Origin of the sequence: Oceanobacillus sp. CF4.6 (assembly GCF_051262635.1) — a bacterium.
GTDB lineage: Bacteria > Bacillota > Bacilli > Bacillales > Amphibacillaceae > Oceanobacillus.
Window position 1 is genome coordinate 288,357 of record NZ_JBIMEX010000002.1, and the last position, 57,671, is coordinate 346,027.

General features: G+C 38.7%; 47 protein-coding genes (2 of these 47 cut by a window edge). 17 read left to right on the top strand and 30 right to left on the bottom strand.

What is annotated here, in order from left to right; genetic code table 11:
* The 3 genes from ACHABU_RS05040 to ACHABU_RS05050 form a co-directional block, all read right to left on the bottom strand.
* On the bottom strand, positions 1–815 hold the 5' portion of the coding sequence (locus tag ACHABU_RS05040) for a catechol 2,3-dioxygenase (RefSeq protein WP_435762938.1). It extends 178 nt beyond the left edge of the window; 815 of the gene's 993 nt are visible here — the first part of the coding sequence; the start codon lies at positions 813–815; its stop codon lies off the left edge, out of view.
* Between the two features lie 33 nt (positions 816–848).
* Entirely contained in the window at positions 849–2,057 is a 1,209-nt protein-coding gene (locus ACHABU_RS05045) for an acyl-CoA dehydrogenase family protein (RefSeq protein WP_435762940.1), read from the bottom strand.
* A 717-nt stretch (positions 2,058–2,774) separates the two neighbouring features.
* The gene (locus tag ACHABU_RS05050) at positions 2,775–4,613 is read right to left on the bottom strand and encodes a helix-turn-helix domain-containing protein (protein ID WP_435763680.1); all 1,839 of its coding nucleotides are present in this window, start codon (positions 4,611–4,613) and stop codon (positions 2,775–2,777) included.
* A 375-nt stretch (positions 4,614–4,988) separates the two neighbouring features.
* Between ACHABU_RS05050 and ACHABU_RS05055 the strand changes: the two genes are divergently transcribed.
* The 5 genes from ACHABU_RS05055 to ACHABU_RS05075 are packed head-to-tail and all read left to right on the top strand — an operon-like array spanning position 4,989 to position 9,056.
* Positions 4,989–5,864: an acetaldehyde dehydrogenase (acetylating) gene (locus ACHABU_RS05055; RefSeq protein WP_435762942.1), complete on the top strand. Its 876-nt coding sequence runs from the start codon at positions 4,989–4,991 to the stop codon at positions 5,862–5,864.
* 16 nt (positions 5,865–5,880) lie between these two features.
* Complete coding sequence (dmpG, locus tag ACHABU_RS05060) at positions 5,881–6,882, top strand: 4-hydroxy-2-oxovalerate aldolase (protein WP_435762944.1); 1,002 nt, start codon at positions 5,881–5,883, stop codon at positions 6,880–6,882.
* Positions 6,883–6,926: 44 nt separating this feature from the next.
* Complete coding sequence (locus tag ACHABU_RS05065; protein ID WP_435762946.1) at positions 6,927–7,406, top strand: flavin reductase family protein; 480 nt, start codon at positions 6,927–6,929, stop codon at positions 7,404–7,406.
* A 27-nt stretch (positions 7,407–7,433) separates the two neighbouring features.
* Positions 7,434–8,261 (top strand): FAD synthetase family protein, encoded by an 828-nt coding sequence (locus tag ACHABU_RS05070; RefSeq protein WP_435762948.1) that lies wholly within the window; start codon positions 7,434–7,436, stop codon positions 8,259–8,261.
* A 12-nt stretch (positions 8,262–8,273) separates the two neighbouring features.
* The gene (locus tag ACHABU_RS05075) at positions 8,274–9,056 is read left to right on the top strand and encodes a 2-keto-4-pentenoate hydratase (protein WP_435762950.1); all 783 of its coding nucleotides are present in this window, start codon (positions 8,274–8,276) and stop codon (positions 9,054–9,056) included.
* Between the two features lie 526 nt (positions 9,057–9,582).
* Here the strand turns inward: ACHABU_RS05075 and rpiA are convergent.
* From rpiA to ilvD, 10 genes are all read right to left on the bottom strand, one after another.
* The gene (rpiA, locus tag ACHABU_RS05080) at positions 9,583–10,260 is read right to left on the bottom strand and encodes a ribose-5-phosphate isomerase RpiA (protein WP_435762952.1); all 678 of its coding nucleotides are present in this window, start codon (positions 10,258–10,260) and stop codon (positions 9,583–9,585) included.
* A gap of 178 nt (positions 10,261–10,438) precedes the next feature.
* Entirely contained in the window at positions 10,439–11,407 is a 969-nt protein-coding gene (gene ilvA / locus ACHABU_RS05085) for a threonine ammonia-lyase (RefSeq protein WP_435762954.1), read from the bottom strand.
* 94 nt (positions 11,408–11,501) lie between these two features.
* The gene (leuD, locus tag ACHABU_RS05090) at positions 11,502–12,083 is read right to left on the bottom strand and encodes a 3-isopropylmalate dehydratase small subunit (protein WP_435762956.1); all 582 of its coding nucleotides are present in this window, start codon (positions 12,081–12,083) and stop codon (positions 11,502–11,504) included.
* A 14-nt stretch (positions 12,084–12,097) separates the two neighbouring features.
* Positions 12,098–13,504 (bottom strand): 3-isopropylmalate dehydratase large subunit, encoded by a 1,407-nt coding sequence (leuC, locus tag ACHABU_RS05095; protein WP_435762958.1) that lies wholly within the window; start codon positions 13,502–13,504, stop codon positions 12,098–12,100.
* Positions 13,505–13,522: 18 nt separating this feature from the next.
* A complete protein-coding gene (leuB, locus tag ACHABU_RS05100) occupies positions 13,523–14,629 on the bottom strand; it encodes a 3-isopropylmalate dehydrogenase (RefSeq protein ID WP_435762960.1) in 1,107 nt (368 codons plus the stop codon).
* A gap of 25 nt (positions 14,630–14,654) precedes the next feature.
* Positions 14,655–16,202, bottom strand: coding sequence for a 2-isopropylmalate synthase (locus ACHABU_RS05105; protein ID WP_435762962.1), 1,548 nt, complete (start codon positions 16,200–16,202; stop codon positions 14,655–14,657).
* Positions 16,189–17,223 carry a ketol-acid reductoisomerase gene (ilvC, locus tag ACHABU_RS05110; protein WP_435762964.1) on the bottom strand — a complete coding sequence of 345 codons (1,035 nt, stop codon included), beginning with the start codon at positions 17,221–17,223 and terminating at the stop codon, positions 16,189–16,191. The genes ACHABU_RS05105 and ilvC overlap by 14 nt, the downstream gene beginning before the upstream one ends.
* A gap of 43 nt (positions 17,224–17,266) precedes the next feature.
* Positions 17,267–17,785, bottom strand: coding sequence for an acetolactate synthase small subunit (ilvN, locus tag ACHABU_RS05115; RefSeq protein ID WP_435762966.1), 519 nt, complete (start codon positions 17,783–17,785; stop codon positions 17,267–17,269).
* Entirely contained in the window at positions 17,782–19,503 is a 1,722-nt protein-coding gene (ilvB, locus tag ACHABU_RS05120) for a biosynthetic-type acetolactate synthase large subunit (RefSeq protein ID WP_435762969.1), read from the bottom strand. The genes ilvN and ilvB overlap by 4 nt, the downstream gene beginning before the upstream one ends.
* 597 nt (positions 19,504–20,100) lie before the next feature.
* Positions 20,101–21,783, bottom strand: a complete 1,683-nt coding sequence (ilvD, locus tag ACHABU_RS05125; protein WP_435762971.1) for a dihydroxy-acid dehydratase — start codon at positions 21,781–21,783, stop codon at positions 20,101–20,103.
* Between the two features lie 216 nt (positions 21,784–21,999).
* Between ilvD and serA the strand changes: the two genes are divergently transcribed.
* Positions 22,000–23,586: a phosphoglycerate dehydrogenase gene (gene serA / locus ACHABU_RS05130; protein WP_435762973.1), complete on the top strand. Its 1,587-nt coding sequence runs from the start codon at positions 22,000–22,002 to the stop codon at positions 23,584–23,586.
* 46 nt (positions 23,587–23,632) lie between these two features.
* Here serA and ACHABU_RS05135 read toward each other — a convergent pair whose 3' ends face one another.
* Positions 23,633–24,415, bottom strand: a complete 783-nt coding sequence (locus ACHABU_RS05135) for an HAD family hydrolase (RefSeq protein ID WP_435762975.1) — start codon at positions 24,413–24,415, stop codon at positions 23,633–23,635.
* A gap of 151 nt (positions 24,416–24,566) precedes the next feature.
* On the opposite strand from ACHABU_RS05135, the gene ACHABU_RS05140 reads away from it, so the two are divergent.
* Positions 24,567–25,661, top strand: coding sequence for a branched-chain amino acid aminotransferase (locus ACHABU_RS05140; protein WP_435762977.1), 1,095 nt, complete (start codon positions 24,567–24,569; stop codon positions 25,659–25,661).
* 107 nt (positions 25,662–25,768) lie between these two features.
* Here ACHABU_RS05140 and ACHABU_RS05145 read toward each other — a convergent pair whose 3' ends face one another.
* A complete protein-coding gene (locus ACHABU_RS05145) occupies positions 25,769–25,969 on the bottom strand; it encodes a small, acid-soluble spore protein, alpha/beta type (RefSeq protein WP_435762979.1) in 201 nt (66 codons plus the stop codon).
* Between the two features lie 168 nt (positions 25,970–26,137).
* On the opposite strand from ACHABU_RS05145, the gene ACHABU_RS05150 reads away from it, so the two are divergent.
* Positions 26,138–26,599 carry a CoxG family protein gene (locus ACHABU_RS05150; protein WP_435762981.1) on the top strand — a complete coding sequence of 154 codons (462 nt, stop codon included), beginning with the start codon at positions 26,138–26,140 and terminating at the stop codon, positions 26,597–26,599.
* 121 nt (positions 26,600–26,720) lie between these two features.
* Positions 26,721–27,587, top strand: coding sequence for a YitT family protein (locus ACHABU_RS05155; protein ID WP_435762984.1), 867 nt, complete (start codon positions 26,721–26,723; stop codon positions 27,585–27,587).
* Positions 27,588–27,644: 57 nt separating this feature from the next.
* Here the strand turns inward: ACHABU_RS05155 and ACHABU_RS05160 are convergent, their stop codons facing one another.
* From ACHABU_RS05160 to mbcS, 3 genes are all read right to left on the bottom strand, one after another.
* Positions 27,645–27,971: a hypothetical protein gene (locus tag ACHABU_RS05160; RefSeq protein WP_435762988.1), complete on the bottom strand. Its 327-nt coding sequence runs from the start codon at positions 27,969–27,971 to the stop codon at positions 27,645–27,647.
* Positions 27,972–28,055: 84 nt separating this feature from the next.
* A complete protein-coding gene (locus ACHABU_RS05165; protein ID WP_435762991.1) occupies positions 28,056–29,015 on the bottom strand; it encodes a dipeptidase in 960 nt (319 codons plus the stop codon).
* Positions 29,016–29,879: 864 nt separating this feature from the next.
* On the bottom strand, positions 29,880–31,451 hold the full coding sequence (gene mbcS / locus ACHABU_RS05170; protein WP_435762993.1) for an acyl-CoA synthetase MbcS: 1,572 nt from the start codon (positions 31,449–31,451) through the stop codon (positions 29,880–29,882).
* A 182-nt stretch (positions 31,452–31,633) separates the two neighbouring features.
* Here mbcS and ACHABU_RS05175 point away from each other — a divergent pair, with 182 nt between their 5' ends.
* Positions 31,634–33,007, top strand: a complete 1,374-nt coding sequence (locus tag ACHABU_RS05175; protein ID WP_435762995.1) for a tetratricopeptide repeat protein — start codon at positions 31,634–31,636, stop codon at positions 33,005–33,007.
* A gap of 164 nt (positions 33,008–33,171) precedes the next feature.
* Here ACHABU_RS05175 and larE read toward each other — a convergent pair whose 3' ends face one another.
* Positions 33,172–34,005: an ATP-dependent sacrificial sulfur transferase LarE gene (gene larE / locus ACHABU_RS05180; protein WP_435762997.1), complete on the bottom strand. Its 834-nt coding sequence runs from the start codon at positions 34,003–34,005 to the stop codon at positions 33,172–33,174.
* Between the two features lie 311 nt (positions 34,006–34,316).
* On the opposite strand from larE, the gene ACHABU_RS05185 reads away from it, so the two are divergent.
* The 4 genes from ACHABU_RS05185 (at position 34,317) to ACHABU_RS05200 (ending at position 38,078) form a co-directional block, all read left to right on the top strand.
* The gene (locus tag ACHABU_RS05185; protein ID WP_435762999.1) at positions 34,317–35,114 is read left to right on the top strand and encodes an ABC transporter ATP-binding protein; all 798 of its coding nucleotides are present in this window, start codon (positions 34,317–34,319) and stop codon (positions 35,112–35,114) included.
* Complete coding sequence (locus ACHABU_RS05190; protein WP_435763001.1) at positions 35,092–35,847, top strand: ABC transporter permease; 756 nt, start codon at positions 35,092–35,094, stop codon at positions 35,845–35,847. Before ACHABU_RS05185 ends, ACHABU_RS05190 begins: the two co-directional genes overlap by 23 nt.
* Positions 35,848–35,917: 70 nt before the next feature.
* Positions 35,918–36,949, top strand: a complete 1,032-nt coding sequence (locus ACHABU_RS05195; protein WP_435763004.1) for an ABC transporter substrate-binding protein — start codon at positions 35,918–35,920, stop codon at positions 36,947–36,949.
* Positions 36,950–37,076: 127 nt separating this feature from the next.
* Positions 37,077–38,078 carry a GTPase gene (locus ACHABU_RS05200; protein WP_435763007.1) on the top strand — a complete coding sequence of 334 codons (1,002 nt, stop codon included), beginning with the start codon at positions 37,077–37,079 and terminating at the stop codon, positions 38,076–38,078.
* A gap of 106 nt (positions 38,079–38,184) precedes the next feature.
* Here ACHABU_RS05200 and ACHABU_RS05205 read toward each other — a convergent pair whose 3' ends face one another.
* Positions 38,185–39,597 (bottom strand): SpoVR family protein, encoded by a 1,413-nt coding sequence (locus tag ACHABU_RS05205; protein WP_435763010.1) that lies wholly within the window; start codon positions 39,595–39,597, stop codon positions 38,185–38,187.
* Between the two features lie 121 nt (positions 39,598–39,718).
* Here ACHABU_RS05205 and ACHABU_RS05210 point away from each other — a divergent pair, with 121 nt between their 5' ends.
* A complete protein-coding gene (locus ACHABU_RS05210; RefSeq protein ID WP_435763011.1) occupies positions 39,719–40,066 on the top strand; it encodes a hypothetical protein in 348 nt (115 codons plus the stop codon).
* A 496-nt stretch (positions 40,067–40,562) separates the two neighbouring features.
* Here ACHABU_RS05210 and yhbH read toward each other — a convergent pair whose 3' ends face one another.
* The 3 genes from yhbH to ACHABU_RS05225 form a co-directional block, all read right to left on the bottom strand.
* A complete protein-coding gene (gene yhbH / locus ACHABU_RS05215) occupies positions 40,563–41,741 on the bottom strand; it encodes a sporulation protein YhbH (RefSeq protein WP_435763012.1) in 1,179 nt (392 codons plus the stop codon).
* 150 nt (positions 41,742–41,891) lie between these two features.
* Positions 41,892–43,787 (bottom strand): PrkA family serine protein kinase, encoded by a 1,896-nt coding sequence (locus ACHABU_RS05220; RefSeq protein WP_435763014.1) that lies wholly within the window; start codon positions 43,785–43,787, stop codon positions 41,892–41,894.
* A 189-nt stretch (positions 43,788–43,976) separates the two neighbouring features.
* Positions 43,977–45,020 carry a hypothetical protein gene (locus tag ACHABU_RS05225; RefSeq protein ID WP_435763016.1) on the bottom strand — a complete coding sequence of 348 codons (1,044 nt, stop codon included), beginning with the start codon at positions 45,018–45,020 and terminating at the stop codon, positions 43,977–43,979.
* 227 nt (positions 45,021–45,247) lie between these two features.
* On the opposite strand from ACHABU_RS05225, the gene ACHABU_RS05230 reads away from it, so the two are divergent.
* Both ACHABU_RS05230 and ACHABU_RS05235 read left to right on the top strand, forming a co-directional pair.
* Entirely contained in the window at positions 45,248–46,783 is a 1,536-nt protein-coding gene (locus tag ACHABU_RS05230; RefSeq protein WP_435763018.1) for a Ppx/GppA phosphatase family protein, read from the top strand.
* A 223-nt stretch (positions 46,784–47,006) separates the two neighbouring features.
* Positions 47,007–49,103: an RNA degradosome polyphosphate kinase gene (locus ACHABU_RS05235; RefSeq protein WP_435763021.1), complete on the top strand. Its 2,097-nt coding sequence runs from the start codon at positions 47,007–47,009 to the stop codon at positions 49,101–49,103.
* A gap of 75 nt (positions 49,104–49,178) precedes the next feature.
* Here ACHABU_RS05235 and ACHABU_RS05240 read toward each other — a convergent pair whose 3' ends face one another.
* The 7 genes from ACHABU_RS05240 to ACHABU_RS05270 all read right to left on the bottom strand — a co-directional run.
* A complete protein-coding gene (locus tag ACHABU_RS05240) occupies positions 49,179–49,478 on the bottom strand; it encodes an iron-sulfur cluster assembly accessory protein (RefSeq protein WP_435763023.1) in 300 nt (99 codons plus the stop codon).
* Positions 49,479–49,607: 129 nt separating this feature from the next.
* Complete coding sequence (locus ACHABU_RS05245) at positions 49,608–51,518, bottom strand: TRAP transporter large permease (protein WP_435763025.1); 1,911 nt, start codon at positions 51,516–51,518, stop codon at positions 49,608–49,610.
* Between the two features lie 46 nt (positions 51,519–51,564).
* On the bottom strand, positions 51,565–52,620 hold the full coding sequence (locus ACHABU_RS05250; RefSeq protein ID WP_435763027.1) for a TRAP transporter substrate-binding protein: 1,056 nt from the start codon (positions 52,618–52,620) through the stop codon (positions 51,565–51,567).
* Between the two features lie 597 nt (positions 52,621–53,217).
* Complete coding sequence (locus ACHABU_RS05255) at positions 53,218–55,515, bottom strand: PQQ-binding-like beta-propeller repeat protein (protein ID WP_435763030.1); 2,298 nt, start codon at positions 55,513–55,515, stop codon at positions 53,218–53,220.
* 208 nt (positions 55,516–55,723) lie between these two features.
* Positions 55,724–55,972 (bottom strand): hypothetical protein, encoded by a 249-nt coding sequence (locus ACHABU_RS05260; protein ID WP_435763033.1) that lies wholly within the window; start codon positions 55,970–55,972, stop codon positions 55,724–55,726.
* A gap of 215 nt (positions 55,973–56,187) precedes the next feature.
* Positions 56,188–57,021, bottom strand: a complete 834-nt coding sequence (locus tag ACHABU_RS05265) for an aldo/keto reductase (protein ID WP_435763035.1) — start codon at positions 57,019–57,021, stop codon at positions 56,188–56,190.
* Positions 57,022–57,181: 160 nt separating this feature from the next.
* Positions 57,182–57,671: the 3' portion of an MBL fold metallo-hydrolase gene (locus ACHABU_RS05270; RefSeq protein ID WP_435763038.1), read on the bottom strand. 449 nt of this gene lie beyond the right edge of the window; 490 of the gene's 939 nt are visible here — the last part of the coding sequence; its start codon lies beyond the right edge, outside the window — the gene reads right to left on this strand; its stop codon occupies positions 57,182–57,184.

The following is a 57,671-nucleotide window of genomic DNA, read 5'->3' on the forward strand; positions in this document are numbered from 1 at the left end:
TTGCCGCCTGGTTCAAAAACATACATACATTGTGCTTGGGATACGCCATGTTTTATTGGACTTACTTCAATTTCATGTCCGTTTTCAATTAGTAAATCTGCAACATCGGATAAATGTTGTGGGTAGCCATACCAGTAGCATAGGTGGTGAAGACGTCCTTTTTCTCCTAATGCATCGCCCATAATAGCAATATCATGAACTAAGTTACTAACACTTAACCATGCAGCAACGTCCGTATTATCAGGAGCTAAAATACGCTCGCGAACTTTAAAGCCTAGTGCATCTTCTAGAAACTCCACATTTTTATTTGTTTCACTTGCCAGTAGATTGACGTGGTCGATACGACGAACAGGAACACCGCGGTTCGGACGTTTTTGCGGACGATTTAATAATGGTGTTTTTTGATCATCAGGTGCTTGGTAGTAATCAACATCCCAGAAAACTTCCATTAAATGACCATCTGGTGAGTTGAACTGATATGCACGTCCATGACCGATATCGCCGTCAATCCAGCCGATGCCGTAGCCCATCTTTTCAATCTGAGCTACCCGGCGCTCAAGTGCTTGAGGAGACGTAGCTCTTAAGGATAGATGACCTAAACCAGCTTCATGATTTTCAGTGATAATTAATGTGTTATGGTAATGATCTTCATAGGCACGCATATAAACGGATTTACCTTGACGGGATATTTCACTCATCCCCAACATTTCTTTGAAAAATCCTACAGATTCCTCTAATTTAGGACTATAAAGCTCAACATGTGCCAGATGTGCAATATCAAAAATACGTTCTTCTGTCATTTCATTTTCCCCCATTACATTTATTTTTTAAGTAATTTGATTACTGTTTTACCAGATTGGATGGCCGTCAAATCCGAGAATCGTTTTTCCATACGCTACCATTGCATCTTCATATAGATGTGATGGATGTGCGGCAACTGCAAGTATGTCACGAACAAATCTTTCTGAATGCTGATCCTTATAAATTGAATTCCCACCAAGTGTTGTTAAAATCCGAGTTGCCATATCTGCTGATGTTTTAGCAACATACGCACGCATCGCGAATAGCTGTTCACGCTCTTCTTCCTCTAAAACCCGAATACCATTTTCCTGATAATAACTTAATTTATCCATATACTCTTTAGCTACAGCTTTTACCGCTGTTAATTGAATGGATATTTCACCAAGTGTACGCTGGGCACTGCCACCGTCTTTCTCGCTTGCATTATTGTTGTAAATACGAATGCGTCCCTTTGTCTTCTCTTTAAAGTCGTTAACGAGGCGTTCCAAACCGCCAATTGCAATCTGTGAAAATCCAGACAGGAAGTATATCATATAAGGAACATTGAAAATCTGGTAGTCCTCTTCGTAGTTTCCGTCTGGAGCTGTTGCACCACTAATAACTCTTTTTGCTGGGAAAACATAATGGGCTGGAACATATACATTATCTAGCTTAACCCCGTTACTACCTGTCCCACGCAGTCCAATCGGATCCCAGTTGTCAATAATTTCTGTATCCTTTTTATGGACGATAAACAAGCTTAACTCCGGCTCTTCGGCATCTCTCATTTTGTGAATCGCACCAAGCGCAATCCAATCACTCCACAATACGCCACTGCAGAAATTCCATTGACCACTGATTCGATAACCTTCTCCATCAGGGTCATCCGTAACTTTTCCAACTGGTGCAAAGACATCAGCCAATAAAGCATTCGTATTGTACATTTCTTCCCGACCCTGTTTTGGTAAAAATGCTGGCCATGTTTCATGAATAATAGCGAAATATGTTATCCATGCAGCTGGAACACTATAATTGGCTACCGTTCGAATGATATCTCCAAAGGTATAAAAGTCTAATTCTTGACCGCCATATTCTTTTGGTCTATGAAGCTTGTGAAAGCCGGTCTCTTTGATTTTTTCAATGACAACATCTGGCAATTTCGCATCAATATCTGCTTGTAAAGCATGCTTTTCAGCTAACTCTCCAACTTCTTTTGCTTTTTGCAGCAACTCTTCCCTATTAACTGTTTTTTGAACTTCTAAGGTACTGATTGGCAATGCAATTCCTCCTTTATGTCCTTTTGTAAACGCAATCATTTTTACAAACAATCTGTCTGACTAGTTATAGTATATTTGGCATTGATTTAATAAGATAGCTATTAAAAATACGAAAGTTTACTATTTTTTTAGATTTTATATACTAATCGACTTTTCTAAATGTTTGAAAAACCCTGTTGCAGTAAGCGTTTTCATACAGATCTTTTATTTGGAAAAAGTACATTATTTTTCAAAAAAATAAAAACCTCAGAAGAAAACAGTCAGACTAACTGCTTTCTGCTAAGGTTTGTTCTTACTGGTTTCCATTGTTTCAGACGGGTTTTCCTTAATGTATGAATATGGAGCGGTTTCGAAAACCGCTCTTCACCTCATTGTTCTTATTCAATTATTATATTCTCAGCTTCTATAAAATGGATCTAACGTAACCTTTCCAACCGACTCCTTCCCATCTTCCGGGTAACCGTCCTTTATCCTTCGTACCCATAAAGATACTACCACCGGGAATATAGATTTGTTTCTTAAATCTTTACCAACCACAGCTCACCTCGAACGGGCCAACAACGCCTCAACTCGGTCCTCAGTACACCCAAACGGAAACATAGAATTTTGTAAGTACATCTTTCATTTGTAAAAAGTACATTTCTAAAAAAAGAAAAACCCCAGAACAAAACAGCCCCGCCAACTGCTTCCCCCTAAGGTTCATTCTTCATTAATCAATTATATCGTAATCTCTCCCCTTGCTTTTAAAACATTCAATGCCATATAAACGGAGAAAACACTTTTTGTATCATTCAAATCAATATTTAAAATATCGCTAATCTTTTCTAGACGATACCGTAATCCACTAATAGACATCGTAAGAGCTTTAGCTGTGTTATTAATATTAATGCCGTTCTCTATATAAGCATATAACGTTTTAATTAATTCGAAATCTTTGTCAGCTTCGAGTAATTCCCCTACTTGTTTATGAACAAAACGATTAATTAATGTCTCATCTGGTATTTGAAACAATACACTTTCAATCCCTAAGTCTTCATAATACTGAATTTGCTTTTTTGGATTTTTTGCTTTTAATGTTGCTAACGTTTCATCATATAAAGTCGGCAGCTGGTCAATTTTTTGAACGATGGTGCTAACACCAATAAAAAACTTATATTTGGCGAAGCGTCGTAAACAATGCTTTAATAACAGACTTATAAATTTTGATTGCTTCATATATAGTTTTTCAAATGATGAATGCTCAATTGCCATGATAATTTTATCTGATTTTTGCGATACAATCGCGTTTATATTTCTCTCTTTGAAAAACAAGTTAACGTAACGAACTAATTCTTCATTGACTTCAATCTCATGATTCAACTCGGATTTATTGATATTTCTCTCCATCGTAAGCATCCAGTAGGAATCTTCTGGATTAAACTTAAGATAGTAGGCAACTTTGTAGATTTCTTCTTTCTCTAACCTGCTCTCTAAAATATCACTTAAAAAATCACGTCGAATGTTTTGCTCGGTATTAATCTTAATATTTTCATTCAGCAATATAATTGATGCGGTGAGTGAAGCTTGATCGATAATCATATACTCCAAGTCATTCGGTGTATGATCTTTTGAATACAGGAACGAACAATAACCCTTGATTTGCTGTTCAAATAAAATAGGTGTTCGAAGTATGCCCATTCCTTTAGAGTTTCTTACAAAATGAGTCGTATGATTACTTATTTTCTCCAAATCAAAATCTAGCCTAACATCTGTCATATCATTCGATTTCACCATAATCTGATTGTATTCATCTTCAATAAATGTAGGCAGGCCTGTTGTTTTATTCAGTATGTCTATAATTCTTTGTATCCCTTGCTTTGACAGTAATTCCTCAATCAATTCCCGGTGAACCTTTTTTGCTGTATTTAAATAATCACGTTCAATTTTTAATTTTGCTGTTATTTCATCCAATTCCTGAATCATACTAGTAGATTGGTAATATCTATTTTCACTTTCCAGCTCTTCTCCCCATTTTTCCTTAGGCATAAAAATGACTTCACATTGATCATGGCCCATCGCCCTACATTTGATTTCCTTTGCGAGAATAGGCCTTTTTAAAACCGTTGATAAATAGCCACTCGCAAATCCGCATAGGGTGTGACAAACAGGTTGATCACTATGAATGCCGCTCTTTAAAAATTCATGTGCTTCATATGAATTAAACCAAGAGACATCTATTAACGCCAAATCATCCTCTTTATCATAGTCAATAGCATTTATTATTACATCATCCAGGTATCCGTGTAAAATATGCACTTTTGGTCCAGCATGAATCAGATCAACTTCATTGTCCCACTGAGAGGTGAGCACTTTCTCCCCATCACTAACACCACAATGCCAACCATATCGAATAAAAATCCCCTTCGTGCGATCATCCCCGATAGTCGATACAAGCTCTTTTTTTAAGGACGATATAGCTATAACTGGAATCGTAACCATGCGATCATAAAATGCTTTTAAGGCTTCTTCCTTGGGCAATTCAAATACATCATTTAAATTTTTACTGCTTAAATCCATATTCACTTGTATCAGCCCTTTCATATAATGAATCGTTCATTTCAACTAATTTCTAAACGTTTCACACTAAAAATAATAGAAAATTGCTATTTATCATAGGATTCATTTTAATTACATAAGTGATATTATTTGGTTATTGAGTTCCAAGTAAAGTCTATAAGGGTTTGGGGGACATTCACAATACTTGTTTTAACCTTATTCATCTTTAAAAAACTTGTTAACGGTTACATTTTAAGTGGTCAAGATTTAAAATTTTCCGATATATTTAAACTGTATATCATTGTAACACAGGGAAAATCAAAAAGAGAAGAATTATCCCCCTTATTACAAAGGCAAAAGTAAATTTAAATTTTATAGCAAAGGAGGATGCATTTTATGTCTAAACTCAAAGTAGCTATTTTAGGTTCTGGAAATATCGGAACCGACCTTATGAAAAAAATTATGCGTTCACCGCACCTGGAACTAACGACAGTTATTGGTATTGATCCGGATTCAGATGGTCTTCGTAAAGCAAGAGAAGCAGGCTTCAAAACCATTCACACAGGGTTAGATGGCTTTTTGGAAAATCCTGAGGAGGCAGATGTTGTATTCGATGCGACAAGCGCTTACGCACATAAAAAACATGCGGAGCAGCTCGAGGCCCATGGAATTCGTGCGATCGATTTAACACCGGCAGCAATCGGACCGCTTACCGTACCAACTGTAAATCTTCATGAAAATCCAGATGCACGGAATGTCAACATGATCACATGCGGTGGACAGGCAACCATTCCAATTATCCATGCCGTATCTCAAATTTATGAGGTAGAATACGCCGAAATCGTTGCAACGATAGCAAGCAAAAGCGCTGGTCCTGCAACACGTGCGAACATTGATGAATTTATCGCGACAACTTCCCGTGCAATTGAAGTTATAGGTGGAGCCAAGGAAGGGAAAACCGTCATGATTTTAAACCCTGCGGAGCCACCAATTATGATGAACGATACGATTCATTTATTAGTTGATCAACCTGTAGTGGATGAAGATGCTCTCTATGAGAAATTAGTTCAAACAGAGCAAGCGGTACAGCAATATGTACCAGGCTACCGCCTAAAATCCCGTCCATTTGTTGAAGAAAATCGAATTTCAGTGTTTGTAGAAGTTTCCGGGGCAGCAGATTATTTACCTGCCTATGCTGGAAACTTGGATATTATCACTGCAGCCGCAGTCAAAATCGCAGAGGAATGGTCAAAAGCAAAAGCCACTGTTTAAGGGAGGGGATGATCGGATGAAAAGAGATGTCATCATTACAGAAGTAGCTTTACGCGATGGCAGTCATGCCATGCGCCATCAATTTACAGAAGAACAGGTGCGTGCTGCAGTTGCAGGATTAGATGAAGCCAATGTGCCATATATCGAAGTCACGCATGGCGATGGTTTAGGAGGTTCCACCATACAGTATGGGCATTCCTTAACAGATGAGTTCAAACTCATTGAAGCAGCTGTGGAAACAGCGAAGAATGCAAAAATCGCAGTCCTGTCACTTCCGGGGATTGCAACGAAGCCGAATATAAAACGTGCAGCAGACTTAGGGGTCTCTATGTTGCGTGTTGCCACACATGTGACAGAAGCAGATGTGTCCCTGCAGCATTTAAGTCTTGGCAAAGAATTAGGCCTGGAAACGGTCGGATTTTTAATGATGTCCCATATGGCTGAACCAAGTAAAATTGTGGAACAGGCAAAGATTATGGTGAACGGCGGGGCTGATGTCATTTATATTGTTGATTCAGCTGGTGCATTATTGCCAAACCAAGTAACTGAGCGCATCAAAGCGTTAAAACAAGAGATAGACGTACCAGTCGGCTTCCATGCTCATAATAACTTATCGTTAGCCGTAGCTAATTCATTGGCAGCAATTGAAGCCGGTGCAGAACGTATCGACGGCAGTATTCGCTGTCTCGGTGCAGGAGCTGGCAATACGCAAACAGAGGTAATCGTTAGTGTCTTAGATAAAATGGGCATTCAAACCGGCATTGATATTTATAAAATAATGGATGTTGCCGAAGATGTTATCGCACCTATCTTACCGCAGCCACAGGAAATTACGAGGGGCAGTCTCGTACTAGGGTATGCAGGTGTCTATTCAAGCTTTTTGCTTCATGCAAATAAAGCTGCAGAGAAATTTGGTGTCGATGCACGTGATATTTTAATGGAAATCGGTAAACGCAAAGCTGTTGGTGGCCAAGAAGATATGATTTTAGAAGTAGCGGCAGAGCTACAACAAAAATAATCACTTTCAATCGAGCATTTAATTATTTATGGGAGGTAATTTTAATGGATGATCGTCAATTTAGAAATGCAATGGGGAAATTCGCAACTGGGGTAAATGTGATTGCAACGGAAACGGATGGTAAAATCCACGGTATGACAGCAAATGCTTTCATGTCTGTATCGCTTGATCCAAAATTGATTGTTATATCGATTAAGGAAGATGCAAAGATGCTTGAAATGATAAAGGAGACAATGCGTTTTTCAGTAAATGTTCTATCTCGCGAGCAACAAGAAGAATCCATGATTTTTGCTGGTCAGAAGAAAATGGAAGATGCGTTCAAATTCGATTATTTAGAACAAGTACCTGTCGTGAGAAATGCCTTGGCTCAACTTTCTTGTGAAGTCTACAATGAACACGTCGAAGGAGATCATACATTGTTTATCGGACGTGTGACAGGATTGGACTTGCAAGATGGTGATCCGTTAATTTTCAACTGTGGTAAATACCGTGAACTGAAAGAATTAGAAAATGTGTCGGTCTAAACTATAAATAGGAGGGGGAGAAAGCTAATGAAAACAATCTACTTAAATTCACAAAACCTGACATATTGGCAGGAACATTCCAATGAAAATGTAATCGCTTTAGGTTTTTTCGATGGGATTCACAAAGGGCACCAAAAAGTAATACTAGCGGCTAAAGAAGAAGCTGAAAAAAGAGCTGTGGATTTAACTGTGATGAGCTTTTTCCCCCATCCTAAAGTTGTCCTTTCAGGTGGAAAGAAAAAGTTTGACTATTTGATGCCTTTACAGGAAAAAGCAGATGTGCTGGAAACATTAGGGGTAGATCGATTTTATATTGTAGCGTTTAATAGAGAATTCGCCTCCCTCTCCCCTCAGGAATACTTGGATAACTACCTATTAAAGTTCGGTACCGTTCATGCGGTGGCAGGGTATGATTTTAAGTATGGCAAAATGGGGGCGGGTACGATTGACCGTATGATAGAGGATTCTTCCGGGAAATTGGATGTAACAAAGGTCAATAAAATGGAGTACTTGGGACAGAAGATAAGCTCCACCCGTATCAGAAATACAATCGCTGAAGGTCGGTTAGAAGACCTTTCAGCAATGATGGGACGTTTATATAAAGTAAAAGGGAAAATTACAAACGATTATTTTTCACCTGAAAACTATTACATGCTGCCTGGAAGTGGCGTGTATGAAGTGACAATTAACTCCGGAAGTGAAATCTTTTATACAAAAATCGAAAACGACCCAGAGATAAGCAAGTTCGAAATTTTAGATAAAAAGTTAAAACATGACCTTAACGGTTCAAACATTTCCGTTAGATGGAGGAAATGTCTGTCTAATGAAATGTTATATGATTTTATAGAGAGATGAGGAGTTTAAGATATGGTTGAAAAGATAAAAGATGCCGCAATGGAAATTTATGAAGCAGAGAAAAACAGACAGCCAATCGATGCCTTTACAGATACAGATACGACTATTTCCGTTAACGATGCATATCAAATTCAATTGAATTATGTAGAAGAGCGGAAAAGAAATGGAGCTACCATTAAAGGGAAAAAAATTGGACTGACAAGTAAAGCAATGCAAGAGATGCTAGGTGTCGACCGTCCCGACTATGGTCACATACTCGATGATATGATTTTTTCAGAAGGTACACAGATCGATGCTGAACGTTTCATTTCTCCAAAAGTGGAATTCGAAATTGCTTTCGTTTTGAAGCAATCCCTTAAAGGCCCTGGTGTTACATTGGAAGATGTAAAACAAGCAGTCGATTATGTTGTTCCAGCAGCAGAACTTATTGACAGCCGAATTAAAGATTGGAAAATCAAGTTCGAAGATACCGTAGCAGATAACGGTTCGTCTGCCGGAGCTGTATTTGGTAAGAGCAAGAAAAGATTGGAAGATCTTGATCTACCGAATGTAGAAATGACAGTGTATCAAAACGGGGAGTTTTTAGATCAGGCACTAGGATCTGCGGTTTTGGGGAATCCTTTAGAAGCAGTAGTCTGGCTTGCCAACGCTTTAGGTGAATATGATATTGCACTTCATCAGGGTGAGGTAATTCTTGCAGGTGCACTTGCCAAAGCTGTAGCTGTACAAAATGGAGATACGTTCAAAGCGGAATTTGCAGGACTGGGAACCGTAACGATTGAGTTTGGAAAATAGATTTTCGGTACTTCTTCCGAAAGAATAAAAATAGTTGGTCCTTTTATGAAGATAGTAACTGCTAACTATCTTCTTTATTTTTCTTGAAGAATCTCTAAAAAGTCATACTTGATTAGGAATAGATACTTTCTGTCGTATTTATTTCACTTTAATCTTAGGAACGGACAACTCCGATTGCTAACACCCCATCCGGCTAACGAGAATGTAGCCATAACTGTAGTTAGCAATGTTAAAATTTTTATATTACCCTCTCTGGTAGTGACACAATATAGACAGCTTGTTTTACTATCGCATTATCAAAAGAGCAACAAATCCTTATACGCCAATAAAAAAGGCAGTGAATTCTATTGTGAATATCACTGCTATCTTTTGCTTGTGAATGAATGGTTTGCGCATCTGAAGTAAACCCATTAGGGTCTCTCTCAGGTAGGATTTTATGTTTAAATTTAAACGGCGATTAACCATTTATAATATAAGTAAAATACCTTACTGCTCGCTTCTGTTGCTCACCTATATTTTATACGATCTATTCCACGATATTTATATTTTCACCATCGCCAACAATGATTCTATTTGCCATTCCGATAAATAATCCTGTTTCAACGACACCGACAATCCTTTTAATTTCTTCATTTAATTTTGTTGGATCTGTAATGACATCAAATGGACAATCAAGTATGTAGTTTCCATTATCAGTAATAACAATTTCCGTATCCTTTTTTCTGAGTTTCGGTACACAACCAAGTTTGGAAATTTCATTTGCAGTTCGCTCCCAAGCAAAAGGCAAAATTTCAATAGGCAATGGATACTTACCTAAATTGGTTACCATTTTCGAAGCATCCACAATAATAATTAGTTCTTTCGCTGCTTGAGCAATAATTTTTTCTCGAAATAATGCTGCTCCACCGCCTTTAATCATATGCAGATTCTCATCAACTTCATCGGCACCATCAATTGTAATATCCAACTTCTTCACTTTTGAAAAATCAGTGAGTGGTACACCAAATTCATTTGCCCAATTTGCTGTTTGCGTAGAAGATGGTATACCTTCTATTTTTAAGCCATTTTCCACGAGCTCCCCCAGTTTTCGGATCATCCAATAAACAGTTGAACCTGACCCCAACCCGACTTTCATGCCATCTTTAACAAATGCAGCTGCTTCTTCTCCAACTGCTTTCTTCATGCGATCTTGCTCGCTCACCATTAGAAATCCTCCTCCTCTATCTATTAATTATTATAACTTATTGCCACCATTCGACAAAATCCGGGGAGTGACAGGCACTAAAAAGGTTAAAAAAAGGATCCGCATATGCGAGTCTTTTAACGGAAAAATCTTCCAATTTAAATGTAAATTGGAAGATTTTATGTCTATAAAAAAATTGCTAAAGTGCCATATAAGATTTTTCTATTATGGGATGCAATTGTTCAGCAAGTATCTGGATCTCGGACATCTTTCCAATATCAAGGTTTCCTCCACTTACAATTACTCCACAATGTCTTGATTTTATCTTATCATGATGGGCGAATAAGGCTGCCAATGCTGCTGCTCCGGCTCCCTCCATCAATGTTTTATTACGTTCCAGCATGTAGATGATTGCAGATGCAATTTCTTCATCCTTTACAGTTACAATATCATCTACATATTCCTGAATGATTGGGAAAGTTAATTTTCCAGGTTCTTTAACTGCAATTCCCTCTGCAATCGTGGAAACCTTGGACAGGTTCTTTACCATGTTAGAATGATAACTTTCATGAATCGCAGATGCTCCCTCGGACTGAACACCAATTATTTTAATATTCCTGTTCACGTGTTTTGCTGCAACCGCGATTCCACTAATCAATCCTCCACCGCCGATTGGGACGAGAATTGTATCGATTCTATCTTCCTGGCGAAGCATTTCCATTGCAATGGTTCCTTGACCGGCCATAACATCGTAATCATCAAAAGGATGGATATAAATCGCACCCGAAACCAATTGCTGTTCGATCGATGCACGATAGGCTTCCTGGAAACTTTCCCCGGTTAAAACCACTTCTGCACCATAATTACGGGTTGCATTTATTTTTGCCAGTGGTGTCCCTTCTGCCATATAAATCGTCGCTTTCACACCAAGTTTGGCAGCTGCATTGGCCACTCCCTGTGCATGATTACCTGCTGATGCAGTTATTACTCCTTTTGCAAGTTGTTCCCGCGATAACTGCATTAATTTAAAACTTGCTCCCCGAAATTTGAATGCACCTGTTTTTTGCTGGTTTTCCATTTTGCAGTATACATTCTTTCCAACTAAATTATCTGTCGTATGTGATGTTAACAATGGTGTACGATGAACAATGGGTGCCAGCCGTTTCATTGCATGGTATACCTTCTCACCCGTTAAGCAATCCCCAAGACAATTCACTCTCCTTTAAATCAATCTTAGCGTTTTGGAACATCCACTTAAATACTTAGACTTTATTCTCATATTCTACAATTTTTTCTTCCTGAAGTAATGTCAAGGCGATATCATCCCAACCATTCAAAAGCTTTTCTTTATGATATTCCGGGATGTCAAAGCTAACGACAGTTCCTTCATCATCTGTAATCTGTTGATTTTCTAAGTCCACATATAAAACAAAAGAAGTGTTCTCCGCTTTTTGCATCCACTTCGTTAATTTATCTTCTTCCATCTTGATAGGAACAATACCATTTTTTAATGCATTATTATAAAAGATATCCGCAAAACTAGGTGCAATGATTACCTTGAAACCAAAGTCTGTCAATGCCCAAGGTGCATGCTCTCTTGATGATCCACAGCCGAAATTCTCGCCTGCTATTAGTATAGAAGCCTCTTGATATTGCGGCTGATTCAGCGCAAAATCCTCGCGTGGTTTACCTTCATCATCAAAACGCCAGTTATAAAATAAAAATTGGCCAAATCCGGTACGTTCAATTCTTTTTAGAAATTGCTTCGGTATAATTTGATCCGTATCAATATTGGCACGATCTAATGGATAGACCAACCCTTTATGTTCCTGTATTGCCTCCATGTTTTGCCACCTCCCTAGTTTAGTACTCCTGAAAATTGACGTACATCAACGAAGTGTCCCTTGATTGCAGCTGCTGCAGCCATTTCGGGACTTACTAGATGTGTACGTGCTCCATTTCCTTGTCTACCCTCAAAATTACGGTTAGATGTAGAAGCACAACGACCACCTGGAGGTACGATGTCATCATTCATACCTAGACACATGCTGCATCCAGATTCCCGCCATTCGAATCCAGCTTCCGTAAATACTTTATCCAATCCAAGTTCTTCCGCTTGAAGCTTGACACTAAATGAACCAGGTACAACGATTGCCTTTACATAATCCTTTACTTTTCTTCCTTGAATTACCGATGCCGCCTTTTGTAGATCACCTAAGCGAGAATTTGTACAAGAACCGATGAATACATGATCGATTTCTATAGAAGTAATCGGTTGGTTTTCTTCAAGACCCATATATTCAAGTGCTCTTTTTATATCCTCTTTATGTTCCACCTCATCAAGAACTGGTGTACTTCCACTTACTGGAACACACATACCTGGGTTCGTACCCCAAGTTACCTGAGGCTCAATTTCATCAGCATGTATAATCACTGTTTCGTCGTATTCAGCACCAGCGTCTGTAGCCAAATCTAACCATTCAGAAGCAGTATTTTCGAATTCTTTTCCTTTTGGAACGTATTCTCTGCCTTCCAAATAAGCTACAGTTGTCTGATCCGGACTAATAAGCCCTGCTCTTGCACCAGCTTCAATGGACATATTACAAATCGTCATTCGGCCTTCCATCGATAACTTCCGAATTGCATCACCGGTATATTCCATTACATATCCTGTACCGAACCGTACGCCAAATTTACCAATAATCGCCAAAATTAAATCTTTAGCAGTAACACCTGGTCCAAGGTCGCCTTCTACTTTAACATTCAACGTTTTTGGTTTCTCCTGCCAGATCGTTTGGGTTGCCAAAACATGTTCCACTTCACTTGTACCTATACCAAATGCCAAAGCACCAAATGCACCATGAGTCGATGTATGGCTATCCCCACAAACAATCGTCTTTCCTGGCTGGGTCAGTCCTAGCTGTGGTCCAATAACATGTACGATACCTTGATCTGGATGAAACATGTCGGCAAGTTTAATGCCAAAGGCTTCACAGTTTTCCCTTAATGTTTCCATCTGTTTTTTTGAAATTTCATCTTTTACAATATGCCGGTCTTTCGTTGGGACATTGTGGTCCATTGTCGCATACGTTAATTCGGGGCGACGGACTTTTCTGTTTGCCAGTCTAAGACCTTCAAAGGCCTGTGGAGAAGTAACTTCATGGACCAAATGCTGGTCAATATATAATAAATCAGGCTTCCCCGCCTCGTGATGTACAACATGTTTATTCCATATTTTTTCGATAATTGTTTCTGGTTTCCCCATCTCTTTACACCTCACCCATTAGACATACGAATTGCAAATCGAATCAGATATACGCTTTGTAGTCAGATTTCCAAGCACAATTTCAGTCATTTTCTTTGTACTAACTTGTTTCCCACCGTTTAATTTCAAATCTGCAGTATGATATCCTTGTTCCATACATTCATTTACTGCGCTTTCGATTTCAGAAGCTTCCTCTTCCAACCCAAATGAATAACGTAGCATTAAAGCTGCAGATAAAATCATTCCAAGCGGGTTTGCTACATTTTTCCCGGCTATATCCGGTGCCGATCCATGAACAGGCTCATACAGTCCCACTCCATCTGTTCGAACACTTGCAGATGGTAGCATTCCGAGAGACCCTGTAAGTACAGATGCCTCATCACTCAAAATATCACCAAACAAGTTTTCAGTTACAATGACATCAAATTGATTTGGCTGTGTGATTAATTTCATTGCGGCTGCATCAACAAGTAAATGTTCTACAGTCACATCAGGGTAATCCTTCGCTTTTTCATTAACTATTTCCCGCCACATACGGCTCGATTCAAGCACATTTGCTTTATCAACAGAAGTCAGGTGTTTGTTACGAATCCTTGCACTTTGAAACCCTTTCTCTATGATCCGTTCCATCTCTGTTCTGTGATAATAAAGCGTATCAACTACCACATTACCATTATCCCGTCTTTCACTTGGTTGACCGAAGTAAAGTCCACCCGTAAGTTCACGAACAATCATAATGTCACTGCCTTTAATAATTTCTTCCTTGAGCGGAGAAGCATGAAGCAACGATGCAAACCCTTTTACTGGACGCAAATTAGCGAAAAGCCCAAGTGATTTACGAATTCCAAGTAAGCCCTTTTCTGGTCTGAGGTGAACAGGGATAGAATCCCACTTAGGACCCCCAACTGCACCAAGCAAAATAGCATCTGCACTCAAGCATGCATTTACCGTATCCTCAGGTAATGGCACGCCATACTTATCTATGGCATCTCCACCTATTGCATGTTCATGAAACGTAAATTTATGGTTGTACTCCATTGCTATTGCTGTTAAAACTAGTTTTGCAGATTCCATTATTTCTCTTCCGATTCCATCACCTGGTAGAAGAATGATTTGCTTATCCATAGCTGAGGTCCCTCCTTTATAAAGTTTATTCGCTAACCAACTCTTTCATTTTAGCTGTATTCATTTTGATCATATAGCGATTGACTGCATTAATAAATGCGTTGGCAGATGCCTGCAAGACATCTTGTGCGGATCCTCTGCCATTGACAGTTTCACCATTTACAATTAACTGCACGTGTGACTCGGCTAATGCATCCTTACCCCCACCTACCGAATTTAGCTGGTAATCTACCAATTTAATGTTTTCCTCTATTAAACTATCAATCGTTTTATAAAGTGCCTCAACACTACCTTGACCTGGACAGGAATTTTCTACTGTCTTTCCATCCGGCGTTTTCAATACTACAGTTGCAGTAGGCACATTTTCTGTACCGTATTGAACCTGGAATTTTTCCAGTTGGTATTTATTGATTGATGAGGAGTCTGTTTTGATTTCCATAACAATCGTATACAAATCGTCATCTGTTACTTCCTTCTTATGGTCCGTTAATTTCTTGAATTGATCAAAGGCTTCTTTCAACTCTTGCTCTGAAAGTTCAACTCCAAATTCCTTAACTTTATCTTTAAAGGCATGACGACCGGAATGTTTTCCTAAAAATAGTGTGTTGGATGTAACTCCAACCAATTCCGGAGTTATGATTTCATAAGTCTCCGCATTTTTCAATACACCATCCTGATGGATACCTGATTCATGTGCAAAAGCATTTCGTCCTATAATAGCTTTGTTGGCCTGCACATACATTCCTGTCAGTTTCGCAACAATGTCACTCGTACGTTTAATTTCATTTAATTTGAGTCCTGTCTCATACGGATAATAATCAGAACGTATCTTCAATGCCACTGCTACTTCTTCTAGAGCTGCATTTCCGGCACGTTCACCAATTCCGTTAATCGTTCCTTCTACCTGTGTTGCACCATTTTCAACAGCTGCAATGGAATTTGCAACTGCCATACCAAGATCATTATGGCAATGGCAAGAAAGTGCAACCCGATCAATATTCGGAACATTTTCAGAAATATAGCGGAATAGTTTTCCATATTCTACTGGTGTTGTATAGCCAACAGTATCGGGAAGATTAATAACCGTTGCACCTGCATCAATCACTTTTTCAATGATCTCGGCAAGGAATTTCCAATCTGATCTTGTTGCATCTTCAGCAGACCATTCAATCTCATTGAACTTCTGCTTGGCATAAGAAACCATGCTGACCGCAGTCTCAATTACCTCTTCAGGTGTTTTCTTCAATTTATATTCCATATGAATTGGAGATGTGGCTAAGAAAAGATGGATAGCAGGATTTTCTGCTCCCTTTAATGCGTTCCAGGCAATATCCACATCTGATTTAATTGTTCTTGCCAAACCAATAACAGAAGTATTTTTAATTGTATCGGCAATTGCCTTTACTGCTTCAAAGTCACCTTTGGAGGAAGCAGGAAATCCTGCCTCCATCCGGTCAACTCCAAAACGTTCTAATTGCCTTGCAATTTCTAGTTTTTCTTGTTTGTTCAAGTTAACCCCTGGTGATTGTTCTCCGTCCCGAAGTGTTGTGTCAAAAATCTTAATTTGTGACATGAACTTTCACATCCTTTTGTTTAGAATCAATTGGATTTTTAACAAAAGGCATTAAATCACGGAGCTCCTTTCCAACTGTTTCGATTTGATGCTTGTTTTCTTTATTATTAATTGCATTAAATTGTGGACGACCTGCTTGGTTTTCAAGAATCCATCCTTTAGCAAATTTACCATCTTGGATATCTGTTAGAATATCTTTCATTCTTCCTTTTGTTTCCGCATCTACAACACGTGGACCTGATACGAAATCTCCCCATTGTGCAGTATCTGAGATAGAATAACGCATGTTTTCTAATCCACCTTCATAAAGAAGATCTACAATTAGTTTCATTTCATGCATACACTCAAAATAAGCAACCTCAGGCTGATAACCTGCTTCTGTTAATGTTTCAAAACCTGCTTTAATTAAGCTTGTTACCCCACCACATAGAACTGCCTGTTCACCAAACAAATCGGTTTCTGTTTCTTCCTGGAATGTTGTCTCAAGAACACCCGCTCTTGCAGCACCAATTCCTTGTGCATATGCCAAAGCAATTTCTGTTGCTTTGCCTGTAACATCCTGATAAACACCGAATAATGCTGGTACACCAGCGCCGCCTTCATAGGTTCTTCTTACAAGATGTCCTGGTCCTTTTGGTGCTACTAGGAACACGTCAACATCTGCTGGTGGTACAATCTGACTAAAGTGGATGTTGAAACCATGCGCGAAAACAAGTGCATTTCCAGCCTCTAGATTATCCTTGATACTTTCTTCATAAACTTTTGGCTGTGTTTCATCTGGTAGAAGAATCATAACAACATCTGCTTGCTTAACTGCCTCTGCTACCGGAAATACTTTAAAGCCATCTTCTTCCGCTTTTTGCTGTGATTTACCAGGTCTTAGTCCAATAACAACATCATAGCCACTTTCACGAAGGTTTAATGAATGTGCATGCCCTTGTGAACCATATCCTACTACTGCGATTTTCTTACCTTCCAATACCTCTTTATTGATATCATTTTCATATAGTACTTTAGCCATTTAAATCTTCCTCTCCATTTTTAATGTTCGATTTATTTTTAATTTAATTAATCATTGTATTTATTTCTGCTACATTATCCGGTTGCTGTCCCCTTAGGAATGCTGTTACACCGGTTTTTGTTAGTTCCTTTATACCATAAGGTCTGAGTAACGCTATCAGTGCATCCACTTTATCTGGACGACCTGTAACTTGTATGGTCATACTATCCTTGCTTACATCGATTACAGATGCACGAAATGGATTAATGATCCCTTGAATTTCAGCTCTAGTATGCCCTGTTCCCATTACTTTGATTAATGCCAGTTCCCTGGCCACCATTGCTTTATCCGTTATGTCAGATACTTTCAATACATCAATTTGTTTGTTTAATTGTTTTGTCAGCTGCTCCAGTTTCTGACTATCACTGATTTCAACGACGAATGTCATTTTTGAGATACCTTCCGTTTCAGAAGCTCCGACTGAAATGCTCTCAATATTGAATTGCCGTTTATTGAGCATTCCGGTAATTCTGTTTAAAACTCCTCCATGATCCTGAACCGTTGCAGTTATAATACGTTTCATTTTCTCACCCCGACCATTTCATGAATTCCTTTACCTGGTGCAATCATTGGATATACAGATGTTTTCCTAACCACGCGGAAGTCAGCGACAACAGGCCCATCATATGAAAAAATGTCTTCCAACGTTTTAATTACATCCTTTTCATTTTCAACTCTAACTCCTCTGATGCCATAACTTTCAGCTAGCTTTACGAAGTCAGGGTTATCAGAAAACAGCGATTCCGAATATCTTTCTTCATAAAAACTTTCTTGCCATTGTCTTACCATTCCAAGTGCTTCATTATTGACGATAATTACTTTAACAGGTAGATTTCTTTGTTTCACAACGGATAATTCCTGGAACATCATTTGGAATCCTCCATCACCAACAATTGATATAACAAGATCGTCTGGCCTACCGAGTTGGGCTCCAACAGCTGCAGGGAAACCAAATCCCATTGTTCCAAGCCCGCCAGATGTTACCCAGTTATTTGGTTTATCAAATGTGTAAAACTGTGCTGCCCACATTTGATGCTGTCCAACATCAGTAGTTACAATTGCCTCACCCTTTGATACGTTGTAAACCTGTTCAATCAGCCATTGTGGTGATAATGGTGTTTCCGTACGTTCATACCATAAAGGATATTCCTTTTTGTTTTGCTGCAGTTTATCCATCCAATCTTGGACATTTTGCATTTCAATCTTCGTGTTTAATAGTGCGATTAATGCTTTCTTCGCATCTGCAACTACCGGAATATGCGTTTCAATATTTTTTCCGATTTCGGCTGGATCGATATCAATATGAGCAACCTTTGCTGATGGAGCGAAATGTTCAATATTACCGGTTAATCGGTCATCAAATCTTGCCCCTATATTGATTAACAGGTCACTTTCATAGATAGCCATGTTAGCTGCATAGGTGCCATGCATTCCTGCCATTCCCAAGAATAGCTCATTTGACCCCGGGAAACTTCCAAGCCCAAGCAGCGTACTTGTTACGGGTAATTGATACTTTTCAGCGAATTGCTTCAGTTCTTCAGATGCATTTGCGAAAAGTGTTCCTGCACCTATGAGCAGCAGTGGCCGCTTAGCGCGACTTAGAGCATCTGCTAGTTTAATAATCTGCATTGGATTCGGTTTAATGGTTGGCTGATACCCCGGCAAATAAAAATCATCTTCATAATCATCTAACGTGATATTCGCTGAGATATTTTTTGGAATATCGACGACGACCGGACCTGGTCTTCCTGTTGATGCAATATGAAAAGCTTCTTTTACAATTCTTGGTAAATCAGCTATTTCATTCACCTGATAATTGTATTTTGTAATTGGTGTCGTTAGCCCCATTATATCTGCTTCCTGGAAAGCATCTGTCCCAATTACATTTTTTGCGACCTGACCGGTGAATATAACGAGTGGCAAGGAATCCATCATCGCATCTGTAATTCCCGTTATCAGGTTAGTGGCACCTGGACCAGATGTTGCAATAACGACTCCAGGCTTTCCTGTAACACGTGCATATCCTTCTGCCGCATGAATCGACCCTTGCTCATGGCGAGAAAGTATATGCTCAAAAGGTGTTTCATTACGATACAATGCATCATAGATTGGTAATACTGCTCCACCCGGATAACCGAACACAGTATCCACATTAGCGTCAATCAGCGTTTGAACTAAAATATCAGCCCCGGTTACCAATTTCCCCTTTACTTCCACTTCACGACTAGCATCTACTTTCACTATTGCAACCTCCTCAAGTCATAATTGAATAAAAAAAGACCCTTCTCTCCCTATAATCTGCATAAAATCAGAATATTGGGGAGAAAAGAGTCTTCTTTTCACGGTACCACCCATGTTCATAGCATCCTCGCGAATACTACCTTGGCAAGCTGGCAATCAGCCTTTATTGATAACAGGTACAACAAATGTGCACCTGACCGAATCTAATGGGAGTTTCCTCCGTTCAAAGCGGCACTCAGAGAAGATGTCAGAACAATATGTACTTCTGGGCTTCCAGCAACCCCAGCTCTCTGTGAGTACATGTAACAAGTTCCTTTTTTCTCGTCATCGAGTTAATTTATTTGGTTGTCGTTTTTTAAAATTATAGGATTTTTTGGATTACTTATTCAGAAAAATACGTTTGTTGAATGATTCTGATATTGCGGATAATCATATAACGTTTTTGGATGTGAGTCAATAGGTTTTCCGAAGTTTTTTGATAATTTCATTTTGTTCAATTTAATGATTGCGTTTACATGGTTGACATGTCAAGAAACCCACGATTATTAAATAAAAATTAAAAAAGTAGCTTCAGTTCCAAACTGAAGCTACTAAAATTTATTTATTCAAATAATCTGTAACTGCCCCTTTGGATGAACAGGAAACATTATGTGCATATTTTCCGAGTACACCCTTCTTATACAATGCAGGCGCCTCCCATTCTCTACGTCTTGCTTCCAATTCTTCCTCGGAAACATCCATTGAGATCTCTCTTTTGTCGGAATCAATTGTTACGAGATCGCCTTCTTTCAAGAATGCAATCGGACCTCCGTCTTGTGCCTCTGGAGAAATATGTCCAACAACTAAGCCATGCGTTCCACCTGAAAATCTACCGTCTGTCAGAAGCGCCACAGATTCACCCATACCTTTTCCAACAAGAATACTCGAAATGGAAAGCATCTCCGGCATTCCTGGACCACCTTTAGGACCCACATAGCGGATGACAAGAACATCCCCATCATTAATTTCATTGGCCATTACCGCAGCAGTAGCATCAACCTCGTTATTGAACACACGTGCAGGACCGGTATGACGTTTTACTTTTACACCAGAAACTTTGGCCACTGCACCTGTTGGGGAAAGATTCCCTTTCAAGATAATGAGTGGACCATCTTTACGTTTTGGATTTTCAAAAGGCATAATAACCTGTTGATTTTCTTGAAGTGATGGTGCATCTGCCAAATTTTCTGCAATTGTTTTCCCAGTTACAGTCAAACAATCTCCATGCAAATAGCCATTTTCAAGTAATAGTTTCATCACGGCTTGTACGCCACCAACACGATGTAAGTCTTGCATAACAAATCTTCCACTTGGTTTCAGATCAGCAAGATGTGGTACTTTCTCTTGCATACGGTTGAAATCGTCAATCGACAAGTCGACTTCCGCTGCATGTGCAATTGCAAGCAGGTGAAGAATTGCATTTGTGGACCCGCCAAGTGCCATAACAACTGTAATGGCATTTTCAAATGCTTCTTTTGTCATAATATCTTTTGGATAAATACCATTTTCCAGCATATTGTAAACTGCTTCTCCTGCTGCTTTTACGTCTTCAGCCTTTTCAGCTGATTCTGCAGGGTTTGATGAACTTCCAGGTAAACTCATACCCATCGCTTCTACTGCAGATGCCATCGTGTTTGCGGTATACATACCACCACATGCACCTGCACCAGGACATGCACTACATTCGATGGATCTAAGTTCGTTGTCATCAATGTCGCCATTATTATGTTTTCCGACACCTTCAAATACGGAAACAAGATCAATATCTTTTCCTTTGTGTTGTCCTGGTGCGATTGTTCCCCCATAGATAAATGCTGCAGGGACACCGGAATTAGCTATCGCAATCATACAGCCTGGAATATTTTTATCACAACCTCCGATTGCAACAAGTCCATCTAGATTTTCAGCTCCTACAACTGTTTCAATGGAATCAGCAATCACATCACGACTCGGAAGCGAATATCGCATTCCTTGTGTTCCCATCGAGATTCCGTCAGAAACAGTAATCGTATTAAAGATTAATGGTACCCCACCAGCTTCTCTCACACCTTTTTTCGCACTGAAAGCTAAATCATTAATATGTATGTTACATGGAGTAACCTCTGCCCATGTGCTGGCAACCCCTATCATTGGTTTCTTGAAGTCTTCATCCGTTATACCAACCGCTCGAAGCATGGCACGATTCGGAGACCTCATCGTTCCATCAAATGCTTTACTGTTTATACGTAAATCTTTACCCATATAGAAAACCACCTTTCTTTCGAACTATTATATGACTAATTTTTTAATACTTCAATCAATTTTATCAAATTAAAAGGTCATTTATTTTTAAAGCGCTTGCATATTAGGGTTATTTTCCAAGAATCAATCTTTTGATTATAAATAATATTGACAACTTATTTGATATTGCTATATTGAATTATAAATGGAGATTTATTAACGGAAGGATGAATAATTATGACATTTAACGTTTTAATTAGTGATCCACTAAGCGAGGAGGGCATTCAACCTTTACGCGAAACAGATAATTTCACAATTGTGATGGAAACGAATTTAAGTCCTGAAGAACTGGGAAATCGTATTGGTGAATTCGATGCTCTACTAGTTCGCAGTCAAACTCAAGTAACAAGGGAATTAATTCTAAAAGCAACGAACCTGAAAATAATCGGGCGTGCTGGTGTCGGCGTAGATAATATCGACCTGGAAGCGGCGACTGAAAATGGAATTATCGTTGTGAATGCCCCTAATGGAAATACCAATTCAGCTGCAGAGCATACGATAGCAATGATTATGGCCTTGTCTAGAAACATTCCACAAGCCTTCCATGCATTAAAAAACCGACAATGGGACCGAAAGAAATATGTCGGTGTGGAAATAAAAAACAAAACCTTGGGCATTGTGGGCCTTGGTAGAATTGGCGTGGAAGTAGCTGCACGTGCCAAAGGTCAGCGGATGAACGTTATTGCATATGATCCATTCTTGACGGAGGAAAAAGCCGAACAAATGGGAATCGGTTATGGCACATTGGAAGAAGTATTAAAAAAAGCCGATTTTATTACAGTACATACCCCGTTGATGAAAGAAACAAGGCATATGATTAACGCACAGGCTTTTAAAATCATGAAAAATGGCGTTCAGATTATCAATTGTGCCCGTGGGGGAATCATTGATGAAGATGCATTGTATGATGCGATTGTTTCCGGGAAGGTTGCAGGGGCTGCACTCGATGTTTTTGAAGAAGAGCCGTTTGTCGACCATAAGTTACTGGAATTAGAACAAGTTGTCGCAACGCCACATCTAGGTGCCAGCACCATAGAAGCTCAAGAAATTGTAGCCATCGATGTGAGCCATGATGTTATCCGCTTTTTGAATGGCGATGTTGTCAAAAATCCTGTCAATCTCCCTTCTGTTCCAAGTGAAATCATGCATAAAATTGAGCCCTATTTTCATCTGGCTGAGAAACTCGGTACGTTCCTAATTGATTTGACAAATGAAGTTGCCGAAGAAGTATACATTACGTACTCCGGCGATTTATCCGAAATTGAAGTAGCACCATTAACAAGAAATACAGTAAAAGGGATTCTAAAACGCTATTTGGGAAGTCATGTGAATGACGTAAATGCACTGTATCTTGCCGATAAAAAAGGGATTACCGTAAAAGAAAGCAAAACTTCATCCACCAAAGGTTTTACCAATCTGATTACTGTTGAAATTAAGAGCAAATCAGGACGTCGAAAAGTAGCCGGCACATTATTGAATGGTTTTGGACCAAGACTAGTAAAAGTTGACGATTATAGTGTGGATGTTACCCCTAAAGGGCATATGGTAGTTATTCAGCATACAGACCAGCCCGGTGTTATCGGTCGTATGGGAAGCACTATTGCAAAACATAATATCAATATTGCTACCATGCAGGTAGATCGCTCAGATGTTGGCGGAAATGCCATCATGATCCTAACGATCGACAAGCACCTGGAAACGGAAGCATTGGAGGAGTTAAAGAGCCTCGATGAAATTAAAGAAGTTACTGCAATAGATCTTTAATCGTAAAAGCACATCACACCTTTTCGAGGGCGATGTGCTTTTTACATTATAGCTTCTCGATTATCGGCAAAAGTTCATCCAATCCCGAAATTTCATAGGTTGGTATTGTCTTCCCTTGTGCTTTTTTATGGCGGTTGATCCATACAGAACGGATGCCCGCTCGTTCTGCTCCTAAAATATCGGTGTTCAAGTTATCTCCTACCATGATAACCTCCTTGTTTTTAAGTGATAGAAGTCCCAATGCGTGTTCAAAGATAGATGGATCTGGTTTCCCCTTACCAAAGCCACCAGAAATTACAATATGATCAAAATAAGGCACAAGCTCCGGTGTCAAATCAAGCTTCGTATGTTGCAAATCAGGTGATCCATTTGTCAACAGCAACAGCTTGTAGTTTCCTTTCAGTTCCTCCAACACTTGAATCGCATCATCAAATAAAAGAGCCGTTTTCTTCCGCTCCCTAGGAAAAGCCTCTGCAAGTTCTATACCAAATTCTGGATCATCTATCCCTAAGTCAATTAACCCTCTCGTCCAGGCATCTTTTCGATAATTCGGAGCGATTTCCTTCAGCTTGCCAAATTCCTCACCCTTATCCAGAAAATTGGCCCACAGTCCTTCAAAAGGATTGATCCCTATCATCTTCGTGAAATTATATGTATCATAGGAAGCATAGATTTCCCTTGCATGTTCCCTTACTTTGGCTTCCAACTCATTTGGATTAATATCATATTTCTCACTCGCCAGTTTACATGTTTTTTCAAAAGCATCTTTCACACTTTTTTCATCCCAGAGCAATGTATCATCCAAATCAAAAAATACTGCTTTAACCATTTTTACAGCTCCCCCACACCTATTTTTTCTTTCTAGCATACTACTGTAATTATAATTTAACAAAATTAATTAAAAATTAAGTGTTGCGCAAATTTAATTTATCCCTTATGATTAATAGAAATTTATAAACATAACTAAGGAGACAATTGATATGGAAGACCAAACTATTCGCGTACAACTGAGTGAAACAAAAAAACAAAAACCTAAATCAGATCAGCTTATTTTTGGAAAGACATTTACGGACCATATGTTTGTAATGGATTATTCTGATCCTTTAGGGTGGCATAATGCGAGCATTGTACCATATCAACCTCTAACGATCGAACCATCCGCTATGGTATTCCATTATGGTCAATCCGTTTTTGAAGGACTAAAGGCATTTCGCACAGAAGACGGAGAAATTCAATTATTCAGACCAACAAAAAACTTGGAGCGTTTAAATCATTCCAACGATCGCCTTGTAATTCCACCAATTGATGAAGAATTTGTATTAAAAGCAATTAAACAGCTGATAACCGTGGAAAAAGACTGGGTCCCTGATGCAGAAGGCACGTCCCTCTATATTCGCCCGTTTATCATTTCAACTGAACCATATATCGGTGTTGCACCAGCATGTCATTATAAATTAATTGTTATTTTATCACCTGTTGGGGCGTATTACAAAGAGGGAATCAACCCGGTAAAAATTGCCGTTGAAAATCATTACGTTCGTGCTGTTAAAGGTGGAACTGGCGAAGCAAAAACGGGTGGTAACTATGCATCAAGCCTAAAAGCACAGGAATTGGTTGGTAAAGAAGGCTTTGCTCAAGTTCTATGGCTGGACGGCGTAGAACAGAAATATATCGAAGAAGTAGGTAGTATGAACGTATTTTTCAAAATTGACGGGGAAGTTGTAACTCCAATGCTTAACGGCAGTATCCTTGCTGGAGTAACAAGAGACTCTGTAATCCGTCTTCTTAAACATTGGGATATACCTGTTTCCGAAAGAAGAATTTCCATGGAAGAATTACGCCAGGCACATCAGGACGGAAAACTTGAAGAAGCATTCGGTTCAGGTACAGCTGCCGTCATCTCTCCAATTGGTCAGTTGACATCGGAAGGCGAAGATATGATTGTCAACGAAGGAAAAACAGGAGAAATCTCCCAAAAAATATACGATACCATTACAGATATCCAATATGGCAAAATGGAAGATCCATTTAACTGGACCGTGAAAGTGGAAACAAAAAGTACTGTAAAAAATTAATTCACTATAGAAATCGCTGTCATGCGCCGTTCTTCTATAGTGGCTAAGCTTAAAAAGGCTACCTTTAAGGGGTTTTCCCTAAAAGGTAGCCTTTTTAGTTTGCCTAACTACTTGTTTCCGTTTGTCATACTTTCTTCGGCGATCTTAATCATTCGTTTGACCATTTCGCCACCCACCGAACCGTTTTCACGTGCAGTTGTGTCAGCTCCAAGTTCAACATTGAATTCACTTGCAATTTCTGCTTTCATCTTGTCTACTGCATTCCCAGCACCAGGCACTAACAATTGATTTCGATTGTTGTCAGCCATCCAGATCACTCCTCGGTGTATTGAACAGAAAAAGTCTGTTCCCACTTATCATCTGTAGTGTTAGTTATTTTATTCCTCCTTTAAAATTGGTCTAAACAAACAACCCGCCACATATATTAGACTTGCATGTTAATTTGAACAGATGTACATAAGGAGGAGAAACATTAAGTGGCAAACAGTATGCATCATATAGAAATAGACTTACCAATTTACAAAATATGGAGTTTTATTAGCGACATGAATAATTGGGCTGAACTTGTGCCAGGTTATGCCGATCATCGCATTCTTAATAAGACGGAATCCATTTGGAAAATACATGGCGATATTGGAGTTATGAACCGAACAGTAAGTTTGAACGTTCATATTACAGAATGGGTTGAACCATCGAATATCCATTTTCATCTTAGTGGGCTAAATGAAACGTGTATTGGAGAAGGATACTTTCGGGCAACAGCACTATCTGAAAAGAAAACCCAAGTAACCGGTAGTCTGAACGTTACTGTAAAAGGAATGATGGGACCAATGGTAAACCCAATATTAAAAACAGTAGTACCAAAGATTGGAAAAAATCTAACTGAAAAAGTAACCGTAAAAATTATGGAACACGAAAAGTTAAGATTAACGGTATAAGCCTATACATGGTTTTTTTATACGGGAATCCATATGTACATTTAAAAAGGATAGCTATTTACTCCTTTCCTGCTCAGTGATAAAGTATAAGATGCATCTTCACATGGAAAGGAAAAACAACATGAACAAAATAGTACGCAATAAATCAGTGTCCCAATATATGTATATCATTTTAGGGGCTACACTTGTTGGTTTATCCTACAATGTATTTTTCCTCCCCTCAAGACTTGCAGCAGGCGGCATTTCTGGGGTGAGCACCATATTGTTCGAACTATATGCATTAAGTCCTGCACTCATTCAATCCATGATTAACATACCCATATTTATTATTGGCTGGATTGCTTTAGGTAAAGATTTCAGTTTTAAATCCTTAGTAGGTACGTTTTGGGTTCCTTTTATCATCTTTCTTACAGCCGATATCCCTCTCACTGTCACAAATCCGTTTCTAGGGGCATTGTACGGCGGTATTTTGCTTGGGGTTGGACTTGGTATTGTTTATAAAGGAAACGGCTCTACTGGTGGTACAGCTGCCATTGCCCAGATTGTCAAAAAATTTACGGGTATATCCAGTGGCTATTCCCAATTTATCGTAGACGGAATCGTCGTTACGACTTCCATTATCGTCTTTAACCTAGAGCTCACTTTATTTGCCCTATTAGCAATTTATATCTCAGGAAAAGCGATTGACTTTGTACAATTACGGACTTCTGCAACAAAACTCATCTTAATCATTACAGAAGAAGAGGAAAAGATTCAGACCCTCATTCATGATGAAATCGACCGTGGACTTACAAAGGTCCGCTCTGTTGGTGGGTACTCCAATCTTAATAAAACGATGATCCTATGTGTCACTGAACAACCCGAAGCCGTCCAACTCAAGAAGATTTTGCAAAAAGAAGCACCAACATCTTTTGTCATATTCTTAAATGCGTCGGAGATTCTTGGTAGAGGATTTTCATTGGACAGATATTATGGACAAAAATTATAGCAATATAAACAAGCACGCCATAAAAGGCGTGCTTGTTTATTCTAAAATAAAATTATGTTAATGGGAATGATTTACGCTATGGGTGATATCTTCCAAAAACGTTTCAGACTTCGTATGATCATGCAACTCACAATAATATACGACCGTTTTAACCTTATGAGAAATATTACATGTGCGACTATACCTCATAAAGTTTTTCCAATATGTAACATCGTGTGAATCGGTTTGAAAAACATTTATATCGGTACCATACTCTTTCCAATCATGCTGCACATCGGTTGTTCCATAAAAATCATTTTCCACAACAGCTGCTTCTGCTTCCATTAGTTGCATAGATGCAAAAATTGCAAATGAAAGACTAATTATAAACTTTAGTTTCCTCAATCTCACCAGCCCAATCACGAAGTTAATGAAAAATCTTTACTTCCTTCCGTTAATATAGGTTAGTTTCCAGTAAAATATACCTTCCTATTCCATTCCCGGCCGCTGATCCATAAAATTTTGATAAGCAAAGCCTTTTACTTCCGCTTCTGAATAAGACTTAAGCAGTTCATTTATTAGGTTTTGATAGTTAGCTGCATTTTCCAAATGGTCGACAAAACTGCTTATCCCATCGAAATCCGAACCAAATCCAATGTGATTTACCGCTCCAAGTGAACAAAAATGATCAATATGTTTAATCAGATCTGGAATCGTCGCTTCTTCACGCTCGTAATTAATGAATGGTGGATTGTAAACAATATGAATCAGACCGTTTTTAGCAATCATACGCTTTATCTGGTCATCATATAAATTACGTGGATGATCACATACTGCCCGTGCATTGGAGTGGCTTGCTATTGGATATTGTGCAAGCTCCATGATATCCCAAAAACCATTTACTGTCGCATGTGCAACATCGGTGAATACCCCATATTCATTATTCAGTTTCACCACTTCTTTTCCAAGGAGCGTTAATCCCCCACCTCGTGGCTCCTCTGCACCATCCGCACATAGATTGGCATTGTTCCACGTTATACCAATAGATAGAACGCCCAGACGATATAATTGACGAAGCTTCATTAGATCATTACCGAATGCATCGGCACCTTCTAGCGTCAGTACAGCGCCAATTTCGCCGTCTCTCAGCGTGTCTAAATCCGACCATGACCGAATATGTCTCATTTCAGAATTCTTCCCTATGACCTCTGTATAAAACAAATCGACTTGTTCCAAAGCATGCTGCCATTTTTCTTCTGATGGAACATCTGGGTGAATGAAAATCGCAAAGAATTGTGCTTTGACATTTCCATGCTTTAAACGTTCTAGATTTGTGTCTAATTCCTTGGCATTCGAAAAATCTAATTGCTTTTGATCATGAAAATACTGCCCTCTTTTTGCAAGCTGCAGTTTTAAAAGTGCATCACAATGTGTATCAATTATTTTCATAAAGACCGCTCCCTTTTGTAACAGTTTACCATGCACGATAGAGCTTTTACTATCTTACAAAATTTCAACACTAAAAAGCGAAGAGAGGCTATCTCCCTTCGCTTAAAACGGATTCATTTACTTATTACCTACTCAACTTTCGCAGAGTGAAATGGATAAATAAGCAAGCCTTGGTAGAATTAGGAGGACTGGAGCTAAACTGCTCAAGTTAACTTTGGATTAACTATTAGCGCTGAACAGTCTTAATGCATCTATACGCAAGGACTTTTTCGTAATTTCTCTGTTTTTATCATCGTATTTTATATAAACTACGAAGTAACTGCTGGTTGGTTTCTATCCGTATGTAGAAACTTCGGCGACCGCTCTGGGAATTATACTTCGCTTTCCGTGGGCGGCTGGTGAGCCCTCCTCGTGCTTCGCACTCCGGGGTCTCACCGATGCCTTTCCTCCCACTGGAGTCTTCGTATATTTCCCAGAGCTGGTTTTAAGCTTACAAACGATTAACTGCATTAGTGATTGTTATAAAAATCTCATCACACAGCTTCACCAGTCCGGGTGAGCGGCGGGCGGTGACTCCTGCGGGAAAAGCACGTGTCCGAAGACCAGAAGAGCGGTTTTCTCTTCGGGGCTGAGGCCGTGCCCGCGGAAAGCATCCGCCCAGAGCGATCCCGGACGGCAGCAATAGCACATATGTTAGAATACCAACCAGAAGTTAGTTCGCATTTTATCTCAACTCTGCGATGATTAAGAGGCTATAAACAATACAAAAAAAGCCTTTTTTTATCAAAGTTAGCAAAGACTAGAGACATTCTAAATTTAATCCGGCTAACTGTTCGAACTTATTTTATTGGTGCGAAAGTTGAGTTACTTACTCTCACGCTGCCTTAATTCAATCCGGCGAATTTTCCCTGATGATGTTTTTGGCAGTTCATCGATAAATTCAATTTTCCGCGGATATTTATACGGCGCAGTTAATTGCTTAGCATGGTTTTGCAATTCTTTTACCAAACCTGGATCACTGGCATCGACATTTTCCTGAAGGATGATATATGCTTTAACGACATTCCCACGAACTTCGTCAGGACTTGCAATAACAGCACATTCTTTTACGGCAGGATGTTTCACTAGCGCATCTTCCACTTCAAACGGTCCAATGGTATATCCGGAGCTAACGATAATGTCGTCATTTCTCCCTTCAAACCAGAAATAGCCTTCCTCATCCATTGATGCCTGATCACCTGTGATATAGAAGTTACCTCTTTGCGATTTCTTCGTACGCTCTGGGTCTTTATAATATCCTTTGAATAATGCAGGTGTATCAAGCGGAATGGCAATATCGCCCACTTCTCCTACAGCAACTGGATTACAAGCTTCATCAATCAATTGGACATTATTACCTGGCGTTGGTTTTCCCATGGAACCGGGTTTTACTTTCATGCCTTTTAAAAATCCGAGTAGTAATGTATTTTCTGTTTGTCCATAGCCATCCCTAACCGTAACACCAAAATGTTTTTCGAATTTATCAATCACTTCACGGTTCAATGGCTCTCCTGCAGAGACCGCACTATGTAATGCTGGTATACGGTAGTCTGATAGATTATCAAGCTTGGCCATGAGACGATATTCGGTCGGTGTACAACAAAAAACATTTACTTCATTTTGCTCCAACAAACTCAAGTATTTTTTCGGTTCGAATCTGCCATTATAAACAAAGCCAGTTGCACCTGAACCGAGTACAGAAAGAAATGGACTCCATACCCATTTTTGCCAGCCCGGAGCAGCAGTTGCCCAGACGGTATCCCCTTCACGAATACTCAACCAGTTGGATGGTGCTGTTTGCATGTGCGCATATCCCCATCCATGCGTGTGCATAACGGCTTTTGGATTACCTGTTGTACCTGATGTATAAGGTAAAAATGCAATGTCATCACGCGTAGTGGATGCAATCTCCAGTTGATCGGATGCAGCGTGTTTTAAATCATCAAGCAGGTTCCAGCCATCCACTTTGTTACCAACCGTAAATTTCACCAAGTCATCGTACTCCTTGACGCCATTAAATTCATCCGTGTAGTCCGCATAGCTGACAACTCCACGAACCTCCCCATGTGTAATTCGATACTGCAGATCTTTCGTACGGAACATTTCCGAGCTTGGAATAATGACAATTCCTGTTTTTAAGGCAGCTAAATATATTTCATAGGTTTCAATAACTCGTGGCATCATAACGAGTAATTTATCTCCACGTTTCAGTCCTTTTTGCCTAAAAAGATTGCCAATTTTATTTGCGTTCTTTATAAGAATTTCATATGTAACTTCTTTTCTATTTCCGGATTCATCTTCCCAAATAACCGCTTTACGATTAACATCATGTGCATATTTTTCAATTTCGAATACGATATTATAATTTTCTGGAGCAATTAAATCTTCCCTTTTCACTTAAATCACCCTCCTGTTTTAGTACCTGATACTAACTTCTTATCATTATATCAGATATTAATTATTTTTTCACGTGTTATCTGGCAGTAAATCCCTTAACGAAATGAGTTTTATTTGAAAGATTTCGTTCGTTGATATATCGTTACTATGGTATGATAGTTACAAATAAGGGGGAATTTTTAATGAATACAAATCAATTCCAAATTCATTTAGATAAGAAAAACCTTACACTTACCGCTGAACAGCTTGTCTTCTATAAACAAAGTAAAGTTTTAGAAGCAACAGATAAAAATGCCAATTACTACTATCTGATCTTTTATAAAAATGATTTTATCAATGGAGCAAAGAGAAAACAAATCAAAATAAATTCCCACATTCATCATGCATTTACAAAAGGTATCCACTTCAAAGGATCTCACCCGATAACCTCACTATTATTGCAAAACCAGAAATCTTTTCAGCTAATTTCATTCAACCAGCTCTATAAAAACATTCAAAAGTCCTATCCAAAATTAGAAACTGCATTGGTTATCTCCTACTTCGATTCATTTACCAAAACAGGTTCCGTCGAAAAACTATTTAAGCGTACCTATTACGAATATCGCAGAAATGGCCAAAATCTGAATGCTTATCAGCTTTTAAAAACCTACAACAATGTCGGTCGCGAAAGTAAATTTGCTCATGATATGATGCATGATATGCAGCTTAGTCAGTATGGCACCTTGTACCAAAACATGAAAGATGTGTATAAAAAAGACCCGATTAATTTTGAATCTGCTTCCTTTGATGATTTATTTAAGAAAAAGGAATCGACGGAACTCCTTCTCCAGTTATATAAAGAACAGAATCGCCCCCTCGATGAACTGGCTGTACGAACAACGATGCTCAGGTATAATTTCAGCAAATCCAATTTTGAAGCTATCCTCACAATGCTCACTGATTTATCCGAGAAAGCGAAAATTCTCTATTTACAAGAACTAAAACAAACCCCTGCAGTTAAGGAGGAACTAATGAATGTCATTATGGCTTCCGACAATGCAAATGACGTATCTGATTTCCTAATGTCCACGAAACTAATGCCACCCGATAATCAGATAGAGAATATTATTCAAAATTTTGAACAGGCGGATGCCACCGTATTATCCACCTATTTTAAGAAATCAAACAAAAGATTACTGAAGCTATCCAAGGACGATGCACATAAAATGGAAAAACTGATAAAACCATTTGTATCTGCCTTTTTAGAAGATTACCGCTTAAGTGACATTCTGGATTGGCTCGAACCCTTCCGTGAAGCAGGGCATCAATTGCCTATCGAACGGAAGCTATTAAAAATGAAAAAATTGACGGAGGACCCCGACCAACAATTTGCACTTGGCGAATTGTATATTCAGTTTCGTCAATTAGAAAAATCAATCGACTGTTTCAAATGGGAAATGGAATTGCACCCGGAAGATCTAAAGCCTGTTACGTATTTATCAAAAATCTATCAGGAACTTGGAGATAAAGAAGAAGCAGCAGCATATCAACAATTACTAATACAAATGAACAGATAAGAAACAAACCTCTTTCATCGATCGCAAATTCTGTATCTCTTTTAGCTGGGACGAATCTTTTAGGGAAACAGCTTTATTTTTATCAAGGAGATATAATCAGAAAAAGCCGTTCGCAGTCTTGAGAAACTTCCTCAGGGTACGAACGGCTTTTTCATATATAATGATTAACCTATTTCTGTTTCCATTTGTTCTTTTGGTAATACTTCGTTCATGCTACCTGTACGATATCCTTTTAAATCAACAGATACATAATCAAATCCGAGTGAAACGAGTTTCATTTGTATTTGTTCACGTTTTTCTATAAAGTCTGCAATCTTATCCTCTGTAACTTCGATTCTTGCCACATTTTCATGATAGCGTACACGAACCATTTCAAATCCAAGTTTAATTAAGAATAGCTCTGCTTCGTTTACTTGACTGACTTTTTCACGATCAATTTTTGTACCATAAGGAAATCTGGATGCTAAGCTGCATGATGCAGGTTTATTCCATACAGGTACTTCAAGTTGTTTGGACAACTCACGAATCTCTTGTTTATACAGGCCTGCTTCCTGCAAGACACTGCGTGCGCCTTCTTCTGTTCTTGCTTTTAATCCTGGACGGAAATCATCCATATCATCCATAATCATGCCATCAAGTACATAGTGATAGCCCATTTCTTCTGCTATGTTGTTCAAGCGAGAATAAAGCATTTTTTTACTGTGGTACCAACTTTCCGGTGTATTTGCTGCAATTGCCGGATTTTCCAATTCTTTCATTTCGGTTTTCAGTACACGAACTCCCATGTTTTCTGCCAGTTTAACGGCACCATCAAACTCTTCCCTGCGGAAAAGTTCAGAAGCAACTACGACTGCAAGTACATCATCCCCTAATTCCTGCTGTGCACGCTTCAATAAGAAAGAACTGTCCACACCGCCGGAGAAAGCTATTAAAACACGTCCCATTCCAGATAGAATCTCACCAAGCTGCTCGTTTTTTTCGTTAAGTGTTTTATTCATATCAAGTCTCCTCACTTTATAGTTATATATTCATTCATTTCAGATACAATGTCTAACGAATTCATTTCGTACTCACATACCTTAATTTAAGGTTACTGTTCAAACAAATAACTGTCAATAATATAACCTCTTTTTAATAATTTTTTTTAAAGAGTTGACAAATTATAAGATTCGTACATAATATAATTTATACTATTCCAAGTTAAAAACTTGGTTTAAAAAAATCATGAAGAATGAAGTATTAAAACTGGATCAATTAACAACAGCTTAAAACACGTATTTTATATAGGAAATAAAAGGGGGTGAATTCATTGTTTCTTGAAATGGATAACGTAGGGAAATATTTCAATAATGAGGAAAAGCAAACGACATTTGAAGTTTTTTCCAAGATTAATATAACCGTACCGGAAAATCAATTTGTTTCCATTCTTGGTCCTTCGGGATGTGGTAAATCTACACTATTATCGATGGTTGCTGGTCTTGAGAATACTTCAGAAGGAAAAATTATGCTTGAAGGGAAAGAAGTAAAACAGCCGGGACCCGATCGTGGCATGGTTTTCCAGCAGCCTTCCCTGTTCCCTTGGCTCAATGTACGTGATAATGTTACTTTTCCATTAAAAGGGAAAAGAAGCCAGACGGAAGCAGAAAAAATAGCGGATCACTTTTTAAAAATGGTTCAACTAAGCAGATTTAAAGAGAATTATATTTTTGAGTTATCCGGTGGAATGCAGCAGCGTGTCGCAATTGCGCGTGCGCTCGCTATGGACCCAAAGATATTACTGATGGATGAACCTTTTGGTGCACTTGATGAACAAACCCGTCACATTATGCACGATGAATTGATGAAAATTTGGCAGGAAACGAGAAAGACAATCTTGTTCGTTACGCACAGTATCCAGGAAGCAATCAAGTTATCAGATCGCATCATTGTTATGGGTACTCGACCTGGACGTATCATTGCCGATATCCCAGTTGACATCCAACGACCACGAAAACGTGGAGTGGCAGAAGCTATTGAGCTGGAAGAAAGAATTATGGGTTTACTTGAAGGTGAAATAAATAAAGTCTTAAAGGAAGAATTAGCCAATGAAATGGAATCTACTCATTAAACGAATCGTTTTTCTAATCGCTATCATCGGACTATGGCAGTTGATTTATTCTTTAAATATATTTGCAGATATCATCTTTCCATCGCCAATTAAAGTGTTCGGTGCTTTGTACGAAGGATTTGCAGAAGGAGATTTCTTCGTTGCACTAGGAGCAAGCTTCAGGCATCTGTTTAGCGGGCTTTTTCTCGCAATTCTGATTGGAACACTAATCGGAGTTATTCTCGGGAAATCCAAGCAGGCAGATGAAACAGCAGGAATGTATTTAATTGCCTTACAAAGTATTCCAAGCATTGTATGGGTACCACTCGCAATCATGATTTTTGGTTTTTCAGAACTTGCTGTCGTATCAGTAATTGTTTTAGGCGGAACATTCGTCATGGCGTTGAATGTTAGATCGGCAATTCACAATGTCCCACCACATTTCGTACGCGCTGCAAGAACGATGGGTGTGAAAGGATTCGGATTATTTTTCAGGGTGGAAATACCTGCAAGTATTCCTTATTTCATGTCCGGACTCCGCCTTGCATGGGCCTTCAGTTGGCGAGCATTAATGGCTGGGGAATTACTCAGTAACGGCCCGGGTCTCGGATATACGTTAAGCTATGCACAAGATTATGCTCGAATGGATCAAGTGATTGCAATTATTATCATTATTGGGGTTATAGGAGCTATTGTCGATAATCTCGTATTCTCAAAACTGGAAAAAACCGTTATGAAACGCTGGGGACTATAGGTGCCTGTCACTCCCCAAATTTTGTGGAAATATGTCGAAAAAAATTAGATTGAGGAAAGGATGCGAAACCATGAAAAAATCTTTATTATTTACCATGTTTATTGCTTTCGTTTTGTTACTTGCAGCTTGTGGAGGATCGGATGATGGAGCTTCTACAGATGGTACACCGGAGGAGATTACAATCGGATATTTCCCAAACATTAACCACGTTGCCGGGATGGTTGCAGAGGAGAAAGATTTATACGCTCAAAACTTTCCAGACGGAACAACCGTGAATTATCAGTATTTCCCTGATGGATCATCTTTTATGACTGCACTTGCAGCAGGAGAAATTGAAGGTGGCCTTGTTGGTCCAGGACCAGCAATGAATCATTACACGAGTGGGTCTGAGATTAATGTAGTTGCCGGGGGATCGACTGGTGGCACAGTAATTATGACAAGAACGGATTCAGGTATTGAAACACCGGAAGATTTAGCTGGGAAGACGTTTATCTCCCCAAGAGTTGGTTGTACACATGATGTGCAATTTGAGACACAGATGAGCGAGGAATACAATCTTACTTCCGATCGTACTGGTGGGGAAATGAAGCATGTAACTGGTGAACCAGCTACGTATCACAGTATGTTCGTTTCAGGAAAAGTGGATGCAGCAACGGTTCCTGAACCATGGGCTTCTGTAATTGAAGAGGAAGGAAGCGGAGAAGTTCTTATCGATACTCCTGAAGTTGCTTATGGAGAAACTTTACCAGCTGCCGTTTTCGTTACATCTCAGAATCTAATTGATAACAATCCTGAGCTCGTACAAAAAATTGTGGATGGACATAAGCAAGCAACCGATTTTATTAAGCAAAACCCAGAAGAATCGAAAACAATAGCAAGCGAAAAAATAGAAGAAATAACTGGTCAAGGTCTTTCGGCATCTGTCATCGATCGTGCATGGGAACGTATAGATTTCACTTATGAAGTTGACAGTAAAGTTTTACAGGAATTTGCCGACTCATCTTTTGAACTGGAATTCTTAAAAGACAAACCGGATCTTAGCAATTTAGTTGACTCAAGCTTTATCGAAAGTAAAGTAGCAGACGCAAGCGCTAGCAACTAAAACAAAATACTTTGATTACAAGAGCTGTGAATGAACGATCTCATTCACAGCTCTTTTCTGTTTTTCTATAAAACTGGTGTAGTACATAACAAATTTGGTAATATAAAGAACAAGGAGCGTGTTTGTCTTGGCAGAATTCAATGAACAAGATTTTGAAGAAGCATACGAAGAGGAAACAAACAAAGTCAATGCACAATTAGATGAAGAAATCCTATTTGCCATGATTGGCGATGTGAATACAGGTAAATCTTCCACCATTAACCAAATCATCGGCGAAGAGGTCGCCGTGGTTGGAGCAAAACCGGGAGAAACAACTGGAATTGATAGCTATATATATCGGGATAAAATTATCTTCGCAGATACACCGGGACTTGATGATATTAACAATCGAAATTCCCAAGAAACGATGAATTTTTATAAACATGCGGATGTCATTTTATTCTTCTTGAATGCGGCGGGTACCGTATTATCAGAAGGAGAAAAAAAGTCATTTGAGATTATTTCCAAAGAAAATAAAAATATCCTATTTGTCTTAAATAAGATTGATGCTGCAGATGATATCCCTGGCCTAGTCAGTTACGTTAAACAAAATACGAATAACAGCTACAAAGTCGTTCCAATCTCATCCCGAACTGGAGAAAATATTGATAAACTAAGAAACGAAATTTTGGACATACTCAAAAAAAAACATAAAGAAATCCAATTTGCCAGGCTCGTGAAGGAAAAGTCTTCCATAGCCAATAAGTGGATCTTAGGAGCAACTGGATCGGCAACAGCAGTAGGAGCTGTACCGATACCAGGATCTGACTTTGTTCCACTGACAGGGATTCAAGTTGGGTTGATGGTCAAATTGGCAGCTTTATATGAAAAGCCCCTTTCCAAGGAAAGAGCAAGGGAATTAGCGATTGCCACCATTACAGGCAATATAGGTAAAACGCTGTTCCGCCAGGTCATCAAATTTATTCCAGGCGCAGGTTCCGTTGTAGGTGGAAGTATTGCAGGCGGTATGACAATGGCACTTGGTTACGCAATTAAATATGCTTATGAAAATAACATTGAGTTAGACGCCAATTCACTAAAATCTCTGTATGAATATTTCCGCAATAAAGACACAAAAGAACAAGTATAACTGCTCAGTAAAACCGAACAGTGCCTGTCACTTCCCGAATTTTGTCGAATGAAAAGGAGCTTGGATTTCCAAGCTCCTTTTTTTCATTATCACAGGTCGAGTCAGCTTACAAATTCCGTTTCGACAGGTCCTTGCCGTCATATGTGAACACAGTCTCTTTGTCCTCTATCGTCGTTTCCATATGGACCGTTCTGCCCCAGAGCTGATGGATATAAGGTAAAACATGCTCCAAATAACGAATATCCAATTCAATCCCTTCATAACCATGAACAAGATACAGTTCTCCGTTGCGCATGTAATCACCATTTTCAACGACGATATATGGAAAACCACCATTTACGCGCATGGAAATGAGCTGGTCCCTCACCTGTTCATAATCCTTCTCAGAAATCCGGTAATCCCTACCCTTTTTCTCAAACAAGTACAAGTCTTCCTTCTGTACAAGTTCCTTTGTCAAATAGTTCCGTATAAACGAAATATCTGATTCAATTTCCCGCACTTCAAAAATCTTCTCTCTGCCAGAGTTCGGTTTATAACCTAACAATTGCATCTCTTCTGTCGGATTATTGTAGCGTTCCTCTATATCTTCAAAGATTTTTAACCCTAAATAATATGGATTAATCGACGTTTTTGATGGTTGGACTACACCTGCGTTTAATTTGGAAAACTCGATTGTATCATTTGTACTTAAATCCATTTCGCGCAATATCCGCTGATGCCAATAGGATGCCCAGCCTTCATTCATAATTTTTGTCTCCAACTGCGGCCAAAAGTATTGCATTTCCTCACGCATCATCGTTAAAATATCACGTTGCCAATCCTCCAATTCCCGACTGTGCTCTTCAATAAATAATAATATGTCTTTTTCAGGCCTTGGTGGCAGTTTTTTCGTTTTTTTCCTCGTCGTAGGCTTTTCGTCTGTAGCCTTATCATCCAAGCTCCATAAGTCATCATACTTTGTTCTAGCTTTAGGTTGAACCGTTTCTTCCTCTTCATCTTTCGCATCAACAGGCAATTTGGAACGGACAATTGAAGGGTCAATATGTTCTTGAATGGAAAGGATTGCATCCAAAAAACTTTCCACTTCTTCTTTTCCATACTTCATCTCATAGTCAGCAATACGCTCAGCAGTTGCTGTCATGCTTTCCACCATATCCCTTCTCGTATTGGAGAAACGGACATTGTTTTTGAAAAAATCACAGTGAGCTAGCACATGAGCAATAATCAGTTTGTTCTGTATCAGACTATTTGTGTCGAGTAAAAATGCATAACAAGGATCTGAGTTTATGACAAGCTCGTAGATTTGACTAAGTCCTAGATCATATTGCAGTTTCATCTTATGAAATTGCTTACCAAAGCTCCAATGCGTAAATCTTGTTGGCATACCATATGCCCCAAATGTATAGATAATATCTGCCGGACAGATTTCATAGCGCATCGGATAGAAATCCAACCCGAATCCGGATGCGATTTCCGTTATTTCGTCTATTGCACGACTCAGTTCATTTGTTTGTTCCACATTCATCCCTCCAGAAGTGCTTTATACAGTTTATGATTGGTACAGGAAATAATGTCCTAGAATATTGGATAAGGTGTATGAAGCGGAAAATCAGGGTAATCTAAGAGAAGGAGGGATTCATATGGGACAGCAGTATTTACCAATAGAAGAATTTAATGAAAAGCTTAAATCATGGGCCGGAAAAAAAATTAAAATTACAAAAAGGGAACTTAATGATTTAGATGAAACCGTAATGAAATTGAATTCAGTCTCTTATTCCAACAACACACATAGAGTTGATGATTATGTGCCGGAGCATTCCCTGCTTTTAAGTGGGGAAGGGGAAATTGAAAATGAAGGAAATCAAATGGAACCACTCCCGGCTCCTCTTTATGAAATACCATTGGATGATGCATCGGAATACAAGTTTGATGGCACCCTATTTTCACTCAGTACGGAGCGTGCAGCATATAAAATTGAAGAGGAATAACAAAAAATCCCTGCGAAAGGGATTTTTTTCTTTTATACCATGGCTTTTCTAGAAGATTTTTGTTATTTCACAAAATCTATAAACTACGAAGTAACTGCTATCCCGCCGTCCGGGATCGCTGCGGGCGGATGCTTTCCGCGGGCACGGCCTCAGCCCCGAAGAGAAAACCACTCTTCTGGACTTCGGACACGTGCTATTCCTGCAGGAGTCACCGCCCTTCGCTCACCCGGACTGGTGAGGCTGTATGTTGCAATTAGCTACACAAGTAAAGTAATTATTAGCAACCTTCTAGCCAGCTCTGGGAAATATACGGAGATTCCAACGGGAAGAGAGGCATAGGTGAGACACTGAAATGCGTTAGCATGAAGGGGCTCACCAGCCGCCCACGGAAAGCGAAGTATATTTCCCAGAGCGGGTCGCCGAAGTTACTTATCCTAGTTCGCATTTCACCTCAACTCTGCACTGATCAAAAAACAACAATCATCACGAGAATAGCCTATACCATCGTTTTATCCTTATGAAAGAAACTTTTCATTGCGTGGTACACATCGCCTTTTTCTTTTAGAACATAGTGGCGGAATTTTGGATCATCAATTTTTTTATAGGCATTCATCAATGTCGAGTAACGGTTGTATCCATTAACTTCTCCATAACCGAACATATTGGAGTAATCCATAATTTCATTTACCAATTCGATACACTTGGCATTATCGGATGAAATATTTTCTCCGTCTGAGAAATGGAACGGATATATATTATAGCGTGTCGGGCTAAACTTATCATTAATAACTTCCAAGGCTTTGATATAAGCAGAAGAACATATCGTACCTCCACTTTCCCCTTTGGAGAAAAACGCTTCTTCTGTTACTACTTTCGCTTCTGTATGGTGGGCAATAAATTCAAATTCGACGGTTTCGTATTTGGTGCGCAAAAAGCGATTCATCCAGAAGAAAAAGCTTCGTGCCATATACTTTTCGAATGTCCCCATGGATGCACTCGTATCCATCATCGCAATAACTACTGCTTTTGACTCCCGCTTAATTACTTCATTCCACGTTTTAAAACGTAAATCATCATTATGGATAGGCGTAATTGCTGCATTGCCGTCGCGAGCATTTCTTTTTAGTGCTGTCAAAATGGTTCTCTTTTTATCAACGTTACCCATTAATCCTTTTTTACGGACATCATTGAATTCAACTTTCTCTGTTGTAATTTCGGCTGGTTCTTTTCTTTTTAAGTTCGGTAACTCCAACTCACTAAATAGCGCTTCTTCAATCTCAGCAATGGAAACCTCTGATTCGTAATAGTCATTACCCGGTTTATCCCCTGCCTTCTTACCATTACCAGATCCATTCTGACCTTGCCCCTGTGGTCCAGCATTCGGATCACGTGCGATAACGTCCCCGACTTCAGAATCACCGTTTCCTTGGCCGACATGCTTTGATTTCTCGTAATTATAACGAATTTTATATTCATCCAAGGAACGAATCGGAATTTTTATGACATCGCGTCCATTGGACATGATAATATTTTCTTCACTGATTAAGTCCGGCAAGTTATTTTTAATTGCATCCTTAACTTTATCGGTGTGGCGTTGCTGATCTTGATGACCTTTTCTGTGGAGAGACCAGTTTTCCTGGGAGACAACGAAATTTTTATCTTGTTTTTCCTGCATTTCTATCCTCTCCTATTATTTAAATTTTCTTTCTCTTTAACTCAGGTATATACTTTCTTTATACTATGCACATGCAAACAAGTTATTTCCAAAAAAGAATGATTCCTATGAAAAAAAGGACTAACTTGGTCGTTAGTCCCGATTTTTTCATCAGCGATTTAATAGGCTACCGACATAGCGTAGCAAATCATTTGCTGAGACAGAATTGTATCCATGTTCATCTATTAAACGAGCAATTACTTCATTTACTTTTTTCAATTGTGATTCATCCGGTGTCTTGGAAGATGTCGTAATCTTCACGACGTCCTTCAGATCTGCAAAAAGTTTCTTTTGGATTGCCTCCCGCAGACGTTCATGCGAATTATAATCGAAGCGCTTCCCTTTCCTTGCATAGGCGGAAAGACGAATAAGTATTTCCTCACGAAATGCTTTTTTTGCATTTTCCGAGATACCGATTTGCTCCTCAATGGAACGCATCAGCTTTTCATCCGGATTCATTTCTTCACCAGTAAGTGGGTCTCTTAATTTGTTCTTATTGCAATATGCCTCGACATTATCAAGATAGTTATCCATCAATGTTTTAGCCGATTCCTCATACGAATAGACAAATGCTTTTTGAACTTCCTTCTTCGCAATTTCATCATATTCCCTTCTAGCAACGGCAATATAATTCATATATTTATCCAAATCTTCCTTGGAGATGGATGGATGCTGGCCCAGTCCATCTTTTAATGAGCGTAATACATCAAGCGCATTGATTGACGGTACTTCCTTACGAATAATCGTAGAAGATATACGGTTAATGACATAACGGGGGTCAATTCCCTCCATACCTTCATCTTGGAATTCTTTTTTCAATTCCTCTGCATCTATCTGGTTAAAACCTTCTACACTTTCTCCGTCATACAGTCGCATTTTCTTAATGGGATCGATGCCTTGTTTCTTGGATTCCTTCAGTCTTGTCAAAATCGAAAATATAGCAGCTGCTCGTAAAGCATGTGGTGCCACATGGACATTTGCAATATCACTTTCATTAATCATTTTCTCATAGATCCGTTCTTCCTGACTCACCCGAAGATTATAAGGTATTGGCATAACAATCATACGGGAATGAAGCGCTTCATTTTTCTTATTCGCAATAAAAGAGCGGTATTCGGATTCGTTCGTATGTGCAACGATTAGTTCATCAGCAGAAATAAGTGCAAACCTTCCCGCCTTGAAATTCCCTTCCTGTGTCAATGATAATAAATGCCAGAGAAATTTCTCATCACTTTTTAAAATTTCCTGAAACTCCATCATCCCGCGATTTGCCTTATTTAGTTCTCCATCAAAACGATAGGCTCTTGGATCTGATTCCGACCCATATTCAGCAATGGTTGAAAAATCAATACTACCTGTTAAATCGGCGATATCCTGTGATTTCGGATCAGAAGGACTGAATGTTCCGATACCAACACGCTTATCTTCCGAGAAAAAGATTCTTTCCACTCTGACATCTTCAATTCGACCACCATACTCCTGTTCCAGCCTCATTGTATTCAACGGGGAAAGACTTCCTTCGATACGTATTCCATACTCTTCGGCAAAATCATCACGTAAATGCTGGGGAATTAAATGAAGCGGATCTTCATGCATCGGACAACCTTTAATAGCATAGACTGCTCCATTATCTGTACGCGTATATTGTTCCATACCTCGTTTCAACATGCTTACAATTGTAGATTTACCACCGCTGACAGGTCCCATCAATAATAAGATACGCTTGCGGACATCCAATCTTTTTGCTGCTGGATGAAAATACTCCTCAACCAATCGCTCAATTGCTGTCTCCAACCCGAAGATACCTTCTCCAAAGAATTGGAACATCTTTTGGCCATCTCTTTCCGCTACACCAGAATCTTTTATCATATTATATACACGAGAATGAGCAGTTTGAGCAACTTCAGGCCGTTCTCTAACTATTTCCAAGTATTCAGCAAAGGTACCTTCCCACATCAGGCGCTTTTCTTCTTCCCTATAGTTTCTCACCTTGTTTAAAATACTCATAATTACTCCCTCCATCTATTGCAGCGGTTTATTTATCCTATGCACGGACATCTAGTTTCATGCTATGACGAATCAGTTTGTATGTGGAAGACGTATAAAATGAATAAATAGTTAGTATTACCCGGGAAATAATTTCTGTTATTTTGTCTGTTTTTGTGATAATTAGACAGTGAACAACGCCTTATGTTCTCAGACAGATCCCTTAATTAATCCATAAGCACGAACGATTTCTTGATCTGTATACATATATTTTTGTTCATTATCCTCCAAATACTTTCCTGCTTTTTGTAAATCGTGAATTCCTTTTTTCATATACGATTTGTAGTGCTTATTAATAGAATGAATCTGTTCTGCAAACTTTTCATCTGTTCCAGGTGTCACAGTCTCCTTATACAAGTCAATTATAATTTCCCCTTCTCGTTTCGGGAAAAATTCATGTGGATCTGTACTGTCAAAAATACATAAATCAAGCTCACGAACGAGAACCATATCCAGGCTATTTGGATCAAAGCTGCAATGATATAATTCCACATCGAAACCATGCTGTTCACATGCCTTTGCAACTTTTTTCATGAACGTTGATTTCCCAGTTCCAGCACGACCTTTAATAAAATATACATTCGTAATGTTTTCAATTAGATGTGGAACTTCATTGACGATACCATCTGCTGTATTTGTTCCGAAGAATCGGTGGTATACATGTGCTTGTCTGTCTTGTATCTTCTGATTTTGTAACAGTTCCTTTATCAAATCATTCGTCAATTGGTCCGCACGCTCGAAGTTCATTTCATTTATATAGATTGCTTCAAGTTGATCATGAATTTTAAGACCAATCGCAAAATTTTTATGTGCCTGTGCCACGATGGAGTTACATTTCTCCATGTTCCTCGTATCATCTTCAGTCGTTCCCCTACGTTTCCCAATCATGGTACGTAAATCAATATCAATCGTATGGTTTAGCTCTTTGAAGGCAACTCTATCTGAAAGGATAGCTAATGATTTTTCCCGAATGATAACACCATCCAAATAGTTGAGACCGTATGAACTTTTTAAGATTTCTAACTTATATTTCGAGGTATAGCCCTTGAGAACCTGTTTGATTACATTTGTTTTGATCGTTTCTGAGGGATGTTTTAACACGATAATTCGGTTTAACCCTTCTATATTTGAGGGTAAGTAATTAAGAAGGCCTTCAGCCGTGTTCCCGCTTACATAGTAACTTTGGTTGGACAAATCGACACTTCCTTTTCGTTAATTTTTTAGCAGATAGGAAAGCATCAAACTTTCCTATCTGCATAAGTGCAACTAAAGCACTTGCTCAACCTAATAGCGAATACTAATTTTTCTAATATTTTATGTAAAGCCCAAATTTATGTGAATGCTATAAAACCGTTCACACATAGCTTTTCCCATAGCTATGATATACTTCTACTAAATCTAAACAGAAACTGGTGATCGTAATGATAAAGAGCTACTACGCAATTATTGATATCGGATCCAATACGATGCGGTTAGTCATTTATTCTCAAGAGAAATCCGGTCGACTGCATGAAGTAGAAAATGTAAAAGCAGTTGCTCGTCTGCGAAACTATCTTAATGAAGAAGGCGTATTGAATGACGAAGGAATTACAAAACTGACTGCAACACTGAAAAGCTTTAAAAATGTAACTGAAACATATGAATTGGACAACTTCACTGTAATTGCTACTGCAACGATTCGCCAAGCACGTAATAATGAAGATATTAAGCAAATTGTCCAAAAAGAAATTGGCTGGGAGATGCGGATTCTGTCCGAGAAAGAAGAAGCATTTTACGGCTATTTATCTGTCGTCAATTCTACTTCGATTACGGAAGGAATTACGATCGATATAGGCGGGGGCAGTACAGAAGTAACTTACTTTAAGGATCGTATTCTAAAGCATTATCATAGTTTTCCTTTTGGGGCATTAACATTAAAAGATTTCTTTCATAATAACGATTCAAATGAAAAGAACATCATGAAGCTACGTGGATATTTACAAGAGCAGTTCGCCACACTCGACTGGCTACAAGTTAAAGGTGTACCCCTCATCGGTATCGGAGGCAGTGCACGAAACATTGCTCAGATTGATCAAAACAGAAAAGCCTATCCTCTAGCAGGACTTCACCAATACCAAATGGATGATAGTGATATCGCTAATATTACTGCCTTTCTTGCATCCTTGGATAAGGTTGGTTTGGAAAAAGTAGAAGGACTTTCTAAAGACCGGGCTGATACCATTTTACCTGCTTCCTGTGTTTTCCTTAGTCTGTACGAAGCCATTGAGGCAGAAGGTTTTATATTGAGTAGAAAAGGACTTCGTGACGGTGTTTTCTACGAATATTTATCACCAAATACGAAAACGAATCTTTATCCGAACGTGTTGGAGGATAGCATTGTAGAGTTAATCTATGAATACAAATTGGATATTCATCAAATTCAGCACATCCAATATCTAACTGAAAAACTATTGAAAGGACTCTTGTCCAAAGGCATTGGTTCATTAACAAAAGAAGATTGGATACATGTGGAACGGGCCTGTTATGTGTATAACCTCGGTGAATACATTGATGCTGAATCCAGTCCTCAGCACACCTTCTATTTGCTTGCAAATCGAACCATCGATGGACTGATGCATATTGATCGTCTAAAATTGGCACTGATTGCATCTTATAAGAACAAAACGGTTTTCAAACAATTTATCGGTCCGTTTAAACACTGGTTCTTGAAAAAAGAGCGAAAAAAATTAGAATTACTTGGATCATTACTGAAATTTACTTATTGCCTGGATGCAACGAAAAGACAGGTAATTAATTACTTCGATATGGAAATTGGAAGTGAAGTCATTACATTGACGATTTATTGTAATAAGGATTACAAACCGGAACAGTACCAGTCCGAAAAACAGAAAAAGCATTTGGAAAAAAATATCGGAAAAAATATTGAATTGATATTTTTGTCTAGTGAAAATGAATGATTGCGTTAATATCCTATCCTTTGATTATGGAAAACTTAATAAAAACTTATCATTTCTATAGTAGTAATTACGATATAATTATGATAGTAAGGGTCAAAAAGTAGCCTCTGAACGTATGCAATTTATACGTAATAAAAGGGAAAACATATCGTCAGAAACTCGATGTGTCATTGCACTAATTTTTGAACAACCTCTGGTAGAGACTTAATTAAGGGTGATTATTGTGATAACAACTAACAAATTAATCGATTTGGATAATCCTATGTACTACAACAATCGAGAACTCAGCTGGCTTGCGTTTAATAAGAGAGTTCTCGATGAAGCTTTTGATACAAGAAATCCACTATTAGAGCGATTTAAATTTGTCGCCATTTTCTCATCAAATCTTGACGAGTTTTTTATGGTGCGTGTTGCTGGACTGAAAGATCAGGTAAAAGCTGGATTCAAAAAGCCGGAAAATAAAGCCGGACTGACACCGAAGCAGCAATTGGATAAAATCTCTAAAGAAAACCATTTACTCGTTAAAGATCAATATACGGTTTACCGTCGTCTTCTATCCGAACTTGCGGAAGAAAATACTTCGGTTATTACGGCAGAAAATCTAACCGCCGAACAGAACGCAGGGCTAGAAGAGTATTTTGATGAACATATATTCCCTGTCTTAACACCGATGGCCATTGATGCCTATCATCCATTTCCGATCCTTTCCAACAAGTCGATTAATATCGCAGTCGAATTGGAAGACATGTATGACAGAGAACATAAAACAACCAAAAATGCAATTGTACAACTCCCTGCATTGCTTGACCGATATACAAGAGTACCTGGTACAAATAAATATATTTTACTAGAAGATATTATTTCGCACTATATTCATAAATTATTTAAAGGATATCATGTCCGTTCCATCACCGAGTTTCGGATTACGAGAAATGCCGACATGACCATTCACGAGGAGGGTGCAAGGGACCTTCTAAGGGAAATCGAAAAGGAACTAAAGAAACGGAAATGGGGAGCCGCCGTAAGACTAGAAGTCCGAGCTGATAAATACGACGAAACAATTGTCAGTTTTCTTTTATATGTCTTGGAAATTCATCAAAAGGACATGTATATGGTTGATGGCCCACTTGACCTAACCTATCTATTTGACTTCTATAAGAAAGTTCAAATTGAAAACGAACATTTGATATATGAAACACGCATGCCTCAACCTCCAAAAGATATTTTGCAAAATGAAACTGTATTTGAAGCTGCAGAAAAACGGGATATATTTTTGCATCACCCCTATGAATCGTTTGGCCCTGTAGTAGATCTTGTTGAAGATGCTGCGGAGGATCCCGACGTTTTAGCGATTAAACAGACGTTATACCGTGTCAGTGGGAATTCTCCTATAATTAAAGGATTGAAACAGGCCGCCGAGAACGGGAAGCAAGTCACTGTACTCGTTGAATTAAAAGCAAGATTTGATGAAGAGCAAAATGTACTTTGGGCAAAGGAACTGGAAAAGGCCGGTTGCCATGTTATTTACGGAATGAATTCTCTTAAAACACATAGTAAAATTACATTAATCGTAAGAAAACGTCTGGAAAAAATAGAACGTTTTGTCCATCTTGGAACAGGAAACTATAATGATTCTACCGCAAAATCATATACGGATATGGGAATCATCACGACAAAGCGAAAGTTCGGTATTGATGCCACCCATTTCTTCAACTATTTAAGTGGATTTACAGAAAAACCCGATTTTAATCATATATCCATGGCACCTTTTGATATAGAGGAAGACTTTATCCGCTATATGGATCAGGAAATTAGTTTTCATAAAAAGAAGGAAAATGGAAGAATTATTGCCAAAATGAACTCTCTGACAGATAAAGATCTAATCAAGAAATTTTATGAAGCTTCCCAGGTAGGGGTAAAAATTGACTTAATCGTACGAGGGATTTGCTGCCTGAAGCCCGGTATTGAAGGAGTCAGTGAAAATATACGTGTTCGAAGCATTGTTGGGCGCTTCCTAGAGCACAGTAGAATCTTTTATTTCAACAGTGATGGAGATGAACGGATATTCCTTTCGTCTGCGGATATGATGACAAGAAATATGCAAAAACGAGTAGAGCTTTTGTTCCCAATCTATGAAGGACATGTTAAAGATCGAATCAAAGAAGTACTAACGCTCTCATTAGAAGATAATATGAAATCAAGAGAGCAATCCAGCGATGGTACTTACCACTATGTAAAAGCCAAAGATGAAGAAAGCGAAGTCGACAGTCAAATGATTTTATTTGAAAAGGCCTATCAAGTATTGGAAGATGAAGAATAGTCTTTGATGTATTTTTACGTCACTATCCATCACATAAAAAGGAAATCGGCAGCACGCCGATTTCCTTTTACCAATTTAATGATGTCCTGACCCTTTAGAAGGGTTTGTAATGACAAATCCTTCATTTTCCACGAAGAAATATTGAATCCAGATTCCATCCAGAAATTCCTCACGCGTATCCAACAAAATATCTACATCTTTATCTGTTTTTACAATCTCGTCATGTTCCGTTGGTGTATCAAATGAGATACCGTAATGTGCGTGATCGCCATGCATTTGGGAAATATTTACACGAACCATCTTCCCCTCTGCTTCTTCTGTAGTTAGCATATTTTTCAGTACTTTAGCTGCGTTACGATTAATTTTGCATTTCATTTAAATGTCTCCAATCATATGGTATTTATTCATTATCCCATGAAATTGAAGAAAATCCAAAAATATGCTCGGGTAGAAGAAATCCCCGGACATCTTAACCCGTCCGGGAATTTTCTATAAGCATTACGATTAACGTGTCCATTCCACAAAAAACATACTTATTTCTGGAATATAGGTTACGAGCAATAATACAATAATCATCATAATTAACAGAGGCATGACTCCTCTAATAACTTCTTCTATTTTCATCTTCGTGACACCCGCTGATACAAAAAGGTTTACGCCAACTGGTGGTGTAATCAATCCGATAGCCAGGTTGAGAATCATAATAATACCGAAATGGATAGGATCCACTCCTAGTTCCATTGCCATTGGCAGTAGAATCGGTGTTAAAATAACGATTGCTGCCAAAGCTTCCAGAACGAGTCCCACAAGTAACAAAAATACATTCAATAGTAACAAGATAACAATTTTACTTTCACTAATGGATAGGACAAAATTAGCAACGGTCTCTGCTACTTGTTCCAATGTTATTAAGCGACCGAATATATTTGCCATCACAATCAGGAGAATAATAACAGCTGATGTCACACCTGCTGATGCAAGGCTTTTATACACACCTTTTAAATCAAGATCCTTATAAACAAAAATACCAATTACTAAACCGTAAGCTGCAGCAACAGCCGCCGCTTCTGTGGGTGTCATAATACCACCATAAATACCACCTAAAATAATTACTGGTACCAATAAGGCGAATTTTGCATCCCACGCCGCCTTTAATGTACCTTTCAGACTAAATGATTCTTTGTCGCCCCGCCATCCATTCTTCTTTGATATAAAGAAAGTAACCAGTATTAATCCAAGTCCTGTCAGAATACCAGGAACAATACCTGCCATGAATAACTCGGTAATCGACTGCTGACCAACAACCCCATAAATAACAAGTGGATTACTTGGTGGGATAATTATTCCAATCGTACCTGCCGCTGCAACAACGGCAGCAGAAAATCCTGGATTGTAGCCCTGTTTAATCATTGCTGGAATCAGCAGTGTACCAATAGCTGCTACCGTTGCTGGACCAGACCCACTAATTGCTGAGAAAAACATACTTGTAACAATAGCAACCAGTGCCAGTCCACCTGGTAGAAACCCTAATAATTCATCTGATAGATTCAATAATTTCTGTATAATCCCACTGTTCCCCATAATAATTCCGGCCGCGATGAAAAATGGTACAGCCATAATTGGGAAACTATCAATACTCGTAAATGCTGTTTGCGGGAAAAAGTCAACTGGAATTGCATCTGTGGCAAGTACAGTTGCTAGTGTACTAATCCCAAGTGCAAATGCAATCTGCATTCCAAAAACAATAAATAATACAAAATAACCAAATAATAGCAATGTAATACTGCCTTCTCTAAATAGCACTGCTGGTAAAATAAATAATAGCGATATACCCGCGGTCAGTAATCCATCTTTCGCAGACATTCCCTTCATATCTTCAATTAAAGTTTGAATGAGGCGAAACCCCATTAACAGGAAACCGATTGGAATGGCACTGTAAGCAAGGGCCATTGGTATGCCTAATGCAGGAGTTACCTGATTTGTTTCCATTTGAAAGTTGATTAAGTTAAATCCGTAAGAAACCATGATAAAACTGAAATATAGCATAAAGACACTATTTGCTGCATCAATCGCATTCCGAACATGCTCCGGAAAGCGGTCAACTACGAGATTCACCCGAATACTTTCCCGTTTTTTAATGGCTAAACTGGCCCCGAGAAAGGAAACAAATATAAAAATGTATCTAGCAATTTCTTCGGTCCAGGTCGTAATGTTTCCAATCTCTATAAAGGTTAAAACATAACGGTTAATTACCTGAAGATTGATTAAAAGGATAAAAATAGCAAAACCAACAACTACTAATATCTCTTCCAATCGGTGATCAATAAATCCCCAGATCCGTTTTAGTGTGCTCCTATTTTCCGATGGAGGTTTTTGGTGGTTGGTGTTTCCACCAATTGTCGTATCTTCTGCCATTTTTTCATCCCCTAATCCTAAAATCTATGTTTACAAAGAAAAGATCTTATTCAAAAATATCTTCTCTTGTCTTTCCTAGTGTTTCTAAAATAATTTCAACGTATTCCGGTTCTGCAATTCCTTCGACTACAAACTGATCCCATACCGGTTCAGATGCCTGTTTCCATTGTTTCATTTCCTCTTCGGTAGGCTCATATACTTCGATGCCATAATCTATAAATTCCTGTTTCGCTTTATCATCATTTTTATTTGCTATCTGACGCTGCCATTCTGTTGCTTCTGCTCCTGCCTCCATGATGATTTGCTGATGTTCCTCAGACAATGCATTATATTTTTCCAAATTCATTACAACGATATCCGAACTGTAGTTATAATTAACTTCTGTCGCATAATCCAATACTTCCTGGTGCTTCGAATCCCAAAGCAAGGAATAGCTGTTTCCTTCACCTTCCACTGTACCTTGCTGAAGAGCAGTAAATACCTCAGACCATGCTACAGGTGTTGGATTTGCACCATACTCAACAAAATCAGCTTGCTCTATTTTTGAATTTGTTGTTCTAATTTTTAATCCAGCCATATCTTCTGGAACTTTTACTGGCCGTACATTATTTACAATCTGCCGGTAACCATAATCAGGGAAAAAGACAACTTTAAATCCATTATTTTCCATTCGATCACGCACGATCTCACCAGGTTTTCCATCAATAGCAGTATATACCTCTTCCTTCGTTTCAAAAATGTATGGAAGATCCCAAGCGGTAAAATAATTCGTAAAGCTGGTCATATTTGGTGTTGATGAACTTGCCATCGCAATACTTCCCATTTGGGCACTTTCAATTACCTCACGATCGTTTCCAATTAAACCATCATGAAATGTTTCGATCATAATTTCCCCATCAGATTTTTCTTCAACTAATTCTGCAAACTTATCAATTCCTAGTGACACTGCATGGGAAGCTGCTTTTACTTGTCCGAGACGAAGATGGATGGTATCTGAATTATCCGATTCTGCACTTGAATTCAATGCCCTATTCCCTAATAAAATAAGGCCAAGAAAAATGATAATAATAATTATAGGGGTTACACTCTTTTTTATTGTCATAATAGCTCTCCTTCTATGGTTTCTAATACACTTCCTACTGGTGACGTTAAAGGTATTTAGATTGATATTTTAATTGAATATTCCGATTTTTGTTTACCTAAGGATAGTTGTCGGTCGGGTGAGAAACATATACTTTTGGAATGAATAGTGGTCACTTAGATAGAACGAAGTGAAAATCAATATTTTGCAGTTTTAAAAGGTGGTAAATATGTATCAGGTGTACATAATAAAACACATCGGGACTGGTGTCAAATTGTATTGTTTACAGGGAATAATTTATAAGTATTCTGTTATCTTGAGAGGCGCATCTTAATAATGCTTACTATTCCCTGATTTTCAAATAAAAACAGTTATTTTAAAATATCTTCAAGAAAGGTTTCCGTATTCATCTTTTTACCATCTACAAAAAAATATCTTTGCTCGCCCCTCATTACGATTCAAGTCACATCAGCTCGTCGCTGGTCTGTACTGCAACAAAATTCCAACCCTTGTCATATTCTTCGTTTAGCATTTCTACAACTTCCGGGGTTAATTGCCCTTCCTCTTTAAACGCAAAAAAAGATGGTACAGGTAGCTTGCATCCTGCACCATCTTTTTTTAATCATCCCCTAGGTTTGCTACAATTCCACTGATGTATGCTGCTACATCATCTATCTCCTGTTCGGTTAATGTTCCTTCAAAGGAAGGCATTAATTCTCCACCTTCTTTAATTCTTTCCATAACAGCTTCTTTATCAGGTGAAACGTTACTTGTTTGAAGGTTCGGCCCATTATGGCCATTTACTCCTTCTGTCCCATGACATGCGAGACAATTACTTTCATAGATTGCTAAACCTTTGGCAGTTTGGCCTTCAAGTGAAGCTTTGTCATCACCAGTACCTTTTTCTTCTTTATCGGTAGTGTTTTCTTCTGACTCACTTGTTGAAACATCATCAACAGACCCGATTTCTCCGTCCAATGAAAACGTCCAAACAGAGTCTCCATGCTTACTGCCAGCCAGTGAGTTTCCTGCTGCGAAAACCGTAATATATTGCTTTCCATCAATTTCATACGATATTGGTGGTGCATTCACCCCTGCATCCGTCATAAATTCCCATACTTTCTCACCTGTTGTTGCGTCATAAGCTATCAATCTACCATCATTATGACCTACAAATAGTAGGTTTCCATTTGTTGTCATGGCTCCACTATATGCCATCGCATCCCATTCCTGCTGCCATGCAATGGTATTTGTTTTGACATCCATCGCGGTAACCGTCCCTCTAACCGGCGCATCCGTGACAGGAGCCATAATACTTCCTATCCATGCATGCCCTTCTTCAATTGCATCCGGATCAAAGTCTTCATCACTCCGTGTATATGCCATATAGGAGTCTGTTCCTAATACATAAAAATATTCTGTATTCGGATTATATGCAGACGGTGGCCAGTTGGCACCTCCAAAAGGAGACGGTTTTAACGTGATTGGTTCTTCCCAGAAAGGGGTAAAAATGCTACCATATTCTCCTTCAAATTCATCGGACATATCTCGTTCAATATCTTCTGGAGTTATAGTTTGTGGAACAAATGAATCCCCTTTTGGAATAGGCTGGGTTGCTGATGTTTTTTGTCGCTCATCTTGGGGTACAGGTGTTTCTTCAATACCAACAAGTGGTTCTCCATTCGTTCGATCAAGGAAATAGATCCAACCTGTTTTCCCTGCCTGACCAAGTCCATTTTTCATTTCCCCATCCATTTCAACATCAAAAAGGATGATTGGGTTTGGTGAGTCCAAATCCCAAATGTCATGATGAACCTGCTGGTAATGCCATTTATATTCTCCAGTTTCTGGATCTAATGCAATAATAGAATCTGAATAGAGATTGTCTCCCTCTCGAATACTACCATCAAGGTCAGGAGCCGTATTGCCTGTAGAAAAATACATTAAACCTAACTCAGGATCAACAGCTGGGGTCTGCCAAACAGGTGCGCCCCCCGATAACCATGCTTTATTATCCTGTGGCCACGAGTCATGTCCTTTTTCTCCAGGACCAGGTATGGTGTTGAAACGCCATAATTCACGTCCAATCTCTGCATCATACGCTGTAATACGTCCTCTAATCCCATACTCGCCTCCCGAAACACCGGTATATACTTTGCCATTATAATAGAGAGGTGCGTTCGTAATCGTGTATCCTTTTTCCCATTCATCTACGACAGTTTCCCAAACAACTTCTCCTGTCGTTTGATCTAACGCTACCAGTCTAGCATCCAACAATCCTACAAATACCATACCCTCACCGATAGCTACACCTCTACTGGTCCAGCCACAGCAAACAGTCGTTAGTTTATCAGTAATATGTGGTCGGTATTCCCATATTGTTTCTCCCGTAACAGCATCAAGTGCCAACACATCATTTGCTCCTGTTATCACATACATCACACCATCATAGACAACTGGTGATGCTTCACCTGAATATTTAAAATCGAATCCCGATCCTAAATTAGCAACCCATTCCCCTTTTAAATCTCCAATATTCGATGTATTAATTTGGTCCAGTGGTGAATAACGCTGATTAGCAAGATTACCACCATTCGTTAGCCAATTCTCAGTTGGTAGCGCCGCCAATTCTTCACCCGTAAAAGCAGGTGCAACAGCAGCATCATAGGCTCTATGTTGTTTCACATCAGCCTCTGGGTCTTCGACAGTAATCTCGGCTTCCTCTTCCGTTTTTTCAGGTTCCTCTGTTTCCTCTTCTGTTGCTTCTTCTTCTTTTTCTACCTGCTCTTCTGTTTCGGTATCTGGTGCTGTGAATTCCGGTGCCTCGTTATCCTTCGATATTTCAAAGAATATAATAAAAACAATAACCAAAAATGAGAATACTCCAACCGTCCAGACTATTTTATGACCATTCAAAACAACACCCCCTATTATTTAATTTCCCTGGTTTAACAAATAAATAATAGATATTCCTCCTTTCAAGTTTTAGAAAATCAAAAAATATCTCAGAACTGTTACATTATATGCCAGTTGCTTTTCCTATATTATAAAAATTTAATAGATAAGTTCTAATCATAGAAAAAGGCGCTCTTTTTCAAGAGCGCCAACTTCAAGCTAAATTTGCTTATGGTTTTAACACAACTTTGATACAATTGTCTTCCTGAGCATTGAATATTTCATAGGCTTGAGCCGCATAACTCAAGCTAATCCTGTGTGTGATAATGTCGGTAGGATTAAATACCCCATCTTCCACCATATTATATAATTCCGACATATAGTGGATAATAGGATCAATGGAACCAACCTGACCGGTCAACGTTTTCAGATGCTCTTTTACTGTTGCATCTCCGTCCATCCCTACACAATCGATCACTACTTCGGCACCACCTTTTGTGATTTCATGAATGTTACAGCTAGCATTCCATTTACATCCTTAGCATAGTATTATTTTCTATGCCTTTCGATGAATAAGTTAAACCTAAAACGATTAGAAAGCTAAGGCAGGTAGGGAAAGTTTTACTTCTTTTTTTGCAAAGTAAAGCCGGGTGTAACGACCCGGCTACTAATGATGCTATTTGTTTTAAATTGTTACTTAAGATCAAAACTGTCCGGATTCGTTCCAACACGACTATTAATGTTGAGTGCATTAATTTTCCCCATATCCTTTTCGGTCAGGGTAAAATCAAAAATGTCCGCATTTGTGATAATTCGTTTTTCCGTAACTGACTTTGGAATGGTTATAACATTATTTTGAATATCCCATCGTAAAATAACCTGGGCAGTAGACTTTCCGTGCTCTTCTGCTATTCCTGTAAGTGTCGGATCGTCCAGTAACTTACCACGTTTCAATGGTGACCATGCTTCCAGTTGTATATTTTCTTTATCACAAAATTCTCGAAGCTCAAGTTGTGTTAAATGTGGATGGTATTCCACTTGATCAATGACAGGTTTAACTTTACTGTCTTTCATCAGCTCCTCCAAATGGTGCACATGAAAATTGCTGACACCAATTGCTCGGACCTTGCCATCTTCGTATAATTTTTCCATAGCTCTCCACGTGTCCTTATACTTACCTTTCACTGGCCAGTGGATCAAATACAGATCCAAATAACCCGTGTTCAATTTTTTCACGCTTGCATCAAAAGCTTCCAATGTGCTTTCATACCCCTGCTCATCATTCCAAACTTTTGAGGTAATAAATATTTCCTCTCTGGGAATACCTGATTCTTTAATCCCCTGCCCGACACCTGCTTCATTATCATAAAATGAAGCTGTATCAATACTTCTGTAACCATGCTTTAATGCTGTTTTTACAGAATTGACAACGGATTCTCCATTTTGAACCTTATAGACTCCAAGTCCGAATCCTGGCATATGGACACCATTATTTAGTGTTATTGTATCTTGTAGATGTGTAATCATATTAGTTGAGAGCCTCCAATTTTTCTATGTTCTATTCTATTATCATATAATATTTTGATGATGTATTAAAATATTACTACCTATTATAATACTAGAAGAGCAATTCTAATTCATGAAACAAAAAGTCCCCTGTACAACCATAGTTATACAGGGGACATGCTCAGCTTGAGTATCGATAATTCCCATCAATCAGTTCCCGTTCACATTTACCCTCTGCCCGTAAATATTCTAAGTGGGCCAGGGTTTCTCCAATTGCAAACCTTGATTCATGAATGGTTAACTTCTTCTGGAACAGTTTTTCTGAAGCTTCATATACTGTACATCCACCTTTTATTCCATCAAGCAATGTATCCAGCCGTTCATCATGGTGAGCTATTATTTCATCAATGCGTTCATTTCCCCCATAAAACGGCTTCCCATGTGAAGGAACAACTAAATCAACATCCAACTGTTTAATTTTATCCAGGGATTTCAAGTAATTTCCAAGCGGATTCGGATCTCCATGGAACCAATAGGAAATGTTCGGTGTAATTCTAGGCAGAATATGATCGGTTGAAAGCAGTATATTTTTTTCTTTATTATAGAAGGTCACCAAGCCATCTGAGTGACCCGGGGTTTGAATTACCTCGTATTCATATTTGCCAATTTGC

Bases quoted from the DNA above. Each gene is read 5' to 3' on its own strand.
- ACHABU_RS05050 (WP_435763680.1), bottom strand. From the start codon at position 4,613: ATGGATTTAAGCAGTAAAAATTTAAATGATGTATTTGAATTGCCCAAG.
- ACHABU_RS05055 (WP_435762942.1), top strand. From the start codon at position 4,989: ATGTCTAAACTCAAAGTAGCTATTTTAGGTTCTGGAAATATCGGAACC.
- dmpG (WP_435762944.1), top strand. From the start codon at position 5,881: ATGAAAAGAGATGTCATCATTACAGAAGTAGCTTTACGCGATGGCAGT.
- ACHABU_RS05065 (WP_435762946.1), top strand. From the start codon at position 6,927: ATGGATGATCGTCAATTTAGAAATGCAATGGGGAAATTCGCAACTGGG.
- ACHABU_RS05070 (WP_435762948.1), top strand. From the start codon at position 7,434: ATGAAAACAATCTACTTAAATTCACAAAACCTGACATATTGGCAGGAA.
- ACHABU_RS05075 (WP_435762950.1), top strand. From the start codon at position 8,274: ATGGTTGAAAAGATAAAAGATGCCGCAATGGAAATTTATGAAGCAGAG.
- rpiA (WP_435762952.1), bottom strand. From the start codon at position 10,260: ATGGTGAGCGAGCAAGATCGCATGAAGAAAGCAGTTGGAGAAGAAGCA.
- ilvA (WP_435762954.1), bottom strand. From the start codon at position 11,407: ATGAAACGGCTGGCACCCATTGTTCATCGTACACCATTGTTAACATCA.
- leuD (WP_435762956.1), bottom strand. From the start codon at position 12,083: ATGGAGGCAATACAGGAACATAAAGGGTTGGTCTATCCATTAGATCGT.
- leuC (WP_435762958.1), bottom strand. From the start codon at position 13,504: ATGGGGAAACCAGAAACAATTATCGAAAAAATATGGAATAAACATGTT.
- leuB (WP_435762960.1), bottom strand. From the start codon at position 14,629: ATGGATAAGCAAATCATTCTTCTACCAGGTGATGGAATCGGAAGAGAA.
- ACHABU_RS05105 (WP_435762962.1), bottom strand. From the start codon at position 16,202: ATGTCACAAATTAAGATTTTTGACACAACACTTCGGGACGGAGAACAA.
- ilvC (WP_435762964.1), bottom strand. From the start codon at position 17,223: ATGGCTAAAGTACTATATGAAAATGATATCAATAAAGAGGTATTGGAA.
- ilvN (WP_435762966.1), bottom strand. From the start codon at position 17,785: ATGAAACGTATTATAACTGCAACGGTTCAGGATCATGGAGGAGTTTTA.
- ilvD (WP_435762971.1), bottom strand. From the start codon at position 21,783: ATGGGTAAAGATTTACGTATAAACAGTAAAGCATTTGATGGAACGATG.
- serA (WP_435762973.1), top strand. From the start codon at position 22,000: ATGACATTTAACGTTTTAATTAGTGATCCACTAAGCGAGGAGGGCATT.
- ACHABU_RS05135 (WP_435762975.1), bottom strand. From the start codon at position 24,415: ATGGTTAAAGCAGTATTTTTTGATTTGGATGATACATTGCTCTGGGAT.
- ACHABU_RS05140 (WP_435762977.1), top strand. From the start codon at position 24,567: ATGGAAGACCAAACTATTCGCGTACAACTGAGTGAAACAAAAAAACAA.
- ACHABU_RS05145 (WP_435762979.1), bottom strand. From the start codon at position 25,969: ATGGCTGACAACAATCGAAATCAATTGTTAGTGCCTGGTGCTGGGAAT.
- ACHABU_RS05155 (WP_435762984.1), top strand. From the start codon at position 26,721: ATGAACAAAATAGTACGCAATAAATCAGTGTCCCAATATATGTATATC.
- ACHABU_RS05165 (WP_435762991.1), bottom strand. From the start codon at position 29,015: ATGAAAATAATTGATACACATTGTGATGCACTTTTAAAACTGCAGCTT.
- ACHABU_RS05175 (WP_435762995.1), top strand. From the start codon at position 31,634: ATGAATACAAATCAATTCCAAATTCATTTAGATAAGAAAAACCTTACA.
- larE (WP_435762997.1), bottom strand. From the start codon at position 34,005: ATGAATAAAACACTTAACGAAAAAAACGAGCAGCTTGGTGAGATTCTA.
- ACHABU_RS05190 (WP_435763001.1), top strand. From the start codon at position 35,092: ATGAAATGGAATCTACTCATTAAACGAATCGTTTTTCTAATCGCTATC.
- ACHABU_RS05195 (WP_435763004.1), top strand. From the start codon at position 35,918: ATGAAAAAATCTTTATTATTTACCATGTTTATTGCTTTCGTTTTGTTA.
- ACHABU_RS05210 (WP_435763011.1), top strand. From the start codon at position 39,719: ATGGGACAGCAGTATTTACCAATAGAAGAATTTAATGAAAAGCTTAAA.
- yhbH (WP_435763012.1), bottom strand. From the start codon at position 41,741: ATGCAGGAAAAACAAGATAAAAATTTCGTTGTCTCCCAGGAAAACTGG.
- ACHABU_RS05220 (WP_435763014.1), bottom strand. From the start codon at position 43,787: ATGAGTATTTTAAACAAGGTGAGAAACTATAGGGAAGAAGAAAAGCGC.
- ACHABU_RS05230 (WP_435763018.1), top strand. From the start codon at position 45,248: ATGATAAAGAGCTACTACGCAATTATTGATATCGGATCCAATACGATG.
- ACHABU_RS05240 (WP_435763023.1), bottom strand. From the start codon at position 49,478: ATGAAATGCAAAATTAATCGTAACGCAGCTAAAGTACTGAAAAATATG.
- ACHABU_RS05245 (WP_435763025.1), bottom strand. From the start codon at position 51,518: ATGGCAGAAGATACGACAATTGGTGGAAACACCAACCACCAAAAACCT.
- ACHABU_RS05250 (WP_435763027.1), bottom strand. From the start codon at position 52,620: ATGACAATAAAAAAGAGTGTAACCCCTATAATTATTATTATCATTTTT.
- ACHABU_RS05265 (WP_435763035.1), bottom strand. From the start codon at position 57,021: ATGATTACACATCTACAAGATACAATAACACTAAATAATGGTGTCCAT.